The organism is Bradyrhizobium hipponense, assembly GCF_008123965.1.
Taxonomy (GTDB): Bacteria; Pseudomonadota; Alphaproteobacteria; order Rhizobiales; family Xanthobacteraceae; genus Bradyrhizobium; species Bradyrhizobium hipponense.
Window position 1 is genome coordinate 1 of the sequence record NZ_VSTH01000018.1, and the last position, 55,458, is coordinate 55,458.

Consider the following 55,458-nt stretch of genomic DNA (forward strand, 5'->3'; position numbering starts at 1 on the left):
GGGAGAGTAGGGAGAGTAGGTGGTGGATGCCGTGCCGTTCGGCACGGAAGGGAGTAGATAATATACGCGGACCGCCAGCCCTCAACCAGCCGATTCGTCCCTATTCTTGATCTTGGGAGGGAGCGTTGTTCTCGAACTTGGACACTGCATCGTAGCTCTGTGAGCGGGTTTGGCTTTCGAAGATTTCCCTTACATATCGGTCGACCGACAGGACCACGAATGTGTCGCGCGGCGATCAACCTTTCGGGCGGGCTTAATCTTGGGGGCGCGCGGTAGCGGCCAAGCACAAGGCACTCGAAGCCTTCCAACTAGAGCGACGATTGCGTGATCTCGAGCCAAACCTCATCCTTTTTGAAACTTCCCCAGGTCAGCTGGAAAAAGAGAATGGCCCTGCCCGCGTTGGTGCGGACGAAGGCGCTGCAGTTTCTGAACTCAGCGTGCGGGTCGCCGGATGTTGCGGGTGCCCGGACCGCGAAGTCCGCGACCTCATCGACCTGGAGCAGCTTAACGCCTTGCTGCCCGGCAATCGACTCGTTGACCACTTTCGTGAGCAGGTCTCGCGTGAAGGGGCTCTCGCATTGAGGCATATAGCCCGGTTTGAATTGAACTCCGCCGCGGATGAACGTGTAGCCGGCGAAGAGCACCAGAGCCAGAGCGGCGGCGATGGCCCCTCTAACCAGGCCTGTCTTTAGAGTTCCGGTGAGGTCGATAGAATGTCCTGCCAGCCTCTTCGAGATGGCTTCCTTGATATACAAAAAGACAGCCGTGAAATCCATGTGTGCGCACCCCAGTCTTTCGACACACTATTCGAGCTGACACCGTCTAAGTTGCGAGTGAGCTCGGCAGTGCGAGTGTGGCGGATGCTCGCGGGTCCGGTTGGTCGAACGACTGGGTGGTTATGCGATGCTGTGCTGGGTGATTGCTGAATTCGGCGCCATGCAAGTGGACCTCTCGGGATTGAGAGGTCCAGAGCGATCGTTCGAACCTTGGTGAACGCTTGAGGGGGCTGTTCCTTGACCGAAGGGCAAGGCTTCGCCTGCAGCGGCGAAGCCTTCTTACCTGATGATTCCGAACCCCGGAGCCACGCCGTCGGTAAGCTGTTTGACTGAACACAACCCTGTGACGGGGAGGCCGGGGTCAGGCGGTCGGCCTTTATGCGCTGCTTCAATTCTGACGCGGATGGAGAACCCCGCACAATCAATCTGCGAAATCGTCATCTGTGGGTCGGGGTATCCCGGAGCCCACTCCTGCTGCAAAAAATCTGCGCTTATGCCGATGCCGCTCGGCAAGGTGACCGGCTACCCCTGAGTCGTCTGGCTAACGTCAAGGACCGGTGCCCGTAGGGGGCTGGCTATGAACCTTCCTGCGCGGATCAGCTCGCAGCAAGCTCAGACGATGGTTCATAGCGTTTTCGCCGCGGCGGAGGCGTAGAGCGACTGCCGAACGTTGGCAGTTCAGCCCAAAAAGGTGCGACTACGCCCAGAGGCGCTGGGGTACCAAGTGGCCCAGCGCCTCGACCATGCGCACGCAACCTTCGCAGGCCATCAGTTCATGAGCGCGACTATGCGACGACTTTGCCTCTGACCCGCGCGTCTTCGGCATACGCGGACAACGGCTTCTCAGGAACGAAATGAGCATCCCGTTCGACGGGCAGCCCAAGGGGGCCGCGGAGCTCGGTCAGTTCGGCGAGCGAAACGTATCCGAGCTCCGGGAAGCCAAGACCCAGGTCGCAAAGCCCGAAGAGGCGATCGGGGTCGTCTGGATCGACTTCAGTGATGAGCCACGTTGCCTGCGCGTCTGGCGTGAACAATTTCACCACCGGTACGTGATCGCCGCCGTTGACTGCGTTGACCAGAAGTTGGACGCGGTCTGCCACCGTGAGGAGATCGATGTTGGACATCACGCCGCTCCTCACTTGTTTGCGTTTGATGAAGAACCACTCGTCTTTGAACGGCGACGCTGACGGCTGGCTGGTACCTTGGCGATTTGATCCGCGTCGGCGGTGTTGATGTTCAGGCACGCTGTGTCCGGAAATTCGTCTAAGGCAAGGCGATAGACCCGCTCGAAATCGCAATATCGAGCCCAGAGCTTCCTCGCCATCTCTGAGGCATCGGTCGTGGCCAGTGCCTTGATTACCTCTTCCAGATCAAGCGACTGAAAGCCGACGTGATCTGCGCGCCCCTCTTCTGCGTCCCGCAGTTCGCTTCGATACACACGAAAGGCAGCGTTCGCGCGGCGATTGAGTTTCGGAGCTATTGTGATGAACAGGGCTCTGGATGTGTTGCCGTGGTTGACGGCGAGTTGCGCGATCATATGTTCGCGCCAAAGCTGTTCAAGGGCGAGGGACCTCAGCAACTGGCTATCTGGATCCTTGAAGAGACCGACCTGTCTCGATGCGTCGTCGTAACGGGGCCGCAGCCGCGCTGCAGGACCAGTCATGTCCTCCGAATATTTCACCTCGACGAAGATTGTGGCCACTTCGCCGTCAGGGGTGATGATGGACATGGCGACGTCGACGGCCGTCCCATCCGACAGAAACCGGTCATCGTGGCGGCCGGGCGAATGCTCAAACCGGATGCTTTCAACGGTGTTGACGAAGTCAGGGAGAAGGGCGCGGAACACGGCCGTTGCGAGGCGAAGGTCGATGACCATTGGGCCAAACAGATTGAAGACCAAGGGCATTGAGCTTAGTGCATTTCTGAAGAGACGGTCCTCATCGATCATCGCTCCTTCCTCGCGCATGATCAGTTCGTGGCGGACGAGGCCATGAATTGCCGGCGAGAGGAAATTTTTGCCGGCTTCCGCCGCTTCGGCGCTCAGACAGGAGCCGATGTCCATGGTAACTGCGTCTTCCCCCGTTCCTTGGACATGAATGCCGGTCGGAATTCCGTGATCCGTTAGCCAAAGGTACTGCAGGAAGCGGGCGGCGCGGCGGAAGCGCGTATCGATCTCGAAATGAACGTTATGGCGCCGGACGATGTTTTCGGGAATGAGCGGAACGCGAGAGAGGGGCGTGATGTCGGCGAGAGCTGTAGGTTGCATGCAGAACCTCATGGTGGCTAATGCCAAAGAGATTCAGAACTCGGGTGGGAAAGTTGAGGGATGCAGTAATGTTAAGCATCAACTCGCCGGCAGTCGCGGAAGCGCATTTCTGGTCAGAGATCAGGAAGGGTTTAGATACTCGTGCATTCGGCGTGGGTGGGCCTGCCGGGAGGGTAGAACTAGGGCCAGGCACACATACCTGCACTGGTAGGAGGGGTATTAAAAATATAGCTGCTTCACTGCCGCCCAAGCCAGTCAGAGCAACTCTAGTCTGGAACTACTGGGGGCGCTTACACGTCTCCGGGCTGTTCAAGAGCGCGACATCCAAGCACTTGATGAAGGGCGCAAGGAGACTAGCCTCCAGGTGCGACAAGTTGCCGCAAAGTCGGTTATTTTCACTTTGGCCCGCAATTTCTTCGGCCCTCATCTGAATAGAGCAGGGCAGAGATCGGTACTGTCCGACTCACTATAGGGAAGGCAAGCGTGCTGGAGCCTCTGCGTTAACAGAGGAGCCAGTTTATGACCGATCTACTTAGACGCCCCCTTATCCCGACCGTTTTTGGGCCGGAAGCCTCGTACGAGCTGCTCGGCATTATCTCCGCCATACGAAACCGTTTCATCCGAAATGGACGGTCCCTAATTCTTTCAGGAGGGGATGGCGCATTCGCGGTCCAAATTGCCGAGCACCTCTCAAATGCAACGGTGATTCATCCGGACGATGGCGTCATCTCACGAGCAAAGGCGAAGCCTTTGAGCTCGGCCGGTACGATTCATCGCTACTTTGCAGAGACAACGGAGCGGCCGCTTCACTTAATGCAGCTTCCCGTTCGTCCGGCGATCCAATACCGACATGCCCCTCTCGAAAGAACTGGTCTACAAGCCGAGAACTTCGACTTTATTCTTGTCGAACAAGCTCATTACGCAGAGCGCTCCGGAGTTATGGCTGAAGTTCAGCGGTTGGTCGTCAAAGGCGGGGTCGTAGTTAGATTGAGCTATCTCTGGGGCCAACTAGTGCCGCGGGCGAAGCCGGCAATTGACCGGACAGTCTGCGCGGACATCAATGAAGTCTTCGGCTGGTTCTCGACCAGCCTCCTGGCACCACTGCTGTCCCAAGCCGAGCGCGACGTCTTGCAGTCTCTTGAGGACGACCGAAACTTGGATGGCTGGGAGCCAGATTTCCGCCGGCGGGCCATCATGCGGGCGACGTGGACGCTTCCTGAACTAGTTCAACACATGAAGCGATGGCCAGTGATCCAACGAATCGAGAGGACTCCGTCGCTGCACCTAATCTCGCTGCAAAACTTTATCGGGGCTGTCCATAAACGTTGGGGGTCTGCAAAGCTTAAGCGCGTGATCAACTGGCCGGTCGTCGTTGAGGTTGGGGTTACCGGCGATGAGCCTGTGGGTTCCGAGCCGACATGCCGGGCCATTCCTTGCTGAAACCCCACGAGCGGTCTGTCCGGGGGCCCAAAACCCTCGTTTTGGAAGCTCAAAACGAGGGTTTTGGAAGCGAACGACAGGGCCTCTGAAAAAACAACACTGGGATCAATCTCTTAGCGGGTGCGTAAGCCCGCGTTTTCTACTGGCAAGCAAAATTTGGGAGAACGAGATGCTGAACGACGAGATCATTGCGAACCTGCGCTCGCTCGAGCCCGCAGACCTCGCGCGTACCTTGCGCGAATGGGGCTTCGTTTATGAGGGAGATCCGCAGCTAGATGAATTTCTGGCTCGTGCGCGGGTCGGAAACCATGAAGATGGGAAGATAATCGAGGGGATCATAGGGCGGCGAAAACGCCAGCCTGGGGAGGCTTACAAGGACTTCCGCGTTCGCAGCCGCTTGAACTGGTTAGCGGAGAGGAAACCAGAGTGGTTTGCGCCAACCGCACAGAACGAAGAGCCGCCCGAAGAAGAACATAGTGCGCCATTGCAGTCGCATGGTCAGGAGAATGCTGATCAAGCATCGGTGAGCAAGCAAGGACTAGCAGTGTCAGCCATGCCTGATCCCGGGCTGGCAGCATATCTGTTTGAGCACGGTCGCGAGCTTTGGTCACATCTTGTGGGACCACTGCCGTTCAAGCCGCCGCCCGGTTATCGTCCACGGCGGCCGATGGTGAATCCATTCTGGCCGGCGCCTCCGAAGATGAAGGGATCGGCGCTGACTGGCAAAGACGTACGTAGAGTTTACAACGCGATTGCATATGCCATGTGGCAGGGAGTGATACTGAATACTCACCTCATCATCGTCTGGTCCATGATGAACTTGAGTGAGGAGAGCGGTGTTGAGACCCTCGGCGCATACCTGCACGAAGCAGGCAAATGGCTGCGCTCCGAAGGTGCTCCCCGCGGAAAGAAGTCGGCTAGATCTGTTCGGACCAAGACGGACCTGCGTTACGTCTACGTGCACGAAAAGATCGCTCAGCGCGGGTTTCATAGTCACATTCTAATTCACTTGCCGCCGGCTTTGAAAAAGGAGTTCGAGGCCTGGTCGCGATCTGCGCTGTCTCGTCTGACCGGACGAAATTACGATCGAAATGCTTTCCGGGTGATCCTTGGCTATGGACGCTTCGAGGAAGACCAAGTGCGCAACGTTTGGCGTTGGTACAGATATTTGATGAAGTCAGTCGAACCTCGGCTTGGACTAGGGTGGACTGATGAAAAGGGAGTCTATCAAGAGCGGACTTATCGTCAGCTCCTGAAGGTTTGGAATGTTAAAGGCACCGCTCTTGATGTGCCCGAGGGGATTTCCTTGAGCAAGGCTTCTCATAACATTGGAAACAATGCTCAGAAGCTCGATGGCTTTGTCGCTCGGCTACAGCGAAATGATTGGGATGAACTATACGCCGGGCGAGAGCTCGATGAGGGCCGTCAGCATCGCGAATACCTACAACGAATGGCAGAAGAGGAAGAGCTCATCCGGACCTTGCAAATCTAAGCTGTAGTGACCGGGCGGCCAACCGTCGTCCGTTAGCAAATAGCCAGGAGGCCTTGGAGCAGAAGTCGCGCAGCCAGATGGGCTGTAGGGAAGAGCGAACGATAGCTGGCGGATTGGAGGGAGCCAACGTGGATAGGGAGTGCGGTGGTGGGAGGATGGCGGCGTTGGCGGCGCCGCCGGCGGTGCCGGCGACGTAGGGGGGTATGGTGAGATAAAGGCGCTTCGCCAGCCCTCAACCAGCCGGAGCTTCACCATTCTTCACATAATGGGGGAGCGTTGTTCCCATGGCGCGGCCCAAAGCGAGATGCTAATTTTTGGGGCTAAAGTACTTGGTTGATGAGGAGACTATCGATTGCGATCGCACCGCCTTCGATAGTGCTCATCAGACCCGACGACAAAAGTACCAAGAGGGAGTTCGAACCTCGTTGCAATGGCTTTGATAACAATCCCTTGTTGGAGGCGCCGGTCAGCGTAGAGAATGAAATGTGCCGGCTTTATTTCGTAGACGATCCGCCCTGAACGGAAGTGCTCGTACTCGTTGGATGCAATCGCTTCAAACAGCGCTTTCCCTTGGATAGGAATTGTGCCGCGCCCAAACCTCATAGTGGCCGCGCGGGTGCGTTAAAAAATCGCGTATGGCTCCGCTTCGCCCACGGCAGTGCTGTCGGTGAGTATAGTCCAGGAGCGTGCGACGTTCAGAACCCTAAAAATGCCTATCCTGCCGGTCATTGCTAGCTCGGATCTGAAGAGCGAAACATTACCTTCAGCCAAACACGGTCTTCCAACGTATGCACCCGCTGGACCGCCGTTCGAAGCCTTACCGCTTCCATTCGCGACTTTACTTCCGTTGTGGCTAGAAAGGGACCTGGATCTTGCGGCGTGCAGGTGTAGAACGAGAGCCACTCCGGCATCTTGATGCAGACCGGGTGAGCACGGCCTCAGGGACTTCAAAATGCCTGCCGGCGCGCAGGCCCGATCTTGCGCGGCCATCGAGGCAACTAGGAATTAAGCAGCGTCGATGGCTCGGTTGTACAAGTGCAACAACATCGATTTGAAGACCACCCTCGTTCACACGCAGGTGGTGAGCTGCAAGTGCAGTGAACGAGCAGAAGGGTAGCGGTATCGATCAGCTTGCTGCGTTTAATTTGCGAGGTACAGGTCCATTAAAGAGCGAGGAGTTTCGCTGCCTTCTGGATCGCCTCGATAGCCGGAGAATGTCAAAGTGAGTCGGGAAAGTATTTCTAGCGCTTTAGTCATCTTGTTCGCTGGGATATACAAACGTGCCCGTCCCGGTGACCATATCCAGTCGAATTTTGGAGCGAGTTCGGGGGCCGCAGTAGACAGGAGCACTTTGTGGAAGTGCGCAAGGCCTTCGTCAGCGAGACCGGCGGCAACGCTGGTGGCGAGGATCGCAAACGCTTCGTTCACTCGCTTTGCCTCCTCTAGGCCGGCGAGGTTCGCGCCCACAAACGCGACATCCCGCCAAAAATTGGGAACATGGCGCTTCGAAGAAATTTTGAAAGGATTAGCCGGGGCGAACGATACTTCGGCGGAGGGGAATACGTCATTGAGCTTAATAAGGTGCGTCCTTATTGCCTGAACCGCGTCGCGCTTGCTGGACTCAGCCAAGGCGGAGGCTGCGCCGACTGAAGGGTCATTGGCTGGCAGCATTACGCCGGTGAACGTTTCGTCTAAGTCTACCGGGCTGTATGGTTCGATCTCATCCAGAATAACGTATCTTTTTTCTTGATAAATAATGCAGCGCATCTCTTCGCGAGCAATCATCACGAGTAGAAATCTACGGGCCTCTTCGCCGAACGCTGCCAAGGCGATTATCTGGCCGACGTTCGGATGAAAGGACAGTGCTGGTATCGGTGTGGGCATTGGAGAAGGCATATGACCTCGCGATTGACACGGCGTTTACTCATCGCGGGATATAGGTGGAAGGTGATCCCCTTTCTCGAATGGAGTTGATCCGCAAGTAAGGCGAGCTGAGGATTGTGCCAGATGCAGCGGGCTGGCGCGTGACTCTTCGCTTTGCTTCAGCATTGACTGATACTGATGCTATCTCAGATCCGAAGCCGATTGGTGGATCCATCTGCGGTCGACCTTGAGGTGAGGACAGCGATACTCCGAGACGCCGGGCCAGCCTCGGAGCGCGCATTCGTCCTACAGCAAGGCGATCAATAACCGTTTGAGTTCGCTGCGGTCGAGATCGCGACGGGTCCCGACCTGCTCCACGTGATGAGCTCGAAATCGTTGAACTGATCTTCACCGTAACGGTCTGGCCCCGCGCGCCCTTGTCGTCGCAGTGGCGCCACACCTTTCGATCAGCGGGGCAACTCGGCGGCATCGCTTTGAAATCGAAAAGGTGGCTGGAGAATGTGTTCTCCGCGCCAATCGACTTCCGGACACGGATTGCGCGAGCTTCGCGGTCATCGAGGTGTGAACAGGCGTCCAACCTTCACCCTCCACCCGTTCGTAGATCAATAGCTTAGCTTGCCGATCGGCGTCAGGACCCCACGCCGATTTACAGGCTGGGCCCATTCCGGGCCGCTCGTCGCGAGGATGGCCATGTCGCGCTTGAGGTCCGCCATTACGGCGAATCCTTCCGGGTAACTCACCAGGATCTTCAAGACGGTGACCTGGAAATTCACCCGCACCTCGCCCGATCAAGGCCACATCGTCGACGCTTGTGTCAGGGCTTTTCGGCCGATCTGCAGCAGCACCTCCGGTGTCGTTTCGCCGGTCTTTGCGGCTTCGAGGATCTTGCAGGCGACGTGGATGCGAGCGCCGGTCTCGTCGCGGGGCAGCTTTTCGCAGACCTCGTCGAGTACCGCTCGCAATAGAGCGGTTGTCGCTTGTTCAAACATGGGTACGCCCCTCGGAAAGCTTGATCCTACCGCAAGTCTTTCCATTTTGGGATTCACGAATGTTAACTAGTGAGCTCTCCCGCGCTGCACGATCTCCGCCTGCGCCGCCCCTGAAATCCTGCTCGATACTGCGCCTCTCAAATCGGCAGGCCGAGTTGCGGCTCGCCCAGCGCTTCGCCATGGAGCGTCGACAAGGATACTCCGAGAAGCCGGACCGGTTTTGGAGTTGGCATCTCGTTCTGCAGCAAGGCAATCGATAAGCGTGCGAGCTCGCTGCGGCTCGAGATTGCGAGGGGTGTGGACCTGCTCCGCGTGATGATCTCGAAATCGTTGAACTTGATCTTCAGCGTAACGGTCCGGCCCCGCGCGCCCTTGTCCTGACAGTGGTGCCAGACCCTGTTGATCAGCGGCTGCAATTCAGCGGCCATCGCCTCGAAGTCTGTAAGATCGTTCGAGAATGTGCTCTCTGCGCCAACCGACTTCCGGATCCGGTTCGCGCGGACCTCGCGGTCGTCAACGCCCCTCGATATCCGGTAATAATACGCGCCGGCCTTGCCGAAATTGGCCTGCATGAACGCGAGTGATTGATTGCGCAGGTCCAGGCCCGTGTACAGACCAAGAGCATTCATCTTCGCGCTGGTCGCCGGACCGATGCCGTGGAATTTTCCGACGGGCAGGGCCTCGACGAATCCCGGGCCCATCTCCGGCGTGATCACGTACTGCCCGTTGGGCTTGCGGTGGTCGGAGGCGAGTTTCGCCAGAAACTTGTTGTAGGAAATGCCGGCCGAGGCGTTGAGGCCGGTCACCTCCTTGATCTTCGCCCGGATTGCCAGCGCGACATCGCGTGCCAGCGGGATCGCTTTCAGGTTTTCCGTCACGTCGAGGTAGGCCTCGTCGAGGGAGAGAGGTTCGATGATCGGCGTGTGCTCGGCGAAGATTTTCCGGATCTGCTGCGAGACCGCCTTGTAGACCTCGAAGCGCGGCTTCACGAAGATAAGGTCCGGGCACTGCCGCTTCGCCGTCACTGAGGGCATCGCCGACCGGACGCCGAAGATCCGTGCTTCATAGCTAGCGGCTGCCACGACGCCGCGTTCGCGCGACCCGCCGACGGCGACCGGTTTGCCTCGGAGGTCTGGATTGTCACGTTGCTCCACCGATGCGTAGAAGGCATCCATGTCGACGTGGATGATCTTGCGCTGGCGGGGCGGGGGCCCGGCCAGGTCGTCAGGATCGTTGGTCACGTCGTCGCCCCAGCCGGATCCTCCTTGACGCCACGGGCGACGATCCGGAGCGATCCGTCCGGCAATGGACGCTGCAGCTTCAACGCCTCGTCGGGGGACGCGGTCATCCAGATCTCGACCTGTTCAGGCGTCGTCAGGATCACCGGCATCGCTTTAGGGTGGATGGCGCCGACCTCGGCGTTCGCCTCCGTCGTCAGGAAGGCGTAGAGATCATTGTTGGTCTCGCCCTCTTTGACCTTCCGGACCGAAGTCCAGTTCGTCCAGATGCCGGCGAAGCAGGCGAGGGGCCGTTCTTCATCGAGCGCGAACCAGATGTCACCGCCCTCGTCCTTGTTGAACTCGCTGAATGAGTTGAACGGCACGATGCAGCGGTTCTCGACGCCAAGCCATCGGGTCCAGTGTTGGCTCTTCACATTGCGAATGTTGGTCGTGCCGCCGTCCGGCTCCATTCGCAGCAATTCCTTAAACTCGACCGGCTTACCCTTGGCCTCCAATTTCTTGGCGCGCTTCTTCGTCGCCTCCATGAGCGCTTGTTGCGACGATGGCATTCCCCAGCGCGCGGTCGCAAGTTCGCGGCCCTCGGCGCCGACACGTACGATCGGCGCCGTGTAGTCCGGAAACACGCCGGACATTGGCGCGAGATTGCCGACGTAGCGGTTGACCACCCTCGCCGTCTTGCATCGGGCGCAGCGGATCTCAAGCCATGGGAAACCCGCATTGACGGCCTGGTCGATGGTCGGTGACGGATCGATCGGCTCGCCGTCCGCCCACATCCGTTCGTTCCAGCTTTCGCAGAGCAACTTGTCCGCTTGCCGAATCAAATTCGCCCCTGGCCCTGGTCTCCGCAGACTGCGCGGCCAGGATATTGGTCATTGCGGGCGCCTTGCCGAGCTCCTTGTTCAGAGCCTTGCGATCTCCTCCGGAGAGGGGCGTCGGGTGGTACTTCGGCGCCATTGGCACGTTCCACGTCTATAAAACGGACCGGCACCGCGCCGGCTAGTCGAATGAGGCCCAGCAGCCGTCCTCTTCCAGCCGGCCGGTGCGTTGTTGGCAGGAGTCATCGAGTAGCCGCTGTCCGACGTCCTTCCAGACCGCCTGAGCGCCAGCCAATCGAATCGCATCGGCCTTCTGGATCTCGACGGTGCGGCTACAACGGCGACATGACACCCGCAGAACATGTTGCGGAATCTCGAAGAGTCGTAATGTGCGGATTAACGGAGCGCCCTGGCGCCGGTCCGCTGCCGCGTCGTTCAGGACGGACTGCCAGTATTCGGGCGGCATGTCGTCGCCGGGCCCTGGCGTGCAGGTCGGCCGCGTACTTCTCCGCGCGGCGTTAGCCGCCAGCTTTTCCATCTCCTTGCGGCTCGGCATGCGCCAGCTTGCGGGTCGATAGGCCATAGGCAATTAGAACATACCAAGAACACAAGAGTCGAGTCTCCCAAAGTAGGAATGTGAGGACCACGGAAGAATGACAGGGCTACGTTCGTTGCATCCCGGGAGCAATTGGCTGGCGCTCGAAGCGAGCAACGGGGCTGAACACGGGTGAAGTCCGGAGTCCTATTGCGCCGACCGTCGGTCGTGTCGCAGCCACAGATGCCGCTCAGCGAAGACGGTCGGAGCCAACAAGCACGGGCCGGGTGCGAGTTTCGGCATCTCCGTGCCCTTGCGCTCGCGAACCCGCCGAAGTTTCCGATCCTGGCGGCGACCTACGAGTCTTCCTGTTCAGCGTCATCCGCCAGGGATCGACGTTGGGACTCCTGTGGAGACGCACGGTGTCATCGCCACGATGAAGCCGAATGTGAAGGTCGAATCAGCTCCGATGATCATCCGGCTCTGGGGACACGCCCCTTGCCACCGCACTTGGAGCACTTGCCCGGATAGATTCTGCGGCCCGGTTCGGGCTGGCGTACCGACAGCGATCCTGTGCCGCCGCAAGCGTCGCACCTGATCTCGTCCGCCTGATCCCCGGTCAAGTTTCGCCCGATCGTGAGAAGAGCGCGTTCGGAGGGGCCGCGCGTGGCGCTGGCAAACGTCCGTGGCTCGATCCAGGTTTGCTTTGAGCATCGTACCGCTTGGCCAGATCCAGCAGGCGTCGCCGGGTGAACGGGTCCGCTTTCTCCGCCAGATCGCGCGCCCGCTGCGCGAATCCTCTGTAGAACTCCTGCTCCATGACACACCCCACAACATCACTGCCCCAAGTTGAGGAGCTTGCGGTCGCGGAGTCAAGAAGCGGAAGGCTCTGCTTTTCACCGCGACGCTGTTCACCGCGACGCTGTTCACCGCGAGGCTGTTCACCGCGAGGCTTGAGTCTGCGATCTCCTCTGAACTAAACTGGCGATGGCAGGGACAAAAATGGCAGCGCTCGATTCCGTCAGGAAGGCTTGCCCGGCGTGCGGCAGGCCGATGAAGGCTGTGGCCGACGAAGCCGCCGAAGCGCGGTTGCGGTACGTCTGCACCTATTGCAATGAAGACCCGCTGCACGACCCGACAGCCCGCAAATGGGCGGATGGCCCGCTGCGCCCTCCCGAGCAGTAACTGGTGCATGGCGTCCCTCGATGACCGATCTCGCGAGGAACGAGGCCGTCGGAATATTGTTGATCCGGCGGGCCTCGCGTAAATGCCTGGCCGGCGTGGCTCCGCCCCAAGCCCCCAAAAGTCCCCGGCGGGGCTACGCTCATTTGACCGCCGGCCCTCCGCGGCTTTTTTGTCGCTCCTGATCTGCGTGAATCCCAGCTCTGCCAGCTCCATTCATCATGGCCGCATCGCCGGGGGAGATCCCGATGTTCAATGCCGAAACCACCGCGCTTTTGCGCGCGGTCCTCGATGAAGTCTGCGAGAATGTTTCTCGGTACGAGACCACCGCTCGCACGCACATGGCCTTTACGATCCTTGAGGCCGCCGCCAGGGGTGAGACCTCGATGGACGGGCTGAAGCAGGTTGGAAGAAAAGCTGCGCCAGGCGCCGATCCTACCGAGTTGACCTTGGCCCGATGCGCCCTCGCATCTTGAGGCGGCAGTCTTGTCCTGGCTGCTCTATAAGCGGGTGGTTACGGCCGCCCGGCGAGCGCAATGGCGAGAAAACTCAAGAGCTATCAGACCTCGCTCGGCTTCTATGACCAGGCGGTCGCCGCGCCGTCGATGAAGGCTGCGCTGGAGGCCTGGGGCGCGCAGAGCAACCTCTTCCACCAGGGTGTCGCAAGACAAACCGAGGATCCGGAGGTCGTCGCCGCGACGATGGCAAAGCCCGGCGTCGTGCTCAGGCGGCCGGTCGGATCGACAGGTCCCTTCAAGGAGCATCCGGATCTGCCGACCGACTTGGCCGACAGCGGCGTCAACGAGCGGAGGAGTCGCTCGAAGCCGAAACGGCAGGCTGCGCCGAAGGTGAGCGAAAGAGAGAGGGGGCAGGCTGCGGCGAAATTCGAGCGCGAATGGAAGCGGCAGGAGGCCGAACGCCGCAAGGAAGAGGCGGCTCAGGCGAGGGAGAGGGCCCGCCGAACGAACCTTGGTCGGGCACCGCTGGAGGTCCACTTGGGCCCAACTCCGGAAGTTCAGCCGGCCCCAGCGCCGCTAGACCGCCCGGTTGTACGCACGTCCTGGCCGTCGTCGCCAAGCCGGCTGTGACCGTCATCGAATTGATGGCGGCCCTTGGGCGTGAGATCGAGCCACATGAAGGCACCCATCAAATTTTCAATGCCACGGGAATAGGCTGAGTAGGTATGGAAGATCTCGCCAGTCGCGTTCTTGGCAAATATTCTGGCGCCCATCATATCTTCGCTGCTCTTGAGCGGGATCGTGTCGTAATTGAACTTGGCTGTGCCGGCGGCAACGTCGTCCCGTTTGAATGAAACCCCGAAATCATAGTTGAAGTCGCTGCCATAGGACGACACCCACCGAAAGGTCCAGCCCAAAGCGCGTTTCACTTGCTCGATTCGCTTAATTGGCGCGCGTGAAATCACCGCAAATGACAGGTCGGCATCATCGAAGTGCCTGCGCGCCGCGTCGAAATGATCGGCGACGAATGAGCACCCTTTGCAAACGTGATCGGAACCCGGGGTCAGCATGAAGTGATAGACGGCGAGTTGGCCGCGACCATGGAACAGATCGGCAAGTGTGCACTTGCCATCCGGTCCCTCGAAGACATAGGGCTTCTCAATTTTCACCCATGGCAAACTGCGGCGCTTCTCTCTGAGTTCGTCGAGCTTGTGCGTCATCTCCTTCTCTTCGATGAACAGTGCCCTGCGTGCGGAAAGCCATTCCTCACGCGACACGACTTTCGGCGGGGAGAGGGAGCCTGCCGCCATGATCAACACTCCTAAGATCAGTGGGTTTTCAAGTTTAGGTCCGCGCCGGCCCGTGGTCTTCCACCACACGGGATGGCCTCGCCTTTCTAAGCTCCAACCCGAGCGATGGCTGCTGGACAAAGTGCAGGTCCGAGTCGGTCGGTTAACCGAAATGGCAAAGCCTTCCTGGGCGAGGTCGCGCTTTTCGCCATTCTCGGAATCTTCTGAACACTGGGCCGCTGGCGCAAGCCTCGGCAGCGCACCACCTTCCTCGGTTGCAGGCTGCAGAAAACCGGAGGAGGTCGGATGCCGACCGTCGCAAAGCTGCTCGCGCAGAAGCAACAGCTCATGGAGCAACTCGAGAACGATCTTGGCCCGAACGAGCGCGAGGAGATCGGGCGAATTCTTGCCAAGATCGAGACGGCGCTGAGCTTGCTTGATTCCGACGATCCTGTCGCTGAAGGCGAGTAGCTCGAGTGCTTTCGTTCTGCATGAGGCTTGTTGGAACGTAGTTGACCTTCGCCGCTTTTCCACGGTGATTGCCGGAGGGAAATGCGATGAAATCGATGGTCGCTCTCGCGTTGGCACTTGCTGCCTCGACATCGACGGTCTCGGCGCAACCGGTGAGATGGACCAGGTACACCATTCCCCAGACCGGCACCGCGGTGAATTTCCCTTCCTCGATCTTCACGGAAGAAGCCGGCCGGCCGGACGGCTATGGGCAACGATTCCGAACCGCCGACGGACGCGCCGACTTCACGATCCAGGCCGCGCCCAACGTCGCGAACGATTCACCCGCTGCCTTTCTCGCGAAGAAGCACCCGCCTTCGCGCATCCAGTACAAGCGAGTGACCCCGCGCTTCTTCGCGGTGTCCAGCTACAAGGGCAACAAGGTTTTCTACGACCGCTGCAACTTCTCGGGGCGGCTGATCCATTGCGTGCTGATCAACTATCCCGCCGAAGAAGAGCAAGCGTGGGACGACGTCGTCACCCGCATCAGCCTGTCGCTCAGCGGCAAGTAGGCCGCCACCGGGGCTACGGAACGCAGGCTCCGCAGGCGCGCGCTTATAGCGCGCTGAGATCGTCCGGTACTTCGCCGAACTTCCGGATCAGCGTGGCATCGCCGAAGTCGCCCGTCGCAGGATCCCCGCTGCGGCTGAACGCGACGGCGCCGACGATGCCGGGCTTCCGCGAAAGTGCCTCGGCTTTCATCACGGCTGCGTTCGGGTTGAAGCACTCGACCGCCTCGCCGGCGGCGATGCCGTCGTCGGCGGCCACGAAGGGCAGGGCGACGTAATAGGTGACCTCGGACATCTCAGTCGTACCAATCCTTCCGATCGCGCGGAAGGTCGAACCGGCCGCGCGAGTAGCCGGCGGAAACCGAAGCCCGAAGCTCCTCGAGCTGCGCCTCAAGGAAGCCGTTCGCAATGATGAGTGCCTTCACCGTCTCCCGGGCATCGCCGGCGCAGGCCGCGATGGCCTGGTCGGCGGCGGCGTCGAGGTCGTCGGGGGCCGGTCTGGATGGCTCGGGGGTAGCGGTCATCCGATTATGTTCTCATTTTGTTCGCAAGAGTCAAGCGCCGGCACCGTGTTTCGCTGGCGGCCGTTGCGGGGACGGCTTGAATTGCGTGCACGTCGGCCGGAGCTGTCGGAACCGTGCTGCCCCGTTCGTCTTGAGTCCGTGTCCCGTACCCTGGAGCGTTGCGTACCCATGGCCCCGCGAGCGAACTGGAAAGGCTTCCTGCGTCTGTCCCTCGTCACCTGCCCGGTCGCGCTCTATCCGGCCACGTCCGAGAGCGAGAAGATTTCGTTCAACCAGCTGAACCGGCAGACCGGCCACCGCATCAAGTACCTCAAGGTCGATGCCGACACCGGCGAGGAGGTCCCCAACGAGGACATCGTGAAGGGCTACCAGCTCGAGAAGGACCAGTTCATCGAGGTCACGAAGGAGGAGCTCGAGGAGATCGCGCTGGAATCGACGCGCACCATCGAGATCGACGAATTCGTCGACAGGACGGACATCGACCCTCGCTACCTCATCCGGCCCTACTACATCAGGCCGGACGGCAAGGTCGGCCACGACGCCTTTGCGGTGATCCGCGAGACCATCCGCGAGATGGACAAGGTCGCGATCGGGCGGGTGGTGCTGACCAACCGCGAGCACATCATCGCGCTCGAGCCGATGGACAAGGGGCTCGTCGGCACGCTGCTGCGCTACCCCTACGAAGTGCGCAGCGAGCAGGAGTATTTCGACGAGATCCAGGAGGTCAAAGTCACAAAGGACATGCTGGATCTCGCCAGGCACATCGTGAACCAGAAGGCCGGCCGGTTCGACCCCGAAAAATTCGAGGACCACTATGAGACGGCGCTGATCGACCTCATCAACCAGAAGCGCGCCGGCAAGCCGATCACGCCGAAGGAGAAGCCGGCCGCGACCAACGTCGTCAACCTGATGGAGGCACTGCGTCGGAGCGTGGGTCGGGAAGCCGCGCCGGCGAAAGCCGGCAAGCCCGCCAAGAAGCCGCGTAAGGCTGCCGCGGGCCAGAAGGAAATGCTGATGCCCATCGCCGACAAGAAGCCGGCGAAGGAAGGCGCCGCGAAGAAGCCGGCGACCGGGGCGCGGCGGAAGTCGGCGTAGGGCGGCGCCGGGTGCCGGTTTCCCGAGGTAAGGGCCGCAGTGCTGACGGAGGTGCGATATGTCGCGCACGCTCATCATCTTCGGAGTTGTGCTGGTCGCCGCTGGGCTGCTTTGGCCTGTTCTTGGCAAGTTCGGGCTTGGCCGGCTACCCGGAGATATTTACGTCGAGCGGCCGAATTTCGCCTTCTACCTTCCGCTGACCACCTCGCTCATCATCTCCGTGGTGCTAAGCGTGATCCTGTGGCTGGCGAACCGATAGGAAGGAGGAGCGAGTGGCAACCGTATTCATCACCGGCAGCACGGATGGGCTGGGTCGCGCCGCGGCCCAGTCCCTCCTCGATGATGGTCATCACGTGGTGCTGCACGCCCGATCGGCGGAGCGCGCCGCGGGTCTCGGCGAGCTGGCCTCGCGCGTCGCGGGGATCGTGATTGGCGATCTGCGTAGCGCAGCCCAGACCAGGAGCGTCGCGGACCAGGTCAACGCGATCGGGCGCATGGACGCGGTGATCCACAATGCGGGCGTCTACACCGAGGGCACCCGCGGCTCGACACCCGAGGGTCACGCTGGCGTGCTCGCAGTCAACACGCTTGCGCCGTACATCCTGACGGCGCTGATCGAGCGTCCCCGTCGACTGGTTTACCTCAGCAGCGGCCTTCATCGAGGCGGGGAGGGTTCGCTACGCGATCTCGACTGGACCAAGCGGAGCTGGGATCCGGCAAAGGCCTACGCCGAAAGCAAGCTGCAGGTCGTGGCCCTGGCTTTCGCCGTGGCGCGACGCTGGCCGGACGTGCTCAGCAATGCGGTCGATCCCGGCTGGGTGCGCACGCGAATGGGCGGCCCCGGAGCGCCGGTCGATCTCGAGACCGGGCAACGGACCCAGACCTGGTTGGCCGTGAGCGAGGAGCCGGCAGCAAAGGTCAGCGGCCGATACTGGCATCACATGCGGCAGGAGGAGCCGGCCAGCGAGGCCACCGATGCCGAATTCCAGGACCAGCTCATCGCCAGATTGGGCGAGCTCACGGGGGTGGGACTTCCAGGGGCCTAGGACGACGGCCAGCGCTCGCCGCGGCGCCCGGATTCCTACGGTAGCGTCGACGACTGACCGTTTACGATCTGCGACTATATTTCCGCAGGATGGACATAGAGCACGACCCCGAGCGCGAGGCGGTCGCGGCGATGAAGCTCGCCGTCGAAGCCGATGGCGCCGAACGGCAGAGATGGATCGACGCAGCGCTGGCGTGGATCGAACTCGCTCGCCTGGGGGCGTCTGGTCCCGGGCGCAGCCGGACCGAAGAGGCGCTCTGAGGGGCGTGCCATGAAGCCGAAGATGTCGGCGTTGGAAGCCAGGCAGGACCGCCTCATCGATGAGATCGACGCCGGTTTTGATCCTTAAGCGACGTCGCGTCGAAATTGCTGGAAGCGATCAGCCTGGCTGTAGGCCATGCTTCTTGATGATCGGTGCAGCGGCCGGTCCGGTGAGGAATTTGACCAATGCTATGGCGGCGTCCGCCTCCTTCGTCGCGCTATGAACGCCGCCCGAGTATACGGTGATGTTCTGGATCTCCGACGGCAACGGTCCGACGATCTGGATGCCCTTCACCGGAATGAGCTCACTCAGCTGGTGGAATCCGATCTCGGCTTCGCCACGCGCGACCACCTCGCCTACCGGTTCACCCGGCTTTACCGTGGCCGTTTTCGATTTGACTTGGTCGGAGATGCCGAGGTTCTGAAACATGCTGACGAGATAGATGCCGCTCGCGCCAGCCGAGTAGGCGACGGATTTTGCTGCCAGGACCGACCGCTTCACTGCGTCTGCGGAGCTGATATCGGGCGCAGGCGCACCAGCGCGCACCGCAACTCCGATGCTCGATTTCGCGAAATTGACGCGGCTGCCGGCGGCCAGTTTGCCTTGCCTGATCAGCTCTTCCGTTCCGCTGTCGCCCAAGATGATCAAGTCGGCGGCTTCGCCGGCCGCAATGCGTTTCTGGACATCAGGCGTGCTCGACCACGCCGCAGAGACCTTGTGACCTGTGGCCTGCTCGAACTCGGGGATCAATTCGAGGTACGCATCCTTCATCGCGACGGAGGCGAGGACTTTAATTTCGGAAGCTTGGCACAGATTCGGCAGGACCAGACTTGCGGCCACGGCAATAATAAATGGCGCCTTCATGACGTCCTCCCTGTGGGGCTGCTTCCCCAAGTTGCGAGCGTGACCGTACATCATTGCGGTGTCTATCTCGACGGGCCTTCAAGCCGGGCTTGATTTCGCTGTTGTGCCAAGCGTCTGTTAAACCGGTGCAGCGACATGTCCGGGGAGGACAAACCGGCGCGAATGACCCAAGTCGGACTCCCAGGGGAAAAACGCCTTGCTATTCGACAAAATAGTGCAGCTACTGAGCCTCATCTCCGAAGACGTCTTTTTTGATTATCAGCACTGCCGGCCGCCCGCACGGAACCGGCACAAGGGTTAACTGGCCTACAAAAAGGAATGACAGTGTGTTCAGACATTCCGTTGGTTCGACTTTTTCTGCCATCATAAGTGCCGCATTTTATAGTTCGCTGTTGATCGCAGCGACGCCATCCCCCGCACATGCGGCCGAGATCAACCTGCTCGGCCCGGCTTCCTTTCGGATCCTGTTTCCCAAATTGCTAACAGAATTCGAGAAATCGTCGGGCAACAATGTCACGGCCGGCTACGCGCCACTCGGCGTGATCACCGAGCGCGTTATCAAGGGTGAACCCGTCGACGTGGCAATCGTCTCTGGCAAACAGAACGAAGAATTGCAGAAGCAAGGCAAGCTGCTTGCGGGGAGCCGCGTGGAGATCGCCCAGGTTGGCTTCACCGTTTTCATCAAGAAAGGCGCCGCCAAACCCGACCTTAGCTCGGCGGATGCACTCAAGCGCGCGCTCCTGGCGGCAGAATCGATCGCCGTTGGCGATCCCGCCCGGGGCGGCGGCGCCAGCCTTTACACGATCGGCTTGATGAAACGCCTGGGGATTTCGGAGGAGGTAAAGGCGAAAAGTCGGCTGGAACCGTCCGGCACCGAGATTGCAGAGGCGGTGGCGAAAGGCGAGGCAGAACTTGGCATCGGCGTAGCGAGCGATTTGAGCCTTGTCGCCGGTATCGAGTCTGTCGCGCTGCCGGCCGAGGTTCAGAACTATTCGTTGTATGTGGCAGGGATCATCGCGGACACCAAGCAAGTAGACGCCGCCAAGGAGCTTACCGCTTTCCTGACGTCGCCCGCGGTCAATCAGGCTTTGACGGACAATGGGTTCGAGCCGCGGTGAAAAGTTCTGGGACGAGGCGGATTGTGCCAAGGTTTTGCGCCGCCGTTAGGGGGATAGCAGACATCAAACGCGCCTCGATCCACAGTGCTCGACTTAAGTAGACGCCCTACTCGTTGTCGGACGGACACTCGAGGCAGGTGTCTCCGATAGACTCCAGCACCGTGGCCAGTTCCGCGACGGCTTCATCCCCCGACACTCCAGACGGCGGGTCCCGTCGTGCGATGTCGAACGAGCGCTGGCGGGCATGTGGGTCGGCGCGGTCCTGCATCCAGCCGTGCTCCTCGCATTCGCGGATTGCGCCGGCCTCCTGCAGCACGGAGATCGCCCAGCCGCGCAACGTCCGGATCGCGGGCCGTCTTTCCTTCGTCATCAGCATCGAGGTTCGCTCCTGCCGAGACGAATCCTTGCCGTCCGGCCTTCGTTCCGCCTGCTAACACATGGCAGGGATTCGGAATCGCAGGGACTGTGGCTTGTCCCCGTGTTCCGTCGCTCTGTGGGAAAGCTAGGTGGCGAGGCGGCGTCTTCCTTCTCGCCGGTAGTGACGATCTTGAGACGAGAACGGAAACGACGCATGCCGCGCTGGCGGTTCAGGCACAAGGCTGGCAGCCCTTCAGAAAGAACTTCAGCCCTGCCTCGATTTCCTGTTCGATGATCTCATCCGTAAGATCATTGAGGCCCAGCACAATCAGCAGCGGTAGCTCGCCGCGGACGAGACTCAGGAATTGTTTGGCGGCTTCCGTCGAGTCGCCAAATTCCAGGAGCTTTGCGGCCCTGGCCTCTTCGAGAAATTGAGAGAGCCGCCGAATCGTTGCCTCGGGACCGCTTTCATAGAACAGGCGGGCGAGTGCGGGAAATCGACCACTCTCATTGGCGATGATGCGGACGAAGGCGACGTCCTTTCGATCGATGAAGGAATGGAGATATTGTTTGGCGAACTCTCGCAGCGCCTGGGATAGTCCGGCCGACAATTTGGGCATTGGCAGATCGTGTTGCAGGCTCTCGCACTCGGCCACGATCAGCGAGGCGAACAAGGCTTCCTTGCTTGGGAAATACGCGTAGAGCGTGGCTTTCGACACGCCGGCGGCTTTCGCCACGGCCTCCATGCTGGTTGCCGAAAAGCCCTGATCAAGAAACAGCTGCCACGCCGCGCGGATGACAGTGTCCATCTTGCGACCCGCCGGCGCGCTCGGCTGCCCGGGAGCGGGATGGGCGGTCGTTTCGATCAATGATGGCACTCCGTCGGCTCGCGAATCGGTGTCGTTGTGTCAGCGCGCACAATGACGGCGCGCCATCGACGCCGTCTATGCCTGCAACAAAACTAAACAGTTTAGTACTATTGACAATTCTCGGCAGCTCCGTCAAGTACTGAACAGTTCAGTTTTGTACGGGACCGCATGTCGTTCACAAAATTAATCCAGCGAGGTGTGATGATACCTGTCGTTCAGGCTGCCCTCTCCTTGGGTGGCTGCGCGGTCGGCCCCGATTTCGAGTCGCCGGCCGCGCCGGCGGTGAGCGGGTACACCGCAGGCGGGCTGCCGGCCACGCAAGGCGCGGAGGGGCCCGGCGGAACGACGCAGCGGTTCGCGCATGGTGCCGATATTCCGGGAGTCTGGTGGCAGGTGTTTCGCTCGCGGCGGATCGAAGCCTTCGTCCGCGAAGCCATTGACAACCATCCGGACCTCGCCGCGGCGCAGGCGGCGCTGCGCCAGGCCCGCGAAGTTGCGGCCGCAGACACCAGCGCGCTGCTGCCGTCGATCACCGGAGATGCCAGCGTCACGCGCAACCAGGTATCACAGGCGCAGTACGGCCTCACTGGACCGGCATCGCTGTACACCATCTACAACACCTCGGTCCCGGTCTCGTTCACGCCGGATATCTTCGGCGGCAAGAGGCGGGGGATCGAGGCCGATCTTGCCAATGCCGATTATCAGCGCTTCCAGCTCGAGGCGACCTACCTGACATTGACGGCAAACGTCGTGACGGCCGCAATCAGCGATGCCTCCTACGCGGCGCAGATCCGCGTAACCCAGGAACAGATCGACGGTCAGCGGCAGCTGGTCGCGCTGCTGGAGCAGCAATTTGCGCTCGGCGCCGTCGCCGACAGCGATGTGCTGACCCAGAAGGCCCAGCTGGCGCAGACGCTTGCGACGCTGCCGCCGTTGCAGAAGTCGCGCGCGCAAAATCGCAACCAGCTGATGGCCTATCTCGGCCGGCTGCCGAGCCAGGACAGGGGCGAGGCGGTGCCGCTGGCAAATCTGCGCCTGCCGCGAGACCTGCCGGTCAGCGTGCCGTCCTTGCTGGTGCGGCAGCGCCCGGACATCCGGGCCGCTGAGAGCCAGGTGCGTCAGGCCAGCGCCAATGTCGGCGTCGCCACGGCCAACATGCTGCCGAACGTGACGCTGTCGGCCTCCGGTGGCAGCTCCGCGCTGGCGCTGTCGGGGCTCTATGGTCCGCAATCGGCGGTCTGGAGCGTGGCAGCGAGTGTCACCGGCCCGATCTTCGATGCCGGCTCTCTGTTCCACACCAAGGAGTCCAAGGTCGCGGCACTGGAGCAGACCAGCGCGGAATATCGCTCCACCGTGATCACCGCATTCCAGAACGTCGCCGACGCGCTCCGCGCAATCCAATCGGATGCCGATCTGCTGAAGGCCCAGGTCGAGGCGGAAAAGGCTTCCGCCGAAAGCCTGAAGATGTCCCAGGCCCAGTTCAAGGCCGGCTCCACCACCTTCATCTCGGTCATCAATGCCGAACAGACCCTGCTGACGGCGCGGATCAACCGCGTGAGGGCGCAGGCCTCGCGCTATGCCGACACCGTAGCGCTCTACCAGTCGCTCGGCGGCGGCTGGTGGAATCGTGTCGATGAAACTCCGGCAGCCGCGGCCAAGCCCGCAGGCATTGCCGCGATCTTCGTTCCCGCGGGTGCCCTGCCGGCGCAGCCAACCCCGCCAGCCAACTGATCCGAGAGTCCGAAGCCATGTTCAAGCGCATGATGATCATGCTGTGTATTGCTGGTGCGGTCTTTGCCGCGCTGGCCTGGTTCGTCAATTTCCGCGCCGGCATGATCAGGCAGGCTATGGCCGCGCTCGCCGATCCGCCGCAGACGGTATCGACGACCACCGCCCAGTTCAGCGACTGGCAATCCTCATTGACCGCCATTGGCACGTTTCGCGCCGTGAACGGCGCCGATCTCTCGCTGCAACAGCCCGGCATCGTGGACGCGATTCATTTCGACTCCGGCAAGGACGTCGCCGCCGGCGACGCACTGCTCGATCTGCACAAGGAAGACGATGTCGCCAAGCTGCAATCCTTGCAAGCCACGGCAGACGGTTTCGGCATCACCCTACGGCGCGACCAGGGCCAACTGAAGATCAATGCCGTCAGCCAGGCGACGGTCGATAGTGATGTCGTCAACGAGCGCAACGCGCTCGCCCTCGTCGCGCAGCAGCGAGCGCTGGTGAACCAAAAAACACTGCGGGCGCCGTTTTCAGGACGACTTGGTGTGCGTCAGGTCGACGTCGGCCAATACCTGACCGCCGGCACCGCCATCGTTACGCTGCAGGCTCTCGACCGTCTGTTCGTCGACTTCACGCTGCCACAGCAGGCTATCGACCAGGTCAAGGTCGGCCAGGAGGTTGTGGCGCGCGTCGATGCTTTCCCGGACCGCAGCTTCAAGGGCACCGTGCAGGCATTCAATTCCAAGGTCGACCAAAGCAGTCGCAATGTCCAGGTCCGTGCGCTGTTCGAAAATGCGGACCGCAGGCTCCTGCCCGGCATGTTCGCGCGGATCGACGTGCGGGTCGGGCGTCCGACGAGCTACCTCACGCTGCCGCAGACCGCGATCGTCTACAATACCTACGGAGAATCCGTCTACCTCGTGGTCAAAAGCGACGCGCCGGGCAGGCAGGGATTGCTGGCCCGCCAGACCTTCATCAAGACCGGCGCCACCCGCGGCGATCAGGTGGCGGTGGTCTCGGGCCTCGATCAGAACGCAACCGTCGTCACGGCGGGCCAGATCAAGCTGCGGAACGGCACCCTGTTGAAGGTCGATAATTCCGTCACCCTGCCGAACGATCCAAATCCGTCACCCGTCGATCAGTGAGATAGAAAACGTGTCCTTTACCGACATCTTCATTCGTCGGCCGGTGCTTGCGATCGTCGTCAGCCTGATGATCCTGGTGCTGGGTCTGAAGTCGATGACGTCGCTGCCGATCCTGCAATATCCGCGCACACAGAACGCGATCGTCACGGTGACGACGACGTACTACGGCGCGGATTCTGCGATCGTCGCCGGCTTCATCACCACGCCGCTGGAAAGCGCCATCGCTCAGGCCAATGGCATCGACTACATGACGTCGACCAGCCAGTCCGGCACCTCGACCATCATGATCAACCTCAGGCTGAACTTCGATTCCGGCAAGGCGCTCACCGAGATCAACACCAAGGTCAATTCGGTCCTCAACCAGCTTCCCAGCGGCGTGCAGCAACCGGTCCTGACCGTCAAGGTCGGCCAGACCATCGACGCCATGTATCTCGGCTTCAGCAGCGACGTGCTGGCGCCGAACCAGATCACCGACTATCTGATCCGCGTGGTGCAGCCCAAGCTGCAGGCCGTAACGGGCGTGCAGACCGCGGAGTTGCTCGGCAACAAGACCTTCGCGCTGCGTGCCTGGCTCGATCCGATCAAGCTTGCGGCCTACGGGCTGACCGCCTCCGACGTATCGACCGCGCTGTCGGGCAACGACTACATTGCCGGGCTCGGCACCACCAAAGGCCAGATGGTGCAGGTCAACCTGACCGCCGCCACGAACCTGAAGTCTCTTCAGGAGTTTCGCGACCTCGTCGTCAAGCAGGCGGGCTCCTCGAACGTCAAATTGTCCGACGTGGCGAACGTCACTCTGGGCTCGGAGGATTACGACTCCTCGGTCGGCTTCAACGGAAAGCGCGCGGTCTACATCGGCATCCAGGTTGCGCCAAACGCCAACCTCCTCGACGTCATCAAAGGCGTCCGCGCCGTCTACCCCGACATCAAGGCGCAGCAGCCCGAGGGAATGAATTCCGAAATCATCTACGACTCCACCGACTTCGTGAACAGCTCGATCGACGAGGTGATCCATACCCTTGTCGAAGCGCTTCTGATCGTCACCGTGGTGGTCTTCCTGTTCCTCGGCTCGTGGCGGTCGGTGCTGATTCCCGTGATCGCGATTCCGCTGTCACTGATCGGCACCTTCACCCTGCTGCTGGCGCTCGGCTTCTCGATCAACCTGCTGACGCTGCTGGCGTTGGTGTTGGCAATCGGTCTCGTGGTCGACGACGCCATCATCGTCGTCGAGAACGTCAACCGGCATCTGGCCGAGGGCACCAGGCCGTTGCAGGCGGCGATCATGGCCGCGCGGGAACTGTCGGGCCCGATCCTGGCCATGACGGTCGTGCTGATCGCGGTCTATGTGCCGATCGGATTCCAGGGCGGCTTGACCGGCGCGCTCTTCACCGAGTTCGCTTTTACACTTGCCGGCGCAGTCGCCGTATCGGCCATCATCGCGTTGACGCTCACACCGATGTGCTGCGCGTTCATTCTCAAGCCGCCGAACACCGGCAATCCGACGCTGAACGATCGAATCGTCGGGTTCATCGACGCCCGCATGGAGTGGTTGCAACACCGCTACCGGCGGTTGCTCGAATCGAGCCTGACGACGATCCCCGTCACGGTCGTCTTCGCAGCCTTGATCTTGAGCAGCATCTACTGGCTCTACACGAATTCCAAGAATGAGCTGGCGCCGGAAGAAGATCAGGGCGCAATCCTGATGCAATCCACGCTCGCCCCGAACGCCACACTTCAGCAGAAGCTGTTGTATTCTGCCGAGGTATACCGGCGCATTTCAGCCCACGCTGAAACCGCGGCGGTGTTCCAGCTCGATCTCGTCGGCAGCTCGATCGCGGGCTGGGTGCTCAAGCCCTGGGACAAGCGCGACAAGACCGCAGCCGAGTTGCAGCCAGTGCTCCAACAGGAGATGGCGGGGGTGGCGGGAGCCAAGATTGTCGCGTTCCAGCTGCCGCCACTGCCCGGGGCGAGCGGGCTTCCAATCCAGTTCGTGATCCAGACCACCGACCCGTTCGATCGGCTCGATGGCATCGCGAAAGCATTCACCGCGGAGGCGTTGAAAAGCGGCAAGTTCATCTTCCTCGACAATGACCTGAAGGTGGACCAGCCGCAAACCTCGGTGCTGATCGACCGCGAAAAGACCGCGCAGCTCGGGCTGAAGCTCAGCGATGTCGGCGGTGCGCTCGGCGCCATGCTGGGCGGCGGGTATGTCAACTATTTCGGCCTGGACGGCCGCTCCTACAAGGTCATTCCCCAGGTCGAGCAGCGCGAGCGACTGAACGCCGATCAGGTGCTGAACTATTACATCAAGACCTCCGACGGCACGTCCGTTCCGCTGTCGACGGTGGCGTCGCTGAAAACAACCACGGTGCCGCAATCGTTGAATCATTTCCAGCAGGTCAATGCCGCCACTATCTCCGGCGTAGCCATGCCAGGTGTGATCACCGGCGAAGCGCTCGCGACGCTGAAGGAGATCGCGGACCGGACCCTGCCCAAGGGCTACACCATCGATTATGGCGGACAGTCGCGGCAGTTCATTCAGGAATCATCCGGTTTCGCCGTTACCTTCGGATTTGCCCTGATCATCATCTTCCTGGCGCTGTCGGCGCAGTTCGAAAGCTTCCGCGATCCGCTGATCATCCTGGTCTCGGTGCCGATGTCGATCGCGGGCGCCCTGATCTTCATCATGCTGGGCATCAAGGGCGCGAGCCTCAACATCTACACCGAGGTCGGCCTCGTCACACTGATGGGGCTGATCAGCAAGCACGGCATTCTCATCGTCGAATTCGCCAACGAGCTACAGCATGCCGGCCGCTCCAAGCGCGATGCGGTCATCGAAGCGACCGCGATCCGGCTGCGCCCGATCCTGATGACCACAGCGGCCATGGTGATCGGCGTGATGCCGCTGATTACCGGATCCGGTGCGGGCGCAGCCTCGCGCTTCAACATGGGACTGGTCATTGCCTCGGGACTGTCGATCGGAACACTATTCACGCTGTTCGTCGTGCCCGCGTTCTACATTCTGCTTGCGGCCGACCATGGCAAGGCTGCCGCTGATGAAGATGCCGTGGACCACGATGCGGCCCCGCTCGCGCCCAACGCAGTCGCGCGCGCGACTGAATGAGAGAACAGGAGCCGAAACACAGTTACGACTGCGCGGCCTACGAGCACAGCGATCGAAGGACCGGCATATCTCTCCGCAATTTTCCCGCTCCGACGATGCTCCAGTAGAACACGCCCGAAGGCCTTTACACTGGCAAGCTCAACGCAGAGCACCCGGGACGGTAAGTGACAAAACGAGGATGGCCACTGATTTGCACGATATCGAGCAGCGGTACCAGCACCATCTCCGCGCGCCGGCTCTTGGCGGCAAGCGCCGCATAGATGAAGGTTTAGACGATCGACCAGAGCTTCGCCATCAGCATCCGCATGACGAGCAGCACCATGGCGCCGATCGCCGATCATTGGAGCGCTACAACGTCCCACATGCTGGGTCGCAGCGCTTGTCCCAATCTCGCTGTCAATATGTACGGGAGCGTCACAAGCGACGTGCTTTAGAATTGCGGTCTAGGCGTCCCAAAGTTGCCTCAAGGTCCGTCTGGGGCTGGCACGAGAGTACTCAGGGCTTCATGCGGGTCAGGAGCCGATCTCGGAAGCCGTACTGGTGTACTAGTGCGGCAGCTGCATGCAATGCGGCGACCACCACTGTCGTATTGGCTGCAATTCCATGCCAAGCCTGGATGGCACGAAGAGTCGCCGGATTGTGCGTACCGAACTGCGGGACCGACCACGTCCCGAAGAGGGTAGCGCCCCTGTAAGATGCATCGAGTGTTCCCAATAGCAACACCAGGGCGAGGAGGAGGTAAAGGCTGCCGTGCGTGAGTTTGGCTATGAAATGTTGCAGTCCGCCCCTGACCGGCGGCAGACTGCGGCCGAATCGCATCCGCCAGAGAACTCTTGTGGGTAGCACAACGAGGAGGATAGCTCCGACCACAACATGCACGGACCACATCGCAGCACGATCTGCTCTTGGAAACCAATCGGCAGTCTGCCCAAGAACCCACAGCACCAAAACGAGGGCGACCGTGATCCAATGCAGCCAGATGGTGATCGGATCATAACGAGCGACGTCATCGAACAGATGTTCTTCTGTTGCCGTCATTGGCCTTCTTACCTCGCGATGCATCTTTGTTGGGTCGGCACTCCGCTGCGGCCGCGATCAGAACGTAGGCAGATTAGTGAAACCCATCGACTAAAATCGCTGTTCAAACACTAAATCTGAATTCATAGTCCGGTAGGTGAGAATGCCATTGGCAGAGTGTAGCGGCCTTCTATGCTTCGGCTCCTGAGCTCATCTCACCTGCTCAAGATGCGGCGCATCGCCCGTTCGATGCGGCAAGCAGGGGCGGCGCTTTGCAACAGCCGCCCCCCGCACGATGCCTTGCCTAGGTGTCGGGCGAGCGTTAGCGATGCCAAGGCCGCACATAAATGTTGCCTCCGGCGAACACGGGAGCCGCACCGCCGGCTCGCTCCAGGCCCATTCTGCCTGCAGGTGTCAAGGCCCCGCCATTCAGCACATCCCGGTTGGGATACATCGATGCGAAGGCCGCAGGCTCTTGATCCGCGAAGGACCATGCTGCATAGGCAGATGGAATTGTCGCCATCGAGATCAGGGCCGCAGCGGCCAGAATCTTGAAAACAGTCATACTCGTCTCCGTTGTCTCACTCGTGCGGAGAGTTCGCGGCTTGCGATGACGGCTGCTCTGTCAGTGGCGTTTCCTTGGAAGTTTCTACGTGATTGATGTAGGCATTCCTCGCAAGAACCCGGCGTTGTTGCGGATCACTCTTCCGAGAAGGTGAAATCAAGTGGGGGCTACCTACGCCATTTGTCGAATTATGATTGCCGTGCGCAGATGCGGGAATCTGCATTCATAGTCGTGATCCACTCACGCGGTCGTGCCCTGCCGCAGCGCATTTAGCGCCTAGATTCAAGAGCAGGTCACCTCATCACGTGGCGCACAAATCATGAGGCCGCTTTCCGTTCTTTGCGTCGCAGCTCGTCTTCTCTGGAGCCTCGGCATTTGTCTGCGCGGCATGGGATCGCACATCTCGACTGCGAGCGCGCTCGATACGAGCGCCGCTACGCCAGGAGCGATTTCCTTCACGGCGCTCTCGGTGATCATGCCATGAAAGGTCCGCTGCTCGGCAGGAACAGCGATCGATGAGAACGCGCGCCCTAAAAATGCTGCAGGGATCGATCGGTCGCCGGCTGTTGAAAGATGCGCACGCGCCGTTGAAGAGCGCACAGCAGTTGGAGGAAGTTCGATGCGTTACGGCGTAGCCTTGGGTGTGCTGGTGAGGCTGCTCACTTCTCCGATCGCGCGCAACATTGCGAAGGTCCAGCTGTCAGCGAACCTTTATCCGACGCGCCGGGCAATATGTCTTGTCGCGATCTGACGTAGTCATTCGCCCCACCATGATCAGGCGTAAGAGCACCGGCTGATAGATTCGACGGTCGCATGGTGAGGGCCCGGCCTGAAACGCGCCGAGCTTTCCCCGCCGGTAGCCACGTTCCGGTCGGAGGCACCGTCAGAAGAGCAAGCGCCGCAGCCGCGCGCAAAGCAGGAGCGCCTGCAGGCTCTGTGGATGATGCGACCTGCGACGTAGGCTTGCCAGCCTCACTACGAGAAGGGGAGTGGTCGTAAGCGGGGCTTGACGTAGAGGCGTGGCCGGTTTGGCGACTGCGCAGGCGCTGTTCCAGCGACCGCCGTGGACTGCCAGGATGTCCGTCGCGACAACATGTTACGCTTCCGAACAAAAATCGGCTGGATTGCCCTGAATTGCCGGCACCGACTGTTTGTGGTCTGGCACCGGGACGTCAAAGCCGTTTAAGGTGACCGAAACCAGGCAGTACAGGCCAACGAGGTAGATGAGTTCTGCGGCACCCTCCTCGCCGAAAACCCTCACGGCTCGCCGGTGAATGATCTCTGGAAGAACGCCACCAGAGACGAGGGCGGAAGCGACTTCATGTGCGACGGCTTCCTCATCCGTGAGATTTCCTGGGCATTGCCCGGCCGCGATTGCCGCGATCTTGTCTTCTGATAGCCCGGCCGCTTCCGCGATAGAGACATGGGCGTAAAGCTCGTACGCCGAACGAAAATGCGCGCCGGTGACAAGGATCGCCACTTCGCGCACCAAACCTGGCAGCGTCGGCGAGAAGGACAGAACTTTGACAAGCTCCCAAATTGGTCCGCCGAACTTGGAGAAACGCAGCCACGGATTCCACGGGCCAATCAATATGCCTTGACCATTGATGGCTTCAAATCCCTTGAATTTCGTTTCGATCCCGCTGCGCATGTCGCGATAGAGCGTTCTCTGTTCGGGATTGAACTCAGAGGTTGAGAGAAGGGCCAGGCGCATGCGAATTTCCTTTCTTCGTAGCAGCGGGATAGTGCGATCGCCATGACAGCGAGCACATTGTTCAATTTGGACGTGTAGCAAGCGTGCCGCTCTGTCGGAACGGCTAGGCAATCCCTTCGGTACGCAGTGAGAGCTTCAATTGTGCGGGACATCGTTACCATTTAGATCCGATGGGGACGTTCTGCTCGGTACGCGGATTTCGACGACGCCGTGGTTAAGGGCCTGATGGCACGAATTGCATGCGTCGGTCAGGCCGGCGTAGGTCTTGGCGAATGCCGTGCCATCCTTGGCTTGGATCGCACCGTTGAGTTCCCTAAATGGCTGTTCCGTGACGGAGGCAATCATCTGCGGAAGGGAGGTCTGCTGGTCGGTTGGATGGGATCGACCGAGCCGATCGAATGCGCCACGGAGCGCTCGAAGTTCGTAGGCCGCAAAATCCCAGTTTCCCTCCTGCTCGGCTCGCCAAAGTCGTTCGTGCCGCGGCTGGATCGTCTCGATCATCAGATCGCTGATGCTCGGCAGATATCGGATAGCAGCAGGCGAGGGCGCTTCAGGCCCGGCGGAGACGCTGCGCGAGCTCACAAGAGCGATCGCCAAGAAGGCGGCCACGGCAATTGCGACCATGGCAACCAAAATCGGGCGGCGCCGGATGTGTGCTGCTCCTGTCTCGATCATGAGCGCACCGGAAGTGTGGGCCAGGCGTCGTCAGGGAGGTTAATAACAACGGGCGTCGCGGTGCTGCGCACGACGACCCATCGAAACGGTTCCTGCTTCGAAGGATTGATCTCCATGTGCAGCAGGAAGGCGGGCACGTGAATGAAATCGCCGGCCCTCGCCTTCGCGACAGTTTCGCCTCTCTCGCCCCAGCGGATCTCGCAGATGCCCGAAAGCACGAAGGCAATCGTCTCTTGCTCTCCGTGATGATGAACACCGGTTTGTGATCCCGGCCCCACTTCAAACAGTCCACCCCAGATGGCCGAAGCGATATTGAGCTCCGGTGCGATCGCGGCGCGACGCTCGCATCCCGGCGTCTGCGCCGTTCCCTGATCGAATTGAGCGGGGCTGACGATGTTGATTGTCGCAGAAGTACTCATGGCGTCCCGAATTTATTTTGATGCTCATTTGGTGAGTTAGGGCGCCTCGACTAGAGAACCACTAAATTCCGGTTTAATGATCTGGCTGGTAGTGGCATACGCAGCTGGTGTGCCAAGCTGATCAGCTCCCCAGTGCCGGTCGCCGCCGAACCCGCGCCGAGCTCTTTGAGCATGCCAACTCTCGCTTTAGTAATGCTCGGCTGTCGAACTGATCTTGCCGCGAAATACGAAGTAGTTGATCGCCGTGTAGAGCAGCATCAGCGGAAAGACGAACAGGCCGGCGCCCCAGAACATGAAGGCGAGGCTCGCGTGAGGCGCGGCGGCCTCATCGATGGTGACGGCGAACGGGATCATGTAGGGCCAGAACGAGATCGCGAGCGTGCCGAACGCGGCCACGAAGATGAGTGCCACCATCGGAAACGGCAGCGCATCCTGACGAAGTCGGACACTTGTAGCGAGCGTGATGGCAGCCAGTGCGCCGGCTATCGGGAAGACAAACAAGGAAGGTCGGTCGAGCCAGCGCGTCATTACTGGAAGGTCCTCCGCCAAGGCGTAGCCAAATACGGTGGCCAGGAAGGCGAGCAGGGCCACCGACAAATAGGGAATGAAGCGATAAGACGCGTCGCGAACGTCGGCCTCACACTTCCGTACCAGCCAGCAGGCGCCGAGCAGTGCGTACCCAAGACAGAGCCCAACGCCGCACAGCACCGAAAACGGACTTAGCCAGCCGGAAGCGCCACCGACGTAGCGCGCGCCGAGCATCGGAAGACCCTCAACGAGCGCGCCCACCATCAGGCCCTGCATGAATGCCGCGGCGAAGGAGCCGCCCGCGAATGCAGCGTCCCAGATCCACCGCATCCGTGCTGTCTTACTACGAAACTCGAACGCGACGCCGCGCAGAATCAGTCCGGCCAGCATCAGCAAGACCGGCAAATAGAACGCCGAAATCAGTGTCGCATACGCAAGCGGGAACGCCCCCCACAGCACGACGCCGGCGCTCACCAGCCAGGTCTCGTTGCCGTCCCAGATCGGCGCGACCGCGCTCACCATCGCGCGCCGTCGCGCCTCACCAGAGGTGATGCCGAACAGAATGCCGACGCCGAGATCAAAGCCGTCCAGCAAGACGTAAAGCAGGATGCTGATCGCCAGTACCGCGAGCCAGAACATCACCATTGCTATTCTCCTACGGTAAGCGGCAGGGCAAGGTCGCTTGATGGTCGGCCGCGGACATCGGGCGATTGGGAATGGCGAAGGTCGCCATCACGAGGCTGGCAGCAGGGCCCGTTCGCAGCAGGCGGTAGATGTAGAAAATCCCGAATACGAAGATGAAGGTATAAAGAGCGCAGTACACCACGAGCGAAATCGCTGCCGTACGAGTCGTCAAAAAGGGCGTCATTGCATCAGCGGTCCGGAGCAGCCCGTAGATGGTCCAGGGCTGGCGTCCGACCTCCGCCGTAAACCAGCCGGTCAGCGTCGCGATGAAAGGCAGTGGAAAGCTCAGAAAAATCGACCAGAGCAGGAGCGGATTGCGGTGAATCCGGCGCTTCCGGCACCGGTAGGAGCCGAGCCCGGCGAGGGCCAACATCAAGAGGCCGCAGGCGACCATGATGCGGAAGGCGAAGAAGGGAATAAGCACCGGTGGCCGGTCCCGCGGCGGAAAGCTGGTCAGGCCGACTTCCCTGGCATCAAAGCTCATGCTGCCGATCAAGCTGCCGAGAATCGGAATCTTGATTTCGTACCGATTGGTCTGCGAGGCCGCATCGGGGACGGCGAACAGAACCTCGCCCGCGGGTTGCTCGTCGTGCCACCGGCCCTCGATCGCCGCGAACTTCGCCGGCTGGTCGTCATGCGCGTAATCGCCGACGAGATGGCCACACAGCAGTTGAACGGGCAGCAGCACGGCGGCGAGATAGAGGCCCATCCGAAGCATGATACGGGCTTCCGGGGTGTAGATCCGTCTCAGCACGTACCACGCCCCCGTGGCAGCCACGCAGAACGCGCCGGTGAGATAGGCGGCGAGCAACATATGCGGGAAACGCACCCAGACCACCGGGCTGAAGATGATCTTGAACCAATCGACCGGAATAAAGGCGCCGCTTTGCATGGCATAGCCGACCGGCACCTGCATCCAGCTGTTGTTGACCATGATCCAGAAGGCTGAGAGCGTCGTGCCCAGGGCCACCATGGCAGTGGAGAAAAGATAAAACCACGGCGGAACGCGCTTGCGGCCGAACAGTAGAATTCCAAAGAAGCTCGCTTCCAATGCGAAGGCGGTAAAACTCTCGTAGGAGAGTAGCGGCCCCTGAATCGGCCCCGACATCCGGGAGAGCTCGCTCCAGTTCGTGCCAAACTGAAACGCCATCACAATTCCGGAGACCACGCCGAGACCGAAGGCAACGCCAAAGATCTTGAGCCAGAACTCGAAGAGCGCGCGGTAGGCGGGGCGGCCGGTCGCGATGTGCAATGCCTCGAGAATCGTGAGCCAGGCTGCAAGGCCGATCGTGAACGATGGAAAGATGATGTGGAAGGAGATGGTGAAAGCGAACTGAAGGCGCGACAGAAGCAGCGCTGTGAGTTCCATTGCTGCCTCCCTCAGCGCCAAAGATTGGAGCGGGCGAGGTCCACGACCTCGTCGCCGCGTCCGCTGATCACGGCCTTGATCATGTAAAGCGTAAAGCCCTTCGCCATCTCCAGCGTGATCGAGGGCGGCATCGCGAGCTCGGTTCGGTTCACAACCGCATCGATGAGAACTGGCCCGTCGTGGGCGAGCGCCGCAGCGATTCCATCATCGACCTCGGCGGGGTCTTCGAGGCGAATGCCGCGAATCCCGACGGCTTCGGCCATCGCTGCGAAGTTCGGATTCTTGAGCTCGGTTCCAAAGTCAAGAATTCCTGTCGACTTCTGCTCGAGCTCGATGAAGCCCAATGCACTGTTGTTGAACACGACGACCTTCACCGGAAGGCGCTGCTGGGCGAGGGTAAGGAAATCGCCCATCAGCATCGTGAAGCCGCCGTCGCCAGAGAGCGAGACCACCTGCCGACCTGGACACGCGGCTTGCGCACCGAGGGCTTGCGCCATCGCGTTGGCCATGGAGCCGTGCCAGAATGATCCGAGTAGCCGGCGCTTGCCGTTCATCGCGAGATAGCGGGCGGCCCATACTGTCGGCAGACCGACGTCGCAGGTGAATACCGCATCTTCAGCTGCCTGGTCGCTGATTGCTTTCGCGACCTGCTGAGGGTGGATCAATCCGCCGCCTGGCCTGCCGACGGCAAGCTCGTCAAGCCCCTTGCGTGCCTTGGCGTAATGTCGCTGGGCTTGCGCGAGATGCGCAGCGTCGGTCTTCTGCGTGAGCAATGGCAGCAACGCCGCAAGCGTCTCGCTCACGCCGCCAACGACTCCGACATCGACCGAGGCTCGGCGGCCGATATTCTCGGGCCGTAAATCCACCTGCGCAATGCGCGCGCCACCCGCCTCCGGGTAGAACTGCCTGTAAGGAAAGTCGGTCCCCAGCATCAACAGGACATCGCAGTCGCGCATGGCGTAATAACCGGAAGAAAAGCCGATCAGCCCTGTCATGCCAACGTCATACGGATTGCTCCACTCAACATGTTCCTTGCCGCGCAAGGCGTGCACCATCGGCGCTTGGAGCAGCTCACCGAGGGCGAGCAGCTCGTCATGGGCGCCCGCGCATCCTGAGCCGCACAAGATCGTCACGCGGCTTGCGTCGTTGAGCAATTTCGCCAGCCGAGCGAGATCGGTGGGAGCGGGTGTGACGACCGGAACAGGTGGTAGCAACCTTGCGCGCTTCGGCGGCGGCGCCACGGCAGCGACCTGCAAGGCGACGTCTCCCGGAATGACGAGAACTGACGCGCCGCGCTTGCCGACCGCCTCCCGGATCGCGGTCTCCAAGGCGCGCGGCATCTGGTGGGATCCGGACACGAGCTCGCAGTAGTGGCTGCATTCCCGAAACAGCTCTTGCGGGTGCGTCTCCTGAAAGTACCCGCTGCCGATTTCCGGTGACGGAATGTGTGCAGCGATCGCAAGCACGGGCACGTGCGAACGGTGGCAATCGAACAGTCCATTGATGAGGTGAAGATTGCCGGGTCCGCAACTGCCCGCGCACACAGCGAGCTCGCCCGTCAGATGCGCGTCGGCGCCGGCAGCAAAGGCCGCCACTTCCTCGTGCCTGACATGAATCCAATCGATCTTGCCATGGCGGCGAATAGCGTCGGTCAGGCCGTTGAGGCTATCGCCGACCACGCCATAGATGCGTTTGATCCCCGCAGTCGCGAGGGTTTCCACGAACTGGTCGGCGACTGTTTTGGTCGGCATTAACGCCTCCTCTGGAAAAGTGAGGACGAACCTGGAGTGCAACCACCGCTGCTCGCAGAAACGCCCAAAGTCCTGTCCAAGAAGGTAGCAAGACCGCCGCGCGGAGTTATTAAATTGGCATTAAGGCGACTAAATTCGAGTTTAGAAGCTATGCGGCGGCTTCAATTGGCTCGGCCACCATCTTCCAGAGATTTGCGACTGTTGAGGCGTCGAGAGATTGCGCCCTTCCTTCTCGGTTCCTCTGAGGCATTCTGAGCGCAGCGCGAAAGTGTGTGCCGACAAGCTAAGGCGCTATCCTGCAACGCTCGCTCGCAGCGGGCCACATCAATGCAAGCCGACGCGCAGAACTTCGATTGGACAACGCTATCAGTGTGCGTTAGAGCCGCTGCCCGCAGCATCGAGTCAGTCGGTTCGCGAAAACCAGTCGGAGCTTCGCCGGAGTCAACAGCCCCGACAGATGGAATCAATCATCTTGTCGACCTTCGCCTCTTCACGATCGATGGCGGGATTAGTCCCCAGCAAAGGGCCATTCATCCGATGACCGTTACCCACGGCGTCCGACGAGAGCGCTGTACCCAACGAGTTGGTCCCTGGCGAACCTGCGCTGGAGCCAAAGACGCCGCCTGTACTGAGCGTCGGATGCAAGCCCATTCCGCCGCGGGCGAATGTCGGGCTGGTTAGAAGAACGAGAAAGGGGGCGACGAGCAGAACACAAACCTTTTTCATGACGAAAGTCCTTTCGCACGGAGAAGTAGGAAAGGGGCCGCATGCGCAGAGTAACAATTCGTTGTGCGGAGCTGACTGACGTTCGGCGGCTTGCGTTCCATACGCAGCAACTCACAGCGCGTTGAACCTCCGTGAGCGAATGTTGCATTTCGAACCCCGGCATCGACTCCGACCTGCGTGGGTGAAACCAAATGGTTTGGCTTCACCATTCATAGGAGTAGTTCAATGACCAAAATCAAGCTGTTGTCGGCCGGACTGATCGCGACCGCCATGCTTGCGATGCCTGCCATGGCTCGCGAGCACTACGTAGCCCAGCGGCATGTGGCGGCAGCTGCCTCCAAGGCCGAGCGTGACGTTGACGGGCGTGTGTGCGTTCCGGCCCCACGCGTGGGCGCATTTGCGACGGCGCCGTGGACGGGGGACAATGTCCCTTGCGAGCCTCGGCCGTTTTGAGTCGATAAGCCGCGCGTGCCAACGTTGGTTTCCAAGCGGCATTGGGCTGATCCATCATTCGGTCAGCCCAATGCGGTCCGACACTGCTCTCCCGACGAGAAATTCGGGCTGGCACGAATATTCCAGATCGGTCGTTCGATAGGCGATTGCGACGCGTCGGAGCAGACTTGCGTCCTGTGCCGCTGTGGGACGTTCTGCACAGCGTCGAATCACACGCAGCTCGATCGCTCAAGCCTCTCTTGACTCCGGGCGATAGCGCGGATCCGGACAACCGCGCGGAAACGTCATCATGATCCCTCCGTGGAGCTCCGGGACGCGGCCATATTCCCGCTTCCAGAATGACAACCAGAACGTCCGAGAGAGCGCGGGTACCGGAAGAATGAAGCGCCAGGCGATCGCTCCGCTCGTCCAGCGTGCGATTACGAACATCGCAATTGTCGGCCTCACTCATCTTGCGTCCAGGGCGCTCCGGCGAGCTTTGCAGTCCCGTTCGAGCCAGAACCGGCGGTGATGGGCTTGCAGCCGTTGTCGAAGGAAGCTCTATGCCGCTTCCATCTGTTTATTGGGCTCCTGCTCCGGCTCGGAATTCGATGCTGACCTGTCCGGCCTGAGGTTCCTCCTGGCGGCCCGCTTGACCTTTTCAAAGGCGCAAGTTTCGATTTGCCGGACGCGTTCGCTAGAGATCGACAGTTCGCACGCCAGGACCTCGAGCGTGGCAGGGCGGTCGTTTAGCCGGCGCGCCTCGAACACCCGTCGTTCGCGTGACGTAAGAGTATCCAATGCGGTGCGCAGCGCGCGTGCTTGCTGCTCAGATTCGTCGTGTTCGGCCAGGAGCGCCTCGGCCGTCGGCGATGGGTCGACCAGCCTTGACTGCCAGTCCACCGTCTCGCTATCTTCGCTAACCGGCCTATTCAGCGACAGGTCGCCATTCAAGCGGCGGTCCATCTCCAGAACGTCGCGAGGCGAAACCTCCAGCCGCTTAGCGATGGCATCGGCCACCTCCGGCGTGAGGCTGGACGTCTCGCTGGCAAGCTTCCTCATTTCGCGCCTGAGGCTGAAGAACAGCTTCTTCTGGGCAGCCGTCGTTCCGATCTTGACCAGTGACCAGGATCGAAGAATGTAATCGTGGATCGTAGCCTTGATCCACCACAGCGCGTAGGTCGAGAAACGTGAGCCGCGACCCGGCTCGTAACGTGTTGCGGCCATCACCAGACCGAGATTGGCTTCGGAGATGATATCGGCGAGCGGAAGACCGTATCCCCGATAGCGCTTCGCCACGCTCGCGGCGAGCCGAAGATGGCTGGTCACGAGGGCGTCGGCAGCTGTTTGATCGCCCAGCTCTTGCCAGCGGCGTGCAAGCTGCTGCTCTTGCTCCTGTTCAAGCATCTCGAAACGGCGGATGGCGCCAGCGTACCGTCCAAACGGGGGTGACTCCGTCCGATTGATCGCCGTGGTTTTTAAACTGGTTTGCGCGACGACTACGTTGCAGTCCTGCATGATGCAGCTCCGATGATTGAGCCCAGCATCTATGGATTAAGGAACGAGCTACCGATGCGCTATTAAAAGGCAATTCCGGCGTTTAAATTCGCTGTTAGCTGAACCGGAGTCGTTCGTGCAGCTAGAACCAAGGCCGCGTTCCTTGGAGCGCCGCGCAATCGCGGCGCGCAGGTTGGCCGCGGCAATCTCAAGCCGCGGTGGAGCTTGACGCAGCTTCCTGCGCCGGCGCGGGCCGGCCGCGAAACGTTTGCTGCAGGCGATCAAGATAGAGGTAGACCACAGGCGTGGTGAACAGCGTCAGCAGCTGCGAAAGTATCAGCCCACCGACGATCGTATACCCGAGCGGCTGTCGTATCTCGGATCCCGCGCCGGTGCCGAGCATCAGCGGCACCCCGCCCAAAAGCGCTGCCATCGTCGTCATCAGAATAGGCCTGAAACGGAGCACGCAGGCCTGGTAGATCGATTGTTCGGATGTCAGCCCTTCATTGCGCTCCACCTCGAGGGCGAAGTCGACCAGCATAATGCCGTTCTTCTTGACGATACCGATCAGCAGTATGATCCCGATGATGGCGATCACGCTGAGATCCATATGCACGGCGATGAGGAGAAGCAACGCGCCGATGCCTGCGGAGGGCAGGGTGGAGAGGATCGTGATCGGATGGATAAAGCTTTCGTACAGCACGCCGAGGATAATGTAGATGACGATGAGCGCCGCGAGCACCAGCACCAGCTCGCCGGAAAGTGCCGCCTGGAATGCGTTCGCGTTGCCTTGGAACGTGGTGGCGAGCGAGAGCGGCTTGCCGCTGGTGCGTTCGAACTGCTGGATCGCGGCAACCGCGGTGCCCAGCGCCGCTCCCGGTTTCAGGTTAAACGAGATCGTGGTTGAGGGGAACATTCCCTGGTGGTTGATGACGATCGGCGCGGCGGTGACGGTGCTTTTGGTGAGCGTGCTCAGCGGGACCTGTTGTCCGTTGGAGGAGTTGAGATAGATCTGCTGTAGCACGGTTGGGCTGGTCTGGAAGCGCGGAAGGACTTCCAGTACCACGTGGTACTGGTTGAGCGACGTGAAGATGGTGGAGACGATGCGCTGGCCAAAGGCGTCGTCGAGCGTATTGTCGATGGCCGAAGGCAGGATCCCGAAACTCGACGCGACGTCCCGGTTAACGGCAACATCAAGGCGCGGCCCGGCGTTCTCCTGGTCGGTCGTCACGTCGGCAATCTCTGGAATGCTCTTCAGCTTGTCCAGGAAGATGGCGGACCAGTGATTGAGCTCGTTCTGGTCCGAATCGGTAAGCGTGTATTGAAACTGGGTTTTGGCCAGGCGCGCACCGACCGTGATGTCCTGGGCGGCCTGCATGTAAAGCGTGATGCCCTGCACCGAGGCGAGCTTGGTTCGGAGGCGGTTGATCACTTGGTCGGCGCTGGCGTCGCGCTGCTCGCGCGGCTTGAGCGTAATGAAGACGCGTCCCTGATTGACCGTGGCCACCCCACCGCCGGCGCCGATCGCGGAGCCCACGGACAACACGGCAGGATCTTCGACCACCTTATCGATGACGGCGTGCATGCGCTGGCTCATTGCGGGGTAGGAGATATCCTGCCCGGCTTCGGCGACGCCGACGATCAGGCCGGTGTCCTGCTGCGGAAAGAAGCCTTTTGGAATTACGACGTACAGATAGCCGGTTACCGCGATGGCCAGGAACATCGTCATCAGCGTGATGAAACGGTGGCGTAGCGCCACTTTCAGACCGCGCTCGTAGATGGCAAGCAGTCCGTCGAAAGCGCGTTCGGACTGCCGGTAGAGCCATCCATGCGTGCCCGTGTCATGCTTGAGCAGGCGTGAGCACATCATCGGGGTCAACGTCAGCGAGATCACGAGCGAGAGGATCAGCGACACGCTCACGGTGATCGCGAATTCCTGGAACAGCTTTCCAACGTAGCCGCCCATCAGGAACAGCGGGATAAACACCGCGATCAGCGACAGCGTGATCGAGATGATCGTGAAACCGATTTCGCGCGAACCCTTCAGGGCCGCCTCCATCGGACTCAATCCGGCTTCAAGATGGCGGACGATGTTCTCGATCACCACGACCGCATCGTCCACCACAAAGCCGATCGCGATTGACAGTGCCATCAGCGAGAGATTGTCCAGGCTGTAGCCTAGCGCATGGAGGGCGACGAAGGTGCCGATCAGCGATAGCGGTACGGTGATGGCGGGGATTACCGTGGCCCAGAAATTGCGCAGGAAGACGAAAATGACCATCACCACGAGTGCGACCGTCAAGAGCAGCGTGAACTGCACGTCGGAAACGGATGCGCGAATCGTCTGGGTGCGGTCGGACAGAATATCGAGCTTGATGCCCGGCGGCAGCGCGGCCTGTAGCTGAGGCAGCTGGGACTTGATCAGGTCGACGGTCTGGATGACGTTGGCGCCGGGTTGGCGTTGAATGGCCAGGATGATCGCCGGTTGTTTGTTGACGAAAGCGCCGATCTGGTTGTTCTCGGATGCTTCGATGACGTTGCCGATGTCGCTGACGTGCACCGGTGCGCCGTTGCGGTACGCGACGATCAGGTTCTTGTAGGCGTCCGGCTTGAGCAGCTGATCGTTGGTACCCAGCGTGAAGGTCTGGTGCGGACTGTTCAGCGTCCCCTTCGGCTGATCAACATTGGCCTGCATCAGCACGTTGCGGACGTCTTCCAGGCCGATGCCGCGATTGGCAAGTGCCTGCGGATCGACCTGGACGCGGATCGCCGGCTTTTGCTGCCCGCCAACACCGATCAGGCCGACGCCCCCGATCTGCGAGAGTTTCGGCACCAGGATGTTTTCGGTAAACGCGTCCACCGTCGTGAGCGGCAACGTGTTGGACGTCAAGCCGAGCACCAGGATCGGCGTGTCCGCAGGGTTTACCTTGCGGATGGTCGGAGGGTAGGGAATTCCTATCGGCAAATATGGCGTCGCCGCATTGATCGCGGCGAGAACGTCAGTCGCCGCGCTGTCGATATCGCGGCTGAGGTCGAATTGCACGGTGAGCTGCGTGTATCCGAGTGCGTTCGCAGAGGTCAGCTGGGTCAACCCGGGAATCTGTGAAAATTGCTGCTCGAGCGGGGTCGCGACCGAAGATGCCATGGTCTGCGGATCGGCTCCGGGCAACCTGGCCGTTACCGAAATGGTCGGGAAGTTGACGTTCGGCAGGGAGGCGACGGGAAGCAATCGGTAGGTGACCAGTCCGCCGAGCAACAGCCCAGCCATCAGCAGCACCGTGGCGATCGGCCGGTGGATGAACGTCGCGGATATGTTCATGGGATTTCCTGCTCGACGGAGTTCTGGAGATCTGCTTCCTGCGCCGCGCTGCCCTGGAGCTCCTGCACGCGGGTACCCGGCTGCAGCCTGTATTGGCCGTCGACCACAATCTTCTCGCTGGCCTGAAGCCCTGAATCGATCAGCGCGCTGCCATCGCTGATCTCGGCAACCCTCACTGGCCGCGTCGTCACGGTTTCGTCTGCCCCGATCACCCAGACGAAGGGTCCGTGGGGGCCCTGCTGAATGGCGGAGGCGGCAATGGTCAACCCGTTGTGGCGGGTTTCGAGAAAGAGTCGCGCATTGATGAGCTCGCCCGGCCAAAGCATCCGTTTCGCATTGGGAAAGCTCGCCCGTAGCTTGATCGTGCCGGTGGTCTGAACGATCTGGTTGTCCACCAGATCGAGCTTACCCTCATCGAGCTGGGTCTTGTCATCCTGACTATAGGCGAGGACCTTCAGTGGTCCCTTGGCCATCTCCCGATTGATCTCCACAAAGTCGGTCTGGGGAAGCGAGAACAGCAATGAGATTGGCTGGATCTGGGTCACATCCACCAGGCCAGCTGTATCGGTCGGATGGATGATGTTGCCGATATCGACCTGGCGAAGGCCGGTCACGCCGTCGATTGCGGACGTCAGCTGCGTATAGCTCAAATTCGTCTTCGCTTGCTCGATGACGCCCTCATCGGACTTCACCATCGCCTGAAGCTGGGCCAATTGAGCCTTCGTGGTATCGACGAGCTGCGTGCTTGCCCAACCGTTCTTGGCCAGCGGCACGTACCGGTTCAGATTGGCCTGTGCATTGTCGACCTGCGCCTGATCGCGATCGCGGTTGGCGATCGCTTGATCGAGTTGCGCTTGATATGGGCGCGGGTCGATCTCGGCGAGGAGATCGCCGCTTTTGACGGTCTGTCCCTGCGTGAAGGCGATCTTGATGAGCTGGCCGGTGACCTGGCTGCGCACGATCACGTTGTTATAGGCAATCACCGTGCCTACGCCACGCCGGTAGATCGGCACGTCGTGACGAACCACCGTTCCCGCCACGACCGGCACCGACTCCGCCGCAACGCCAACCATGTTTGGTTTGGGCGGGCGGATTTGCCGAGCGGCCAATGCAGCTCCTCCGGCAACCACCACGCCAGCGAGAATAACGAGCCATAGCTTGCGCATGCAACGCTCCCTGAAGCAGTCAGCAGCCTGATGAGGATGAAAAATTGTTCGTGCCGGTAGCGCCGGTCATCGAGGAAGCGGAGGAGCCGGACGTGCATGGCGCCGTGTACGCAGTGCCCGAAGTGTTGGGTAGCGGTACCGCTGTCATCGGGCTTTCGCCGCTGGTATCGGCCTCCGTTGCACCCAGCGGGATCGTGCCGCCAACCACGCCCGCCGTCGAAGTCGCGGGCTGGCTTGAAGAGGTTGTGCTGCTTGATGTCGTGGCGCAGCTTGAGCTCAGTGTCATGCCGCCGCCGTCGAAGGTCGAGGACGGGGATGAAGCGCTGCTCGTTACACCCGTACCCATAGAAGAGGTCGACGACGTGCCCATTGCGCCCGTCGAGCCAGTCGCACTGCACAACGCGCTAACCGTCGGACCTAGACCGCCGGAATCGATTTCGGTTGCCCCAAGCGGGACGCCGGCGCCAGTAAAGCTGCTGCTCGTTCCGTTGGAGCCCAGTGTGCCCATCGGGGAAGTCGCACCCATTGCCGAGGGGCCGGTGGTTGTTTGCGCGTCGCTGGCTGCGCTGGCGCAAAGCAGCGCAAGCGCTGCCACGAACAATCGTCGCCGCATCGACATCTCCTGATCATCGATTTGCAAATCGCCGTATGAACCAACGAGAGTTCCGTTGAACCGATAGGAGCGGTTCGATGCGTCGGCTTCGAGGCGTTAGCTAGGAGTAGAGATACGCGGCCGGCGGATTGGGGCCACTAAATTCTCAGCGGCAAAGTTAAACTTGAGTTTAGGGTCATCCTGTTTGGCTATCGCCGGGCGCCTGGCAGATATGCTCGTCGACAGACGCGTCGCAATGCTCTCAACTGACTTGCGGTGGAACGCGCTCGAACACGATCTCCGCAACGCAACCCCGTCCGGTTGGCGCTGGCGACAGCCCGAACTGAACTCCGTGCAATTTTGCGATCGCAACCACCAGGCTCAGACCCAATCCAACCCCGGGCTCCCCGCGGCTTTTGTCGGATCGATAAAAGCGTCTCGTGACGAGGTCACGCTCGCTCGGTGCGATTCCGCGCCCGGTGTCGCTGACGTGCACGATGCTCCTTTCTCCGATGCGGTAGAGCTTGAGTTCGATATGCCCGCATTCCGGCGTGAATTTCACGGCGTTGTCGACGAGATTTGCAATGGCCTCGAACAGCAGGTCGCGATCGCCCTGAACCACCATCTTCTCTTTGGCTTCTACGACTAGGGTTACGCCTTTGTCTTTGGCCATAGGCTCATAGAGCTCTCCAACGTCGCGTACCAACTCCGCCAGGTCGACCTCCCGGAACCCCTCCAAACGCCGACTATGCTCGATTTCGGTGATGCGAAGCAGGGCGGTGACCATCGTTAATGATTGGTCGAGCCCGCCGATGGCGCGATCGACAGCCGCTTTCAGCTCGTCAAGAGTCTTCGCTTTGTGCCGTCCGCTCTCCAGGGTCATCCGCACATTCGTGAGCGGCGTGCGCAGGTCGTGAGCGATGTCGTCGCCCACTCCAGCAACGCTACGCAGAAGCTCCTCCATTTCATCCAGCATTGCATTGATAAGCCGCGCCAGCTCGGTGAAGGGAGCCCCACCTTGTTCCGGCAAGCGTTCGCGCAATTCGCCCGCCACGATGCGTTGGATCTGCCGGTTGTATTGGTCGAGCCGTTGTTGCGTCCTGATGCTCAGGAATGCTCCAAACAGCGAACCAAGGCACAGCGACGGAATGAGCCCCCATGCGACTGCTCGCTCTATCGTGCTGCCGATTTCAGACAGCTCGTCGGTATTCCGGCCGATAAGGAGTATCCCTCCATCATCAAGCTTGCGTGCGACGGCGCGTGCCAACTGTTGCTCGCGGCCGGCAGCATCGATCCGCACCACTAGAAGCTGCTGTGGTGGGGTGTCTGGCTGTAGGTTGCGCGGCAGACTTTCAATGTTTCCGATCACACGGTTTCCGTGCGCGTCGAAGAGGCCGCCAAGCTTCACCCGCCGCGGATCCCCGTCGAGGTGTTGCTGGAGCGCTTGGAGCCGCTGCTGCGGAGGAAGGCTTGAGAACGTATTGGCGCGATCGACGATCAATCGATCGACGCTCGCGGTCACGTATCTGGAAGTTGGCCAGTAGATGAAGACGATGATCAGGACGACGCAGATCGCGAACGCGCCGATTGCGACCATGGTCCCGCGAAGAATGGTCGATCGGAAGGCTCTCGTTCGAATAATCTTAGGAAGGCGCACGCAACATAAATCCTTCCCCCCGGATATTGAGGATCATCGGCGGCTGGCCGGCCGGATCGACCTTGCGGCGGAGCCGGCCCATATGCACATCGACGAGATTGCTCTGGGGCACGAACTTGTAGTTCCAGACTTCTTCAAACAGCATCGCTCGGGTGAGCAGTTGGTCGACCCGGCGCATCATGTATTCGAGCAGCCGGAACTCGCGCGGCAAAAGATCAAGCGGGCGACCCCCGCGCGTAGCGGTACGCTCCAGCAAATCGACTTCAAGTGGTCCGACCCGCAGCACGGTGTCCCGGCTTTCACCAGGCCTTCGCAGCAGGGCCTCAATCCTCGCAATCAGCTCCAGGATCGCAAATGGTTTGGTCAGATAGTCGTCACCGCCGGCCCGCAACCCACGAATTCTGTCATCCACCGCTCCGAGGGCGCTCAAGACCAGAACGGGGGTGCGCACCTGCTCCTGCCTGGCAACCTCGATGATGGTCAGGCCGTCGATTCCGGGAAGCAGACGGTCGACGATCATGACATCGGCCCCGCCTGCGCGCGCTTTGTCGAGTCCCTCAATGCCCGTCGGCGCCCGGTCGACCTCGTATCCACGACCAGCGAGTTCAGCCGCGATCTGCTGGGCGGTCTCGTCGTGATCTTCGATCAGCAGCACCTTCGGCATTGCGACTTCCTTGGCTCCACGGCCGCTCGCATGGCAGGAGCCTGCCCAATCGCCACAGACAAGGCTGACCGTCTGCTGCGAAACTGTACAATAACCACATAGCCCTAGCACGAAGCCGAGCTTCATTAAATCCAGTTTAGTTTTGTAAATTCGACTTTATGGCGCGCCTGCACGGACGAGGCCGCTCGTGTCTCGCAGAGGCTTTCAGGTGAGGCTCGCCACTCTGGTCAGGGCGGACGTTGGCGAACTCACAAGCGCGCAGTGGCGTGTTCAGCTGGCGCGGAGTGCCGCCAACACTTTGGGCGGCGTGAACGGCACCGAGCGCAGGCGTACGCCAGTAGCTTCGAACACGGCCCCGGCAATGGCCGAAGGGACGACGGCGCAGGTAGGCTCCCCGCCGCCCCAGGGGACCTCTTGCGGGCGATCGATCAGATCGATCACGACCTCTGGGATCTCAGGGAAGGTTAGAATGGGATAGCTGGCCCAATCAAGGCTCGTGACCATGGAGCGATCGAAGGTCACTTCCTCCTTCAGGATTCGGCTCACTGTCTGGACAACGCAGCCCTCGATCTGGTTGCGCAGCCCGTCAGGGTTGATGATCTGGCCGCAATCATGCGCCACGTAGAAGCGTTTCACCGCAACGGCGCCGGTCTTGCGGTTGATTTCCACATCGGCGACGGCACCGACATAGGTGCGGACCAGCTCGTATTTCACATAGGCAAGCCCGCGTCCCGTGACGACCTCGGCATTGCGATCCGGTTCTTGCCGCTCACGCCATTTGCTGAGCTTAGCCAGTCGCTCCAGCAGTTCCTTGCCGCGCGCGTCCGCGAGATATTGAAGCCGAATGTCGAGTGGATCCGTGCCAACGCTCGCCGCGACCTCGTTAAGGAAGGATTCGTTGGCAAAGGTATTTTGCAGCCGTCCGGGCGAGCGGATCCAGGCAGGTCGCAAGGGTGTCGACTGCAATCGGCGAGCGGTCGTCGTAACATTTGGGATCTCATACGGAATCGAGAGATCATTGAGCACACCGCCAGGGCTGAGCTTGCCAAGACTGTTCAGCCCGGCAAGGTCAGCGCCGGTGAGCGGTACAAAGGTCGCCGATCCGTCAGGTACGAACAGTTCGGATTCCCACGCCGCCAGATTTCCCTGCGGGTCGACCCCGGCTTGCATGTCCAGTAGTGTCGGCGGTCCCTTGGGATCCCAGCCGTGCTCGTCGGCGCGCATCCATTGCACCCTGACCGGGGTGCCGATCGCACGCGCCAGCAGCGCCGCATCGGCCGCGGCGTCCTCGTGCCCATTGCGGCCGTAGCAACCCGCGCCCTCGACATAGACGCAGCGAACGTCCGCGTCGGATGTTGCCAGCATCGCAGCCAGTTGCTTGCGCAAATCGTGTGTGGCCTGCGAGGCGGTCCAGCAGGTGAGCTTGCCATCGATAAAGGTCGCCACGGCACAGGACGGGCCGATCGAGCCGTGGGTGTGGATCGCGAAATCATAGGTTGCCCGAAGCTTGCGTGCCGCGGCACCAAGGACCGCGCGCGAGCTGCCGAAACGGCTGGTGACATCGTCATGCACGACGGGCGTATTGCGCACGTGCTCCCAGATCTTGCTCTGGTCCGGGAGCTCACTCCAGCTTGACCAGGTCACCTTCAGCTGTTGGGCGGCCTTGATTGCGCTCCATTCGCTTTTGGCGACGACGCCAAGAAAGTTGCTGATGCGGACGACCTTCACAATTCCAGGTATGTCGGCGATTGAAGACTCGTCATAGGAAACGAGCGTTGCACCGAATCCCGATGGACGCACCACTCGGCCGTGCAGCATGCCGGGAAGTGTGAAGTCCTGCATGAAAGTGAAGCGGCCGTTCACCTTGTCCGGAATATCCAGGCGGCGCACCGGCTTACCGACGATGGTGTAGTCGCCGGGCGCCTTCTGCGGCGCGTCCTTTTCGATGTCGAGAGCAAGGCTTGTCGGTTCAACGAGACTCCCAATCGGCAGCCATTCGCCGCCTGCGGCAGTGATCACACCGTTTCGAATCGAAAGTGTGGCAATGTCGCGATCCATCTGCGCGGCAGCGCGGCGCAGAAGGGCTCGACGCGCCGTGGCCGCAGCGCGGCGCAGCTGCATGCCGCCGTTCTGAATCGAAAAGCTTCCGCTGGTCGTGCCCTGGTCCGGCGTGAGCGCGGTGTCGCCTTCGATGATCGTGATCTGATTCATGGGGACGTCAAGCTCGTCCGCGACGATCTGGGTCAATGCGGTCCGCACGCCGGTGCCGAGATCGACCTTTCCGGAATAGACCGTGACTCTTCCATCGTGTGCGACAGCAAGGAAGCCGTCGACCCTGTCGGCCAACAGGGTTTTTCCGGCGGCGGCCGTCTCGGCGCGTGCCATCGGCAGACTGAAGGCCACAATGAGCGCGCCACCTGCCTGCAACAGCTTGCGCCGATTGATCATCTCGTCCATGGCGCGTCTCCTTACGAGCTTGCCGCAGCGCGCATGACCGCGCGCAGAATCCGCAGATGCGTTCCGCAACGGCAAAGATTGTTCGCCAGTTCTGTCTTGATGTCTTGCTCGCTCGGTTTCGGATTGCGCGCCAAAAGGTCCGCCGACTGCATGATCATGCCGTTGATGCAGTAGCCGCACTGGACTGCCTGCTCTTCGATGAACGCGCTTTGCAGCGGATGGGGATTGCTGGCCGTGCCGAGGCCTTCGAGCGTCACGACGCGGCCGGACACTGCGGACAGCGGTGTAACGCAGGACCGAACTGCCGTTCCATCGACGTGGACGGTGCAGGCGCCGCATTGGCCGAGGCCGCAACCGAAGCGCGGTCCATGCAGACCAAGCTCATTTCTCAGCACGTAAAGCAGGGGAGTATCAGGATCGTCGACGGTTACTGAAGCGACTTTACCGTTCACGCTCAAGGAAGTCGTTGCCATCGTACAATTCCTGCCTTGCGCTCCGATCGCCAAGCCTCTTGCCGGGTTGGAGCGCGATGACGCCGCGATGAAAGAGCCGTAAGTGCCGTGCACCGAGCGGGTTAATGACAGGAGCGAAGTAGGGAGGTGGCGCACTCGCCCCAAGCAAAAAACTTTAAGTATCAATTTGAATTGAGCGCTCGGTAGCTCTGCGTCCGACTGGAGCCCCGCTCATCAAACCTAAATCCAAATTTAGTTGAATGCGCCATCTGGTGCGCCGACTTCGAGAAATCGACAGCCTGGCATTTCATCAGTCCGGCTGGCAACGGGTCATCCCCTTGGAGGTCAACATGGCACTTTCCTCGCGCACAATCCTGCTGTCCACGATGCTGCTAACGGCTGCAGCTTCACCGTCGTGGGCACAGAATTCAACAAGCGCGAACCCCGGCACAGGCAGCGCCGGTCGCAGCGAGCAGCAATTCATGGTCGACAATGACCTGGCGATGAGTGACATGACCAGAGCGATGCTTGTCAAACCAACTGGTGACGTGGACCATGACTTTGCTGCCATGATGATTCCTCACCATCAAGGCGCGATTGATATGGCGCGCGCCGAGCTAAAATACGGTCACAACGAAGAACTTCGGCGGCTGGCGCAGAACATCGTCGCGCAACAGCAGCAGGAGATATCGATCATGCGCCGCGCCACCGGGGAAGATTCGCAGGCAAACGATAAGCCGTTGCCGCCATCGAGCCCAAAGCCGGATGCTGCGAATTCTCCAAGCGCAATGAACGCGATGCACATGAAGTGAATTTGGTCAAATCCCGCCGTTCAGGAAGACGGAGCAGCCTGCACCAGCGCCCCGCTGAAGGCGATCGCCGGATCGGCAATCAACGGACACGACGACTGAGCTAAAAGGAGCTTTCCAATGAGCGAGAATCCTCGCGTTGAATTTCAACCTACCGGCAATGGTGTGCGACGGCGCACGGTGCTGGTCGGCGCAGGGCTGGCGGCAACAGGCCTGGCGCTATCAGGCGGCGTTGCAGCAGCCGAACCAATAAAGCATGCATCGGTAGCCGAGCCGGTCAGCGGGCCCTATCCGAAACCTCCTGCCGGAAGAACCGCCGGGCCGATCCTGCCGGGGCGCGGATCGGCGCTGGTCGGCAAGATCGCGGTGGTGACCGGTGCGGCCCGCGGAATTGGCCGTGCGATTGCCGTCGAATTCGCCGCCAATGGTGCTGATGTTGTTGCCCTCGACATTGCAGGACCGGTCAGCCCGACTGCCGATGCAATTCCGGCCACGGAGGCAGAACTCGCCGAGACAGTGTCCGAGATCGAGAAGTATGGCCGGCGCGGCACCGCAGCCAAAGCGGACATTCGTGACATGAGGGCCTTGCGAGCAGTTGCCGAGAAAGTGGAGCGTGAACACGGAAAGATCGACATCGTTGTCGCCAATGCCGCCATTCAGGGTTGGAAACCGCTGATGGAAATGGACGACATGGACTGGCGCGACCAGATCGAGAACAATCTCAACGGGACCGCCAACACCGTTCGCGCCTTTGGACCCAAGCTGGTCGCCCGCAATCAGGGTCGCATCATCCTGCTCTCTTCGATGCAAGGCAGAATGGGCACAGCGGATGGGGCAAGCTATTCCGCGTCAAAGTGGGGCATCTTGGGGCTGATGAAATCGGCTGCCCTGGAGCTCGGTCGGCACAACGTCACCGTCAATGCAATCTTGCCGGGACTGGTCGGCACGCCTTTGACCTACAATGAGCAGCGGTTCCGGGCGGCAATGGCACAATCTAATCGCCAACCCCCAGCGCATCCGACCGCGCAGGAAACCTGGGACGCTCGGGCTCCGACTGTGCCGCTTCAGGTGGGATGGCTGCAGCCCGAAGACATTTCGCCGGTGGCGGTCTTCCTGGCATCCGACGCCGCTGCGCTGGTAACCGGCAGCGAATTTGCAGTCACCGGTGGAGACGCGGCCAAGGTTAGCTGATCGATACGCGCGAACACGCGTGCTGCTCGTGTGGTCGGGCGGCACGCGCCGAAGCGCCCGAAGCCGATTTCATCCGCATCCTCCGCGTCAACAGTCCGCGTTTCGCGATCGGGCTGCGTGACCTGCTGGACCTCCTCGACGCCGGCAGCCACCCCGACATGCACCAGCCTCTCGCGCGACACGCGGCCTCCATCTCCTGAATGGCTACCGCGAGTACTCGCCGAGGCAGCAGGCCGTCCTTGACCGGCCCCGACATGACGGTCGCGGAGGCCAGCGGCTTGCCGAACCGCGCCAGAGCAGCCGCCTGGCGAGTTGCCCGCTCCTCTCTGGCCTCCGGCATCTCCTCAAGACCAGCCTCGGCCGCGTTGGCCCTGCGCGCGCATGATCAGCCTTGACCGGCCGAAGGTCGGCCATTTTCGACCGCTTGGCCAACATGAATGAGGCGGCGCTGTTCACGTGCAGGCAAGCGAGGGCGTTGGATCGAGCGCGAAGTCGCCCCTTTGTCGGTTATGCCGCCCTGCTGCGGGCCGGCGGTGCCATGAATTCGGGCCCGACGGGATCGCGAATGGTGGCCTTGAGGATGCGATCGATCTCCGCTTTCGCCGCGGCGTCGATACGCCATCCGCTTACCTGGTCAACCGGTTGCAACTGGTCTGGGTGGCGGGCGCCCCATAGCGAGCTCGTAATTCCCTGGTCAAGCATCCAGCGGATCGCCAAGTGGATGATACGCTTGCCGAACCGTCGTTGAGCGAGGTCGTCAAGTTGTCCGACGGTGCCAAGATATTGCGCAAAACGGGGCTGCCCGAATTTTGGATCGCTGCCGCGAAGGTCATCGCCTGTAAACACTGTATCAGGGCGCATGCGGCCCGACAGCAGGCCCCGGCAAAGCGCACCATAGCCAAAAGTCGCGATGTTGTTTTCGCGACAGTAGGGCAAGATTTCAGCCTCGATACCGCGCTCGAAGAGATTGTAGGGTGGCTGCACGACATGCAGCGGCGCAACCCGACGAAAGCGCTCCATCTGCATCACCGAAAAATTGCTGACGCCGATTGCGCGGATCTTGCCTTGCCGCAGCAAGCTGTCCATCGCCTCGGCAGTCTCTTCGATCTCCACAAGGGGATCCGGCCAGTGCACTTGGTAGACGTCGATATAATCGGTCCGAAGCCGTCGCAAGGAGTCGGTGACCTCCTTCAGGATGCGTGCTCTGGAGGCGTTGCGGAACACGCGTCCCTGGCTCCACTCAAGACCGACCTTGGTTGCAATGACCACGCGTCTGCGCAGATTGCCTTCTGCGAGCGCCTGGCCAACGAGCTCCTCGGAGTGCCCAAATCCGTAGGCGGGAGCGGTGTCGATCACGTTGACGCCGCGTTTGATGGCGGTCCGGATCGTTGCGATCGATTCGGTTTCGTCGGTCCCGCCCCACATCCAACCGCCGATAGCCCAGGTGCCAAGTGCTACGCGCGACACGTTGATGTTGGTGCCGGGAATATTGACGTGTTCCATTTGCAGCTCACCTTTATAGGGTCGATCGAGCATGAAGCGGCTCCTGTTGTGTTGGGCTTTCGAACTTTGTGTTTGCAGGAGATTTCCCGGGCGCGACGCTCAGTCCGGCCTCCTCGGAGGCCAGCAAGCCAAGCGCAGACCAATCCAGCTCAGAATATCCGCGCGCTATCCCGGTGATGAAGCGGTCGCGAACGACGCTGAGAGTAGGCATTGGTACGCCTGCCTGCTCCGCCTCCTGGAGCACCAGCCGCATGTCCTTGAGCGCGAGTGGGAAGACGAGGCCGCCGGTGCGGTATTGTTGTCCTGCGATCTTGCTGCCATAAACTTGAAGGAAGCGGCTTCCGAACATCGTGCCGGTCATAATGGCCAGCAACTCCTCGGCATCGAGCCCGCGTTTGCGGGCGAGCGCACAAATCTCCCCCAGGATTTCCAGATTGGCTGCGATCATGGCGTTGCCGGCCAGCTTGATCAAGTTGGCCGTCGCCGGAGTGCTGCCTACCGTAAAAGTATGCTGGCCGAGCAGATCGAAGATCGGCTGGCAGCGCGCGAGCTCCGGCGGCGCGCCGGCGGCAATGACAAACAGCTGGCGGGTCTTCGCGGCATCAGGGTTTCCGAATACAGGGGCTGCAACATAGCTCTGACCATTTCGTGCATGTTCGCTTGCCAGCTGGGACGCCGTTGTGGAGCTGATCGTGCTCATCGAGAGATGGATTGCACGCGGCATCAAGCCCATGAGCAGGCCGGCAATGCCGAGATCCCTTCGACCAAACGCGATCTGTTGAACGGCTGCATCGTCAGGCAGCATGCTGATGACCAGCTCGCACTCGAACAGGTCGCTAAAGGTTGTCGTCGGCTCAAGGCCGAGCGCCGCGAGGACTCTTTTTTGCTCCGGGCGCCGGACATAGGCGACCACGTCTTGACCGGCAGCGGCGAGATTTGCCGCCATCGCGGTCCCCATTCGTCCGAGACCGATAAAACCGATCCGGCCTGCGTGCAGCCCGCGTCGCCGGCTGGCCCCCGAATTCGCCTCTGCATTGGCCATTGACCGCTCTTCCTAATGTTTGTTCGTGAGACCGGATCGTCACGCCGTCGAGCACATTCAGGGTCGACGTCGCGAATACCGAGTTGGTGGCGCCGGAGGCAAATCCAATTAAAAAGGAGTTCAGGTGGCGGGAGGCCGTTTGATCCTGCCGAGAGCGAGTGCGACGCCTTGATCTTTGCTCTGCATCCGAGGAGCCTGCCACCGAGCGAGGCGGCAAGGGATCGGCACGGCAGCGGAAACCCTCCACCCGATACAGTGGCTCGTTCTCGCCGTCAGCCGCAGTAGGGTGGCCAGAGATTGCGCGGACGACCATAGTAGAGATCGTAGCAGTCAAGGCCGTTGTCGAAGATAGCACCGTACCTCGGCCAGACGCCGCCGAAACGGTGCATGGAATCATGGTGTAAACCCGAACCATAGGCGCCCACATGATTACCCGGGCCGATGCGGCCGGCGCCAAAGCCACCCATGTGGGTGCCACCGATTGCACCCATATGGACTGCTCCACCGAAACCGCCCATATGACCACCTCCAAACCCGCCCATGTGGCCGCCGCCACCGCGTGCCTCTGCCGTCGCCGTAAGCAGGCTTGCCGCAAGTGTCGTCGTAACCAGCATTGTCAACAGTCGTCTCATCACGTCATTTCCTTTCCGGTTGGGCAAGACCACAGATTTTCAGCGTTTCGAAGTCAGATCGAAGTTTCTCTCTCCGAAATCAGCACCGGTATTTGCGTCTCTGTCAGCAAGTGCGAACCTCGGCTGGCCATTAAAAGGAACATCCTCTCACGCTGTTTCAAAACAACGAGAGGATCTCGATAGAACGAGCGATCACCGATTTGTTAGCTCGGCTTTCTTGCTGCCGCACGCCTGCATGCGCCTGCCAATTTTCCCGCAATGGCGATCGGCCGACGCACAGCTTGTGCACGAGCGACTGTCGAATCAGCGGCATTTCGACAAGCGCTTGATGCGGCGCATTTTCCGACGGACGAAAAGCCGTGGTCCTCTGCCGATTGGATGGATGGTCATTGCGAAAGGCTCACAACGCGTTGAATGATCGCGAGCCACTTGTGCGTTCAGAAGCCAAATATCTGATCGCATCTCGTCTGGAGCGGCTCAAGCGTCTTGGCCGCTTGCATCCAGACGAGAAGTAGATGACCAAAATCAAGCTGATGGCCGGTGCATTGATTGCTACCGCCATGCTCGTAACGCCCGGCGCGGCTCGCGAGAGTAACATTGCTCAGCGGCACGTCACACGCGAAGCCAATCCAGGCGCTTTCAACGGCTTCCCATCTGTCGACAGGCGGGCGGGCACTCCAACGCACCACGTTGATTCATCAGAGACAGCTCCCGGGGGCGTTTGCGACTTCGGCGACAACCCGATGATCTGCTGATACCGGCGTACTCCCGGCATGGGGCGAGTCCCAAGATCGGTTAGGAGGTCACTGTTAAAGCCAGACGCTCGTCCAACGCGGACGAGTTGGTGGGAGGCGCCATCCAGCCAAAGACGGATCGGATGCGTGCCCCAAAGAAGTGATCATGACAATGTTGGCCAATGATGTAGCGGTCGAGATTGTCGCCCCTAGTCATCGGGGCCGCGCACCGATCTCCGCCAGCACGCACTCGGCATTTCATCAAGTACAATCAGCCAAAGGTGACGAGGCTCGTCAAGCTCAGTTGAAGTTTCTGATTGCCGTGGCAAGCGAAGCTCTCGTCAAA

Annotated in this window: 58 protein-coding genes and 1 pseudogene (1 of these 59 only partly in view); 20 read left to right on the forward strand and 39 right to left on the reverse strand. The window is 60.8% G+C overall.

All coding sequences use genetic code 11. The annotated features are described in order from the left end of the window. Positions 1–308 precede the first annotated feature (308 nt). The 3 genes from FXV83_RS05300 to FXV83_RS05310 all read right to left on the reverse strand — a co-directional run bounded on the left by FXV83_RS05300 (position 309) and on the right by FXV83_RS05310 (position 3,042). Entirely contained in the window at positions 309–776 is a 468-nt protein-coding gene (locus FXV83_RS05300) for a hypothetical protein (RefSeq protein WP_148738155.1), read from the reverse strand. 785 nt (positions 777–1,561) lie between these two features. Then, entirely contained in the window at positions 1,562–1,900 is a 339-nt protein-coding gene (locus FXV83_RS05305) for a DUF2958 domain-containing protein (RefSeq protein ID WP_148738156.1), read from the reverse strand. A gap of 11 nt (positions 1,901–1,911) precedes the next feature. Then, positions 1,912–3,042 carry a PGN_0703 family putative restriction endonuclease gene (locus FXV83_RS05310; protein WP_148738157.1) on the reverse strand — a complete coding sequence of 377 codons (1,131 nt, stop codon included), beginning with the start codon at positions 3,040–3,042 and terminating at the stop codon, positions 1,912–1,914. A 519-nt stretch (positions 3,043–3,561) separates the two neighbouring features. Between FXV83_RS05310 and FXV83_RS05315 the strand changes: the two genes are divergently transcribed. After that, positions 3,562–4,482 carry a methyltransferase domain-containing protein gene (locus FXV83_RS05315; protein ID WP_148738158.1) on the forward strand — a complete coding sequence of 307 codons (921 nt, stop codon included), beginning with the start codon at positions 3,562–3,564 and terminating at the stop codon, positions 4,480–4,482. A 169-nt stretch (positions 4,483–4,651) separates the two neighbouring features. Beyond that, on the forward strand, positions 4,652–5,974 hold the full coding sequence (locus tag FXV83_RS05320; RefSeq protein ID WP_148738159.1) for a hypothetical protein: 1,323 nt from the start codon (positions 4,652–4,654) through the stop codon (positions 5,972–5,974). 1,140 nt (positions 5,975–7,114) lie between these two features. On the opposite strand, the gene FXV83_RS05325 is transcribed toward FXV83_RS05320, so the two are convergent. From FXV83_RS05325 to FXV83_RS43870, 9 genes and pseudogenes are all read right to left on the reverse strand, one after another. Beyond that, positions 7,115–7,801: a hypothetical protein gene (locus FXV83_RS05325; RefSeq protein WP_148738160.1), complete on the reverse strand. Its 687-nt coding sequence runs from the start codon at positions 7,799–7,801 to the stop codon at positions 7,115–7,117. A 97-nt stretch (positions 7,802–7,898) separates the two neighbouring features. Then, a complete protein-coding gene (locus FXV83_RS45365; protein ID WP_148738161.1) occupies positions 7,899–8,435 on the reverse strand; it encodes a DinB/UmuC family translesion DNA polymerase in 537 nt (178 codons plus the stop codon). A 25-nt stretch (positions 8,436–8,460) separates the two neighbouring features. Further along, the gene (locus FXV83_RS42425) at positions 8,461–8,631 is read right to left on the reverse strand and encodes a hypothetical protein (protein ID WP_187435695.1); all 171 of its coding nucleotides are present in this window, start codon (positions 8,629–8,631) and stop codon (positions 8,461–8,463) included. A gap of 15 nt (positions 8,632–8,646) precedes the next feature. Continuing rightward, positions 8,647–8,847 (reverse strand): hypothetical protein, encoded by a 201-nt coding sequence (locus FXV83_RS05335; RefSeq protein WP_148738162.1) that lies wholly within the window; start codon positions 8,845–8,847, stop codon positions 8,647–8,649. A 137-nt stretch (positions 8,848–8,984) separates the two neighbouring features. Continuing rightward, a complete protein-coding gene (gene dinB, locus FXV83_RS05340) occupies positions 8,985–10,088 on the reverse strand; it encodes a DNA polymerase IV (protein ID WP_283811694.1) in 1,104 nt (367 codons plus the stop codon). Beyond that, positions 10,085–10,753, reverse strand: a complete 669-nt coding sequence (locus tag FXV83_RS05345) for an SOS response-associated peptidase family protein (RefSeq protein WP_235939324.1) — start codon at positions 10,751–10,753, stop codon at positions 10,085–10,087. The genes dinB and FXV83_RS05345 overlap by 4 nt, the downstream gene beginning before the upstream one ends. Before the next feature lie 6 nt (positions 10,754–10,759). Further along, positions 10,760–11,042: pseudogene (locus tag FXV83_RS43865) on the reverse strand (hypothetical protein); the annotation flags it as partial. Between the two features lie 42 nt (positions 11,043–11,084). Beyond that, positions 11,085–11,459, reverse strand: coding sequence for a hypothetical protein (locus FXV83_RS05350; RefSeq protein WP_347341036.1), 375 nt, complete (start codon positions 11,457–11,459; stop codon positions 11,085–11,087). A gap of 598 nt (positions 11,460–12,057) precedes the next feature. Continuing rightward, positions 12,058–12,258, reverse strand: a complete 201-nt coding sequence (locus tag FXV83_RS43870; protein WP_148738165.1) for a hypothetical protein — start codon at positions 12,256–12,258, stop codon at positions 12,058–12,060. Between the two features lie 182 nt (positions 12,259–12,440). Here FXV83_RS43870 and FXV83_RS05360 point away from each other — a divergent pair, with 182 nt between their 5' ends. The 3 genes from FXV83_RS05360 to FXV83_RS05370 all read left to right on the forward strand — a co-directional run bounded on the left by FXV83_RS05360 (position 12,441) and on the right by FXV83_RS05370 (position 13,708). Continuing rightward, positions 12,441–12,623, forward strand: a complete 183-nt coding sequence (locus FXV83_RS05360; RefSeq protein ID WP_148738166.1) for a hypothetical protein — start codon at positions 12,441–12,443, stop codon at positions 12,621–12,623. A gap of 245 nt (positions 12,624–12,868) precedes the next feature. Further along, positions 12,869–13,096, forward strand: coding sequence for a hypothetical protein (locus tag FXV83_RS05365; protein WP_148738167.1), 228 nt, complete (start codon positions 12,869–12,871; stop codon positions 13,094–13,096). A 60-nt stretch (positions 13,097–13,156) separates the two neighbouring features. Further along, positions 13,157–13,708 (forward strand): cell envelope biogenesis protein TolA, encoded by a 552-nt coding sequence (locus tag FXV83_RS05370; RefSeq protein WP_148738168.1) that lies wholly within the window; start codon positions 13,157–13,159, stop codon positions 13,706–13,708. Here the strand turns inward: FXV83_RS05370 and FXV83_RS05375 are convergent. Next, positions 13,636–14,457: a DUF899 domain-containing protein gene (locus FXV83_RS05375; protein ID WP_235939309.1), complete on the reverse strand. Its 822-nt coding sequence runs from the start codon at positions 14,455–14,457 to the stop codon at positions 13,636–13,638. The genes FXV83_RS05370 and FXV83_RS05375 overlap by 73 nt on opposite strands. Positions 14,458–14,673: 216 nt before the next feature. Here FXV83_RS05375 and FXV83_RS42430 point away from each other — a divergent pair, with 216 nt between their 5' ends. Both FXV83_RS42430 and FXV83_RS05380 read left to right on the forward strand, forming a co-directional pair. After that, positions 14,674–14,838, forward strand: coding sequence for a hypothetical protein (locus FXV83_RS42430; RefSeq protein WP_187435672.1), 165 nt, complete (start codon positions 14,674–14,676; stop codon positions 14,836–14,838). An 86-nt stretch (positions 14,839–14,924) separates the two neighbouring features. Beyond that, the gene (locus FXV83_RS05380) at positions 14,925–15,389 is read left to right on the forward strand and encodes a hypothetical protein (RefSeq protein WP_148738170.1); all 465 of its coding nucleotides are present in this window, start codon (positions 14,925–14,927) and stop codon (positions 15,387–15,389) included. A gap of 43 nt (positions 15,390–15,432) precedes the next feature. Here the strand turns inward: FXV83_RS05380 and FXV83_RS05385 are convergent, their stop codons facing one another. Both FXV83_RS05385 and FXV83_RS05390 read right to left on the reverse strand, forming a co-directional pair. Then, the gene (locus FXV83_RS05385) at positions 15,433–15,681 is read right to left on the reverse strand and encodes a hypothetical protein (protein WP_148738171.1); all 249 of its coding nucleotides are present in this window, start codon (positions 15,679–15,681) and stop codon (positions 15,433–15,435) included. Position 15,682: 1 nt separating this feature from the next. Continuing rightward, positions 15,683–15,910 (reverse strand): hypothetical protein, encoded by a 228-nt coding sequence (locus FXV83_RS05390; protein WP_148738172.1) that lies wholly within the window; start codon positions 15,908–15,910, stop codon positions 15,683–15,685. A 168-nt stretch (positions 15,911–16,078) separates the two neighbouring features. Here FXV83_RS05390 and ku point away from each other — a divergent pair, with 168 nt between their 5' ends. From ku to FXV83_RS05405, 3 genes are read left to right on the forward strand one after another with little or no spacing between them, the layout of a single operon-like run. Next, on the forward strand, positions 16,079–17,005 hold the full coding sequence (gene ku, locus FXV83_RS05395; RefSeq protein ID WP_148738173.1) for a non-homologous end joining protein Ku: 927 nt from the start codon (positions 16,079–16,081) through the stop codon (positions 17,003–17,005). Positions 17,006–17,063: 58 nt separating this feature from the next. Then, the gene (locus tag FXV83_RS05400) at positions 17,064–17,264 is read left to right on the forward strand and encodes a DUF2905 domain-containing protein (protein ID WP_148738174.1); all 201 of its coding nucleotides are present in this window, start codon (positions 17,064–17,066) and stop codon (positions 17,262–17,264) included. 13 nt (positions 17,265–17,277) lie between these two features. Then, on the forward strand, positions 17,278–18,051 hold the full coding sequence (locus tag FXV83_RS05405; RefSeq protein WP_148738175.1) for an SDR family NAD(P)-dependent oxidoreductase: 774 nt from the start codon (positions 17,278–17,280) through the stop codon (positions 18,049–18,051). A gap of 74 nt (positions 18,052–18,125) precedes the next feature. Here the strand turns inward: FXV83_RS05405 and FXV83_RS42435 are convergent, their stop codons facing one another. Together FXV83_RS42435 and modA (FXV83_RS05415) are read right to left on the reverse strand one after the other, a co-directional pair. Continuing rightward, positions 18,126–18,368 carry a hypothetical protein gene (locus tag FXV83_RS42435; RefSeq protein ID WP_187435673.1) on the reverse strand — a complete coding sequence of 81 codons (243 nt, stop codon included), beginning with the start codon at positions 18,366–18,368 and terminating at the stop codon, positions 18,126–18,128. Positions 18,369–18,429: 61 nt separating this feature from the next. Then, positions 18,430–19,176, reverse strand: coding sequence for a molybdate ABC transporter substrate-binding protein (gene modA / locus FXV83_RS05415; protein WP_187435674.1), 747 nt, complete (start codon positions 19,174–19,176; stop codon positions 18,430–18,432). A 326-nt stretch (positions 19,177–19,502) separates the two neighbouring features. Between modA (FXV83_RS05415) and modA (FXV83_RS05420) the strand changes: the two genes are divergently transcribed. Beyond that, positions 19,503–20,294 (forward strand): molybdate ABC transporter substrate-binding protein, encoded by a 792-nt coding sequence (gene modA, locus FXV83_RS05420; protein ID WP_187435675.1) that lies wholly within the window; start codon positions 19,503–19,505, stop codon positions 20,292–20,294. A 106-nt stretch (positions 20,295–20,400) separates the two neighbouring features. Here modA (FXV83_RS05420) and FXV83_RS05425 read toward each other — a convergent pair whose 3' ends face one another. Beyond that, on the reverse strand, positions 20,401–20,670 hold the full coding sequence (locus FXV83_RS05425; RefSeq protein ID WP_148738178.1) for a hypothetical protein: 270 nt from the start codon (positions 20,668–20,670) through the stop codon (positions 20,401–20,403). Between the two features lie 211 nt (positions 20,671–20,881). Further along, a complete protein-coding gene (locus FXV83_RS05430) occupies positions 20,882–21,529 on the reverse strand; it encodes a TetR/AcrR family transcriptional regulator (RefSeq protein WP_235939310.1) in 648 nt (215 codons plus the stop codon). 192 nt (positions 21,530–21,721) lie between these two features. On the opposite strand from FXV83_RS05430, the gene FXV83_RS05435 reads away from it, so the two are divergent. The 3 genes from FXV83_RS05435 to FXV83_RS05445 are packed head-to-tail and all read left to right on the forward strand — an operon-like array spanning position 21,722 to position 27,517. Further along, on the forward strand, positions 21,722–23,251 hold the full coding sequence (locus FXV83_RS05435; RefSeq protein WP_235939311.1) for an efflux transporter outer membrane subunit: 1,530 nt from the start codon (positions 21,722–21,724) through the stop codon (positions 23,249–23,251). A gap of 17 nt (positions 23,252–23,268) precedes the next feature. Then, a complete protein-coding gene (locus tag FXV83_RS05440; protein WP_187435676.1) occupies positions 23,269–24,393 on the forward strand; it encodes an efflux RND transporter periplasmic adaptor subunit in 1,125 nt (374 codons plus the stop codon). Positions 24,394–24,403: 10 nt separating this feature from the next. After that, entirely contained in the window at positions 24,404–27,517 is a 3,114-nt protein-coding gene (locus tag FXV83_RS05445) for an efflux RND transporter permease subunit (protein WP_187435677.1), read from the forward strand. 495 nt (positions 27,518–28,012) lie between these two features. Here FXV83_RS05445 and FXV83_RS05450 read toward each other — a convergent pair whose 3' ends face one another. From FXV83_RS05450 to FXV83_RS05490, 9 genes are all read right to left on the reverse strand, one after another. Continuing rightward, positions 28,013–28,555, reverse strand: coding sequence for a cytochrome b (locus tag FXV83_RS05450; protein ID WP_148738183.1), 543 nt, complete (start codon positions 28,553–28,555; stop codon positions 28,013–28,015). A gap of 301 nt (positions 28,556–28,856) precedes the next feature. Next, positions 28,857–29,099, reverse strand: coding sequence for a hypothetical protein (locus tag FXV83_RS05455; protein WP_148738184.1), 243 nt, complete (start codon positions 29,097–29,099; stop codon positions 28,857–28,859). Positions 29,100–30,195: 1,096 nt separating this feature from the next. Further along, on the reverse strand, positions 30,196–30,813 hold the full coding sequence (locus tag FXV83_RS05460; RefSeq protein WP_148738185.1) for a carboxymuconolactone decarboxylase family protein: 618 nt from the start codon (positions 30,811–30,813) through the stop codon (positions 30,196–30,198). A 135-nt stretch (positions 30,814–30,948) separates the two neighbouring features. Beyond that, positions 30,949–31,488: a cytochrome family protein gene (locus FXV83_RS05465; RefSeq protein ID WP_235939312.1), complete on the reverse strand. Its 540-nt coding sequence runs from the start codon at positions 31,486–31,488 to the stop codon at positions 30,949–30,951. Beyond that, complete coding sequence (locus tag FXV83_RS05470; protein WP_148738186.1) at positions 31,485–31,907, reverse strand: cupin domain-containing protein; 423 nt, start codon at positions 31,905–31,907, stop codon at positions 31,485–31,487. The genes FXV83_RS05465 and FXV83_RS05470 overlap by 4 nt, the downstream gene beginning before the upstream one ends. A 186-nt stretch (positions 31,908–32,093) precedes the next feature. Then, positions 32,094–33,080, reverse strand: coding sequence for a cytochrome d ubiquinol oxidase subunit II (gene cydB / locus FXV83_RS05475; protein ID WP_148738187.1), 987 nt, complete (start codon positions 33,078–33,080; stop codon positions 32,094–32,096). A gap of 10 nt (positions 33,081–33,090) precedes the next feature. Continuing rightward, entirely contained in the window at positions 33,091–34,488 is a 1,398-nt protein-coding gene (locus FXV83_RS05480; protein ID WP_148738188.1) for a cytochrome ubiquinol oxidase subunit I, read from the reverse strand. 11 nt (positions 34,489–34,499) lie between these two features. Then, positions 34,500–36,239, reverse strand: a complete 1,740-nt coding sequence (gene poxB, locus FXV83_RS05485; RefSeq protein ID WP_148738189.1) for a ubiquinone-dependent pyruvate dehydrogenase — start codon at positions 36,237–36,239, stop codon at positions 34,500–34,502. A 441-nt stretch (positions 36,240–36,680) separates the two neighbouring features. After that, positions 36,681–36,965, reverse strand: a complete 285-nt coding sequence (locus FXV83_RS05490) for a hypothetical protein (RefSeq protein WP_187435678.1) — start codon at positions 36,963–36,965, stop codon at positions 36,681–36,683. Between the two features lie 225 nt (positions 36,966–37,190). Here FXV83_RS05490 and FXV83_RS05495 point away from each other — a divergent pair, with 225 nt between their 5' ends. Continuing rightward, the gene (locus tag FXV83_RS05495) at positions 37,191–37,418 is read left to right on the forward strand and encodes a hypothetical protein (protein ID WP_148738190.1); all 228 of its coding nucleotides are present in this window, start codon (positions 37,191–37,193) and stop codon (positions 37,416–37,418) included. Between the two features lie 540 nt (positions 37,419–37,958). Here FXV83_RS05495 and rpoH read toward each other — a convergent pair. The 3 genes from rpoH to FXV83_RS05510 form a co-directional block, all read right to left on the reverse strand. Then, positions 37,959–38,915: an RNA polymerase sigma factor RpoH gene (gene rpoH, locus FXV83_RS05500; protein WP_148738191.1), complete on the reverse strand. Its 957-nt coding sequence runs from the start codon at positions 38,913–38,915 to the stop codon at positions 37,959–37,961. Positions 38,916–39,102: 187 nt separating this feature from the next. Then, positions 39,103–42,213: an efflux RND transporter permease subunit gene (locus tag FXV83_RS05505; protein WP_148738192.1), complete on the reverse strand. Its 3,111-nt coding sequence runs from the start codon at positions 42,211–42,213 to the stop codon at positions 39,103–39,105. Next, entirely contained in the window at positions 42,210–43,379 is a 1,170-nt protein-coding gene (locus FXV83_RS05510; RefSeq protein WP_148738193.1) for an efflux RND transporter periplasmic adaptor subunit, read from the reverse strand. Before FXV83_RS05510 ends, FXV83_RS05505 begins: the two co-directional genes overlap by 4 nt. Before the next feature lie 44 nt (positions 43,380–43,423). On the opposite strand from FXV83_RS05510, the gene FXV83_RS05515 reads away from it, so the two are divergent. Continuing rightward, on the forward strand, positions 43,424–44,005 hold the full coding sequence (locus FXV83_RS05515) for a hypothetical protein (protein WP_148738194.1): 582 nt from the start codon (positions 43,424–43,426) through the stop codon (positions 44,003–44,005). Between the two features lie 228 nt (positions 44,006–44,233). On the opposite strand, the gene FXV83_RS05520 is transcribed toward FXV83_RS05515, so the two are convergent. The 4 genes from FXV83_RS05520 to FXV83_RS05535 form a co-directional block, all read right to left on the reverse strand. After that, positions 44,234–45,568: a sensor histidine kinase gene (locus FXV83_RS05520; protein WP_148738195.1), complete on the reverse strand. Its 1,335-nt coding sequence runs from the start codon at positions 45,566–45,568 to the stop codon at positions 44,234–44,236. Between the two features lie 46 nt (positions 45,569–45,614). After that, positions 45,615–46,292: a response regulator transcription factor gene (locus FXV83_RS05525; protein ID WP_148738196.1), complete on the reverse strand. Its 678-nt coding sequence runs from the start codon at positions 46,290–46,292 to the stop codon at positions 45,615–45,617. A 270-nt stretch (positions 46,293–46,562) separates the two neighbouring features. After that, positions 46,563–48,749, reverse strand: coding sequence for a xanthine dehydrogenase family protein molybdopterin-binding subunit (locus tag FXV83_RS05530; RefSeq protein WP_148738197.1), 2,187 nt, complete (start codon positions 48,747–48,749; stop codon positions 46,563–46,565). 11 nt (positions 48,750–48,760) lie between these two features. After that, positions 48,761–49,222, reverse strand: a complete 462-nt coding sequence (locus FXV83_RS05535) for a (2Fe-2S)-binding protein (RefSeq protein ID WP_148738309.1) — start codon at positions 49,220–49,222, stop codon at positions 48,761–48,763. Between the two features lie 239 nt (positions 49,223–49,461). Here FXV83_RS05535 and FXV83_RS05540 point away from each other — a divergent pair, with 239 nt between their 5' ends. Continuing rightward, the gene (locus FXV83_RS05540; RefSeq protein WP_235939313.1) at positions 49,462–50,013 is read left to right on the forward strand and encodes a DUF305 domain-containing protein; all 552 of its coding nucleotides are present in this window, start codon (positions 49,462–49,464) and stop codon (positions 50,011–50,013) included. Between the two features lie 177 nt (positions 50,014–50,190). After that, positions 50,191–51,201, forward strand: a complete 1,011-nt coding sequence (locus FXV83_RS05545; protein WP_235939314.1) for an SDR family NAD(P)-dependent oxidoreductase — start codon at positions 50,191–50,193, stop codon at positions 51,199–51,201. Here FXV83_RS05545 and FXV83_RS45370 read toward each other — a convergent pair. The 4 genes from FXV83_RS45370 to FXV83_RS05565 form a co-directional block, all read right to left on the reverse strand. Next, on the reverse strand, positions 51,194–51,541 hold the full coding sequence (locus FXV83_RS45370; protein WP_148738199.1) for a citrate lyase holo-[acyl-carrier protein] synthase: 348 nt from the start codon (positions 51,539–51,541) through the stop codon (positions 51,194–51,196). The genes FXV83_RS05545 and FXV83_RS45370 overlap by 8 nt on opposite strands. Before the next feature lie 167 nt (positions 51,542–51,708). Further along, complete coding sequence (locus FXV83_RS05555; protein WP_283811695.1) at positions 51,709–52,737, reverse strand: aldo/keto reductase; 1,029 nt, start codon at positions 52,735–52,737, stop codon at positions 51,709–51,711. Next, entirely contained in the window at positions 52,718–53,746 is a 1,029-nt protein-coding gene (locus tag FXV83_RS05560) for an NAD(P)-dependent oxidoreductase (RefSeq protein WP_148738200.1), read from the reverse strand. Before FXV83_RS05560 ends, FXV83_RS05555 begins: the two co-directional genes overlap by 20 nt. Before the next feature lie 272 nt (positions 53,747–54,018). Then, entirely contained in the window at positions 54,019–54,378 is a 360-nt protein-coding gene (locus tag FXV83_RS05565; RefSeq protein ID WP_148738201.1) for a hypothetical protein, read from the reverse strand. 515 nt (positions 54,379–54,893) lie between these two features. On the opposite strand from FXV83_RS05565, the gene FXV83_RS05570 reads away from it, so the two are divergent. Further along, positions 54,894–55,133: a hypothetical protein gene (locus tag FXV83_RS05570; protein ID WP_148738202.1), complete on the forward strand. Its 240-nt coding sequence runs from the start codon at positions 54,894–54,896 to the stop codon at positions 55,131–55,133. A 145-nt stretch (positions 55,134–55,278) separates the two neighbouring features. Further along, on the forward strand, positions 55,279–55,458 hold the beginning of the coding sequence (locus FXV83_RS43875) for a DUF930 domain-containing protein (RefSeq protein ID WP_235939315.1). It continues 552 nt past the right edge of the window; 180 of the gene's 732 nt are visible here — the first part of the coding sequence; it begins with the start codon at positions 55,279–55,281; its stop codon lies off the right edge, out of view.

Bases quoted from the DNA above. Each gene is read 5' to 3' on its own strand.
- FXV83_RS05300 (WP_148738155.1), bottom strand. From the start codon at position 776: ATGGATTTCACGGCTGTCTTTTTGTATATCAAGGAAGCCATCTCGAAG.
- FXV83_RS05305 (WP_148738156.1), bottom strand. From the start codon at position 1,900: ATGTCCAACATCGATCTCCTCACGGTGGCAGACCGCGTCCAACTTCTG.
- FXV83_RS05310 (WP_148738157.1), bottom strand. From the start codon at position 3,042: ATGCAACCTACAGCTCTCGCCGACATCACGCCCCTCTCTCGCGTTCCG.
- FXV83_RS05315 (WP_148738158.1), top strand. From the start codon at position 3,562: ATGACCGATCTACTTAGACGCCCCCTTATCCCGACCGTTTTTGGGCCG.
- FXV83_RS05320 (WP_148738159.1), top strand. From the start codon at position 4,652: ATGCTGAACGACGAGATCATTGCGAACCTGCGCTCGCTCGAGCCCGCA.
- FXV83_RS05335 (WP_148738162.1), bottom strand. From the start codon at position 8,847: ATGTTTGAACAAGCGACAACCGCTCTATTGCGAGCGGTACTCGACGAG.
- FXV83_RS05350 (WP_347341036.1), bottom strand. From the start codon at position 11,459: ATGCCGAGCCGCAAGGAGATGGAAAAGCTGGCGGCTAACGCCGCGCGG.
- FXV83_RS43870 (WP_148738165.1), bottom strand. From the start codon at position 12,258: ATGGAGCAGGAGTTCTACAGAGGATTCGCGCAGCGGGCGCGCGATCTG.
- FXV83_RS05360 (WP_148738166.1), top strand. From the start codon at position 12,441: ATGGCAGCGCTCGATTCCGTCAGGAAGGCTTGCCCGGCGTGCGGCAGG.
- FXV83_RS05365 (WP_148738167.1), top strand. From the start codon at position 12,869: ATGTTCAATGCCGAAACCACCGCGCTTTTGCGCGCGGTCCTCGATGAA.
- FXV83_RS05370 (WP_148738168.1), top strand. From the start codon at position 13,157: ATGGCGAGAAAACTCAAGAGCTATCAGACCTCGCTCGGCTTCTATGAC.
- FXV83_RS42430 (WP_187435672.1), top strand. From the start codon at position 14,674: ATGCCGACCGTCGCAAAGCTGCTCGCGCAGAAGCAACAGCTCATGGAG.
- FXV83_RS05380 (WP_148738170.1), top strand. From the start codon at position 14,925: ATGAAATCGATGGTCGCTCTCGCGTTGGCACTTGCTGCCTCGACATCG.
- FXV83_RS05385 (WP_148738171.1), bottom strand. From the start codon at position 15,681: ATGTCCGAGGTCACCTATTACGTCGCCCTGCCCTTCGTGGCCGCCGAC.
- FXV83_RS05390 (WP_148738172.1), bottom strand. From the start codon at position 15,910: ATGACCGCTACCCCCGAGCCATCCAGACCGGCCCCCGACGACCTCGAC.
- ku (WP_148738173.1), top strand. From the start codon at position 16,079: ATGGCCCCGCGAGCGAACTGGAAAGGCTTCCTGCGTCTGTCCCTCGTC.
- FXV83_RS05400 (WP_148738174.1), top strand. From the start codon at position 17,064: ATGTCGCGCACGCTCATCATCTTCGGAGTTGTGCTGGTCGCCGCTGGG.
- FXV83_RS42435 (WP_187435673.1), bottom strand. From the start codon at position 18,368: ATGAGGCGGTCCTGCCTGGCTTCCAACGCCGACATCTTCGGCTTCATG.
- modA (WP_187435674.1), bottom strand. From the start codon at position 19,176: ATGAAGGCGCCATTTATTATTGCCGTGGCCGCAAGTCTGGTCCTGCCG.
- FXV83_RS05425 (WP_148738178.1), bottom strand. From the start codon at position 20,670: ATGCTGATGACGAAGGAAAGACGGCCCGCGATCCGGACGTTGCGCGGC.
- FXV83_RS05435 (WP_235939311.1), top strand. From the start codon at position 21,722: ATGATACCTGTCGTTCAGGCTGCCCTCTCCTTGGGTGGCTGCGCGGTC.
- FXV83_RS05440 (WP_187435676.1), top strand. From the start codon at position 23,269: ATGTTCAAGCGCATGATGATCATGCTGTGTATTGCTGGTGCGGTCTTT.
- FXV83_RS05450 (WP_148738183.1), bottom strand. From the start codon at position 28,555: ATGACGGCAACAGAAGAACATCTGTTCGATGACGTCGCTCGTTATGAT.
- FXV83_RS05455 (WP_148738184.1), bottom strand. From the start codon at position 29,099: ATGACTGTTTTCAAGATTCTGGCCGCTGCGGCCCTGATCTCGATGGCG.
- FXV83_RS05460 (WP_148738185.1), bottom strand. From the start codon at position 30,813: ATGCGCCTGGCCCTTCTCTCAACCTCTGAGTTCAATCCCGAACAGAGA.
- FXV83_RS05465 (WP_235939312.1), bottom strand. From the start codon at position 31,488: ATGATCGAGACAGGAGCAGCACACATCCGGCGCCGCCCGATTTTGGTT.
- FXV83_RS05470 (WP_148738186.1), bottom strand. From the start codon at position 31,907: ATGAGTACTTCTGCGACAATCAACATCGTCAGCCCCGCTCAATTCGAT.
- cydB (WP_148738187.1), bottom strand. From the start codon at position 33,080: ATGGTGATGTTCTGGCTCGCGGTACTGGCGATCAGCATCCTGCTTTAC.
- FXV83_RS05480 (WP_148738188.1), bottom strand. From the start codon at position 34,488: ATGGAACTCACAGCGCTGCTTCTGTCGCGCCTTCAGTTCGCTTTCACC.
- poxB (WP_148738189.1), bottom strand. From the start codon at position 36,239: ATGCCGACCAAAACAGTCGCCGACCAGTTCGTGGAAACCCTCGCGACT.
- FXV83_RS05490 (WP_187435678.1), bottom strand. From the start codon at position 36,965: ATGAAAAAGGTTTGTGTTCTGCTCGTCGCCCCCTTTCTCGTTCTTCTA.
- FXV83_RS05495 (WP_148738190.1), top strand. From the start codon at position 37,191: ATGACCAAAATCAAGCTGTTGTCGGCCGGACTGATCGCGACCGCCATG.
- rpoH (WP_148738191.1), bottom strand. From the start codon at position 38,915: ATGCAGGACTGCAACGTAGTCGTCGCGCAAACCAGTTTAAAAACCACG.
- FXV83_RS05505 (WP_148738192.1), bottom strand. From the start codon at position 42,213: ATGAACATATCCGCGACGTTCATCCACCGGCCGATCGCCACGGTGCTG.
- FXV83_RS05510 (WP_148738193.1), bottom strand. From the start codon at position 43,379: ATGCGCAAGCTATGGCTCGTTATTCTCGCTGGCGTGGTGGTTGCCGGA.
- FXV83_RS05520 (WP_148738195.1), bottom strand. From the start codon at position 45,568: ATGGTCGCAATCGGCGCGTTCGCGATCTGCGTCGTCCTGATCATCGTC.
- FXV83_RS05525 (WP_148738196.1), bottom strand. From the start codon at position 46,292: ATGCCGAAGGTGCTGCTGATCGAAGATCACGACGAGACCGCCCAGCAG.
- FXV83_RS05530 (WP_148738197.1), bottom strand. From the start codon at position 48,749: ATGGACGAGATGATCAATCGGCGCAAGCTGTTGCAGGCAGGTGGCGCG.
- FXV83_RS05535 (WP_148738309.1), bottom strand. From the start codon at position 49,222: ATGGCAACGACTTCCTTGAGCGTGAACGGTAAAGTCGCTTCAGTAACC.
- FXV83_RS05540 (WP_235939313.1), top strand. From the start codon at position 49,462: ATGCGCCATCTGGTGCGCCGACTTCGAGAAATCGACAGCCTGGCATTT.
- FXV83_RS45370 (WP_148738199.1), bottom strand. From the start codon at position 51,541: ATGCCGGAGGCCAGAGAGGAGCGGGCAACTCGCCAGGCGGCTGCTCTG.
- FXV83_RS05555 (WP_283811695.1), bottom strand. From the start codon at position 52,737: ATGCTCGATCGACCCTATAAAGGTGAGCTGCAAATGGAACACGTCAAT.
- FXV83_RS05560 (WP_148738200.1), bottom strand. From the start codon at position 53,746: ATGGCCAATGCAGAGGCGAATTCGGGGGCCAGCCGGCGACGCGGGCTG.
- FXV83_RS05565 (WP_148738201.1), bottom strand. From the start codon at position 54,378: ATGAGACGACTGTTGACAATGCTGGTTACGACGACACTTGCGGCAAGC.
- FXV83_RS05570 (WP_148738202.1), top strand. From the start codon at position 54,894: ATGACCAAAATCAAGCTGATGGCCGGTGCATTGATTGCTACCGCCATG.